Source organism: Rhizobium sp. BK529 (assembly GCF_014194105.1).
In the GTDB taxonomy this organism is placed as follows: Bacteria; Pseudomonadota; Alphaproteobacteria; order Rhizobiales; family Rhizobiaceae; genus Rhizobium.
This window is the reverse complement of sequence record NZ_JACIAU010000008.1, coordinates 1-55,618: the sequence shown is the minus strand read 5'-3', so window position 1 is coordinate 55,618 and position 55,618 is coordinate 1. Positions and strand designations below refer to the sequence as shown.

At 59.2% G+C, this 55,618-nt stretch carries 56 protein-coding genes and 3 pseudogenes (1 of these 59 cut by a window edge); 29 read left to right on the top strand and 30 right to left on the bottom strand.

The features are described 5' to 3' along the window. Together FHX08_RS30795 and FHX08_RS30790 are read right to left on the bottom strand one after the other, a co-directional pair. Window positions 1-567: the 5' portion of a protein-glutamate O-methyltransferase CheR gene (locus tag FHX08_RS30795; protein ID WP_184328164.1), read on the bottom strand. It extends 270 nt beyond the left edge of the window; the window shows 567 of its 837 coding nt (coding positions 1-567); the start codon lies at window positions 565-567; its stop codon lies beyond the left edge, outside the window. After that, window positions 564-3,995, bottom strand: coding sequence for a response regulator (locus FHX08_RS30790; RefSeq protein WP_184328163.1), 3,432 nt, complete (start codon window positions 3,993-3,995; stop codon window positions 564-566). Before FHX08_RS30790 ends, FHX08_RS30795 begins: the two co-directional genes overlap by 4 nt. Before the next feature lie 693 nt (window positions 3,996-4,688). Here FHX08_RS30790 and FHX08_RS30785 point away from each other — a divergent pair. Together FHX08_RS30785 and FHX08_RS30780 are read left to right on the top strand one after the other, a co-directional pair. Next, entirely contained in the window at window positions 4,689-5,129 is a 441-nt protein-coding gene (locus FHX08_RS30785) for a hypothetical protein (protein ID WP_184328162.1), read from the top strand. Between the two features lie 422 nt (window positions 5,130-5,551). Next, complete coding sequence (locus tag FHX08_RS30780; protein WP_184328161.1) at window positions 5,552-6,640, top strand: flavodoxin family protein; 1,089 nt, start codon at window positions 5,552-5,554, stop codon at window positions 6,638-6,640. 174 nt (window positions 6,641-6,814) lie between these two features. Here FHX08_RS30780 and FHX08_RS30775 read toward each other — a convergent pair whose 3' ends face one another. Together FHX08_RS30775 and FHX08_RS30770 are read right to left on the bottom strand one after the other, a co-directional pair. Beyond that, a complete protein-coding gene (locus tag FHX08_RS30775) occupies window positions 6,815-7,450 on the bottom strand; it encodes a BA14K family protein (protein WP_184328160.1) in 636 nt (211 codons plus the stop codon). A gap of 64 nt (window positions 7,451-7,514) precedes the next feature. Further along, window positions 7,515-7,913, bottom strand: coding sequence for a DUF1236 domain-containing protein (locus tag FHX08_RS30770; RefSeq protein ID WP_132658304.1), 399 nt, complete (start codon window positions 7,911-7,913; stop codon window positions 7,515-7,517). Window positions 7,914-8,395: 482 nt separating this feature from the next. Here FHX08_RS30770 and FHX08_RS30765 point away from each other — a divergent pair, with 482 nt between their 5' ends. The 5 genes from FHX08_RS30765 to FHX08_RS30745 all read left to right on the top strand — a co-directional run bounded on the left by FHX08_RS30765 (window position 8,396) and on the right by FHX08_RS30745 (window position 11,755). Then, on the top strand, window positions 8,396-8,935 hold the full coding sequence (locus FHX08_RS30765; protein WP_132658152.1) for a nutrient deprivation-induced protein: 540 nt from the start codon (window positions 8,396-8,398) through the stop codon (window positions 8,933-8,935). Next, window positions 8,928-9,344, top strand: coding sequence for a phage holin family protein (locus FHX08_RS30760; protein WP_132658150.1), 417 nt, complete (start codon window positions 8,928-8,930; stop codon window positions 9,342-9,344). Before FHX08_RS30765 ends, FHX08_RS30760 begins: the two co-directional genes overlap by 8 nt. Further along, window positions 9,344-10,333 (top strand): DUF3618 domain-containing protein, encoded by a 990-nt coding sequence (locus tag FHX08_RS30755; RefSeq protein WP_132658148.1) that lies wholly within the window; start codon window positions 9,344-9,346, stop codon window positions 10,331-10,333. Before FHX08_RS30760 ends, FHX08_RS30755 begins: the two co-directional genes overlap by 1 nt. A 259-nt stretch (window positions 10,334-10,592) precedes the next feature. Continuing rightward, window positions 10,593-10,931 (top strand): hypothetical protein, encoded by a 339-nt coding sequence (locus FHX08_RS30750; protein WP_409527430.1) that lies wholly within the window; start codon window positions 10,593-10,595, stop codon window positions 10,929-10,931. Window positions 10,932-11,275: 344 nt separating this feature from the next. Then, window positions 11,276-11,755 carry a ProQ/FINO family protein gene (locus tag FHX08_RS30745; protein WP_132658300.1) on the top strand — a complete coding sequence of 160 codons (480 nt, stop codon included), beginning with the start codon at window positions 11,276-11,278 and terminating at the stop codon, window positions 11,753-11,755. A 250-nt stretch (window positions 11,756-12,005) separates the two neighbouring features. Here FHX08_RS30745 and FHX08_RS30740 read toward each other — a convergent pair whose 3' ends face one another. Continuing rightward, complete coding sequence (locus tag FHX08_RS30740) at window positions 12,006-12,218, bottom strand: hypothetical protein (RefSeq protein WP_132658147.1); 213 nt, start codon at window positions 12,216-12,218, stop codon at window positions 12,006-12,008. A gap of 269 nt (window positions 12,219-12,487) precedes the next feature. Next, window positions 12,488-12,781, bottom strand: a complete 294-nt coding sequence (locus tag FHX08_RS30735) for a hypothetical protein (protein ID WP_132658145.1) — start codon at window positions 12,779-12,781, stop codon at window positions 12,488-12,490. A gap of 332 nt (window positions 12,782-13,113) precedes the next feature. Here FHX08_RS30735 and FHX08_RS30730 point away from each other — a divergent pair, with 332 nt between their 5' ends. Beyond that, window positions 13,114-13,404, top strand: a complete 291-nt coding sequence (locus FHX08_RS30730; protein ID WP_132658143.1) for a hypothetical protein — start codon at window positions 13,114-13,116, stop codon at window positions 13,402-13,404. 99 nt (window positions 13,405-13,503) lie between these two features. Here FHX08_RS30730 and FHX08_RS31800 read toward each other — a convergent pair. Beyond that, window positions 13,504-13,593: pseudogene (locus FHX08_RS31800) on the bottom strand (AbrB/MazE/SpoVT family DNA-binding domain-containing protein); the annotation flags it as partial. Between the two features lie 127 nt (window positions 13,594-13,720). Between FHX08_RS31800 and FHX08_RS30725 the strand changes: the two are divergent. Both FHX08_RS30725 and FHX08_RS30720 read left to right on the top strand, forming a co-directional pair. Beyond that, complete coding sequence (locus FHX08_RS30725) at window positions 13,721-13,873, top strand: entericidin A/B family lipoprotein (RefSeq protein WP_132658142.1); 153 nt, start codon at window positions 13,721-13,723, stop codon at window positions 13,871-13,873. Between the two features lie 181 nt (window positions 13,874-14,054). Continuing rightward, a complete protein-coding gene (locus tag FHX08_RS30720; protein ID WP_184328159.1) occupies window positions 14,055-14,387 on the top strand; it encodes a helix-turn-helix domain-containing protein in 333 nt (110 codons plus the stop codon). A gap of 42 nt (window positions 14,388-14,429) precedes the next feature. On the opposite strand, the pseudogene FHX08_RS32145 reads toward FHX08_RS30720, so the two are convergent. The 4 genes and pseudogenes from FHX08_RS32145 to FHX08_RS30705 all read right to left on the bottom strand — a co-directional run. Continuing rightward, window positions 14,430-14,650: pseudogene (locus FHX08_RS32145) on the bottom strand (DNA polymerase ligase N-terminal domain-containing protein); the annotation flags it as partial. 478 nt (window positions 14,651-15,128) lie between these two features. Continuing rightward, on the bottom strand, window positions 15,129-15,515 hold the full coding sequence (locus tag FHX08_RS30715; RefSeq protein ID WP_184328158.1) for a hypothetical protein: 387 nt from the start codon (window positions 15,513-15,515) through the stop codon (window positions 15,129-15,131). Window positions 15,516-15,782: 267 nt separating this feature from the next. Further along, a complete protein-coding gene (locus FHX08_RS30710) occupies window positions 15,783-16,118 on the bottom strand; it encodes a DUF2934 domain-containing protein (protein ID WP_184328157.1) in 336 nt (111 codons plus the stop codon). A gap of 96 nt (window positions 16,119-16,214) precedes the next feature. Further along, window positions 16,215-16,562, bottom strand: coding sequence for an ethanolamine utilization protein (locus tag FHX08_RS30705; RefSeq protein WP_184328156.1), 348 nt, complete (start codon window positions 16,560-16,562; stop codon window positions 16,215-16,217). A gap of 568 nt (window positions 16,563-17,130) precedes the next feature. Between FHX08_RS30705 and FHX08_RS30700 the strand changes: the two genes are divergently transcribed. Further along, a complete protein-coding gene (locus FHX08_RS30700; RefSeq protein WP_184328155.1) occupies window positions 17,131-18,810 on the top strand; it encodes a glycoside hydrolase family 13 protein in 1,680 nt (559 codons plus the stop codon). 30 nt (window positions 18,811-18,840) lie between these two features. After that, on the top strand, window positions 18,841-20,823 hold the full coding sequence (gene treZ, locus FHX08_RS30695; RefSeq protein ID WP_312862224.1) for a malto-oligosyltrehalose trehalohydrolase: 1,983 nt from the start codon (window positions 18,841-18,843) through the stop codon (window positions 20,821-20,823). A gap of 257 nt (window positions 20,824-21,080) precedes the next feature. Here the strand turns inward: treZ (FHX08_RS30695) and FHX08_RS30690 are convergent, their stop codons facing one another. Continuing rightward, entirely contained in the window at window positions 21,081-21,251 is a 171-nt protein-coding gene (locus tag FHX08_RS30690; protein ID WP_184328192.1) for a hypothetical protein, read from the bottom strand. Window positions 21,252-21,637: 386 nt separating this feature from the next. Here FHX08_RS30690 and glgX point away from each other — a divergent pair, with 386 nt between their 5' ends. From glgX to FHX08_RS30670, 4 genes are all read left to right on the top strand, one after another. After that, window positions 21,638-23,734 (top strand): glycogen debranching protein GlgX, encoded by a 2,097-nt coding sequence (gene glgX / locus FHX08_RS30685; RefSeq protein ID WP_184328153.1) that lies wholly within the window; start codon window positions 21,638-21,640, stop codon window positions 23,732-23,734. Then, on the top strand, window positions 23,727-25,496 hold the full coding sequence (gene treZ, locus FHX08_RS30680) for a malto-oligosyltrehalose trehalohydrolase (protein ID WP_184328152.1): 1,770 nt from the start codon (window positions 23,727-23,729) through the stop codon (window positions 25,494-25,496). Before glgX ends, treZ (FHX08_RS30680) begins: the two co-directional genes overlap by 8 nt. Window positions 25,497-25,868: 372 nt before the next feature. Continuing rightward, entirely contained in the window at window positions 25,869-26,180 is a 312-nt protein-coding gene (locus FHX08_RS30675; protein WP_132658128.1) for a PepSY domain-containing protein, read from the top strand. 29 nt (window positions 26,181-26,209) lie between these two features. Beyond that, complete coding sequence (locus FHX08_RS30670) at window positions 26,210-26,818, top strand: general stress protein (protein ID WP_132658126.1); 609 nt, start codon at window positions 26,210-26,212, stop codon at window positions 26,816-26,818. Window positions 26,819-26,947: 129 nt separating this feature from the next. On the opposite strand, the gene FHX08_RS30665 is transcribed toward FHX08_RS30670, so the two are convergent. From FHX08_RS30665 to FHX08_RS30655, 3 genes are all read right to left on the bottom strand, one after another. Beyond that, window positions 26,948-27,346 carry a response regulator gene (locus FHX08_RS30665; RefSeq protein WP_184328151.1) on the bottom strand — a complete coding sequence of 133 codons (399 nt, stop codon included), beginning with the start codon at window positions 27,344-27,346 and terminating at the stop codon, window positions 26,948-26,950. Window positions 27,347-27,473: 127 nt separating this feature from the next. Continuing rightward, a complete protein-coding gene (locus FHX08_RS30660; protein ID WP_132658123.1) occupies window positions 27,474-27,821 on the bottom strand; it encodes a response regulator in 348 nt (115 codons plus the stop codon). Between the two features lie 421 nt (window positions 27,822-28,242). Beyond that, complete coding sequence (locus FHX08_RS30655; protein ID WP_184328150.1) at window positions 28,243-28,563, bottom strand: hypothetical protein; 321 nt, start codon at window positions 28,561-28,563, stop codon at window positions 28,243-28,245. A 441-nt stretch (window positions 28,564-29,004) separates the two neighbouring features. Here FHX08_RS30655 and FHX08_RS30650 point away from each other — a divergent pair, with 441 nt between their 5' ends. Further along, on the top strand, window positions 29,005-29,226 hold the full coding sequence (locus tag FHX08_RS30650) for a hypothetical protein (RefSeq protein WP_184328149.1): 222 nt from the start codon (window positions 29,005-29,007) through the stop codon (window positions 29,224-29,226). 17 nt (window positions 29,227-29,243) lie between these two features. Here FHX08_RS30650 and FHX08_RS30645 read toward each other — a convergent pair whose 3' ends face one another. From FHX08_RS30645 to FHX08_RS30620, 6 genes are all read right to left on the bottom strand, one after another. After that, the gene (locus tag FHX08_RS30645) at window positions 29,244-30,329 is read right to left on the bottom strand and encodes a sialidase family protein (protein WP_246698427.1); all 1,086 of its coding nucleotides are present in this window, start codon (window positions 30,327-30,329) and stop codon (window positions 29,244-29,246) included. Window positions 30,330-30,346: 17 nt separating this feature from the next. After that, window positions 30,347-30,610, bottom strand: a complete 264-nt coding sequence (locus FHX08_RS30640) for a SemiSWEET family sugar transporter (RefSeq protein WP_132658116.1) — start codon at window positions 30,608-30,610, stop codon at window positions 30,347-30,349. Window positions 30,611-30,658: 48 nt separating this feature from the next. Further along, window positions 30,659-33,958: a DEAD/DEAH box helicase gene (locus FHX08_RS30635; protein WP_246698426.1), complete on the bottom strand. Its 3,300-nt coding sequence runs from the start codon at window positions 33,956-33,958 to the stop codon at window positions 30,659-30,661. Between the two features lie 673 nt (window positions 33,959-34,631). Next, window positions 34,632-35,462, bottom strand: a complete 831-nt coding sequence (gene nadE / locus FHX08_RS30630; protein WP_184328148.1) for an ammonia-dependent NAD(+) synthetase — start codon at window positions 35,460-35,462, stop codon at window positions 34,632-34,634. Between the two features lie 33 nt (window positions 35,463-35,495). Next, window positions 35,496-35,759 (bottom strand): hypothetical protein, encoded by a 264-nt coding sequence (locus FHX08_RS30625; RefSeq protein ID WP_132658112.1) that lies wholly within the window; start codon window positions 35,757-35,759, stop codon window positions 35,496-35,498. Window positions 35,760-35,793: 34 nt separating this feature from the next. Continuing rightward, window positions 35,794-36,045 (bottom strand): hypothetical protein, encoded by a 252-nt coding sequence (locus FHX08_RS30620; protein ID WP_184328147.1) that lies wholly within the window; start codon window positions 36,043-36,045, stop codon window positions 35,794-35,796. A 363-nt stretch (window positions 36,046-36,408) separates the two neighbouring features. Here FHX08_RS30620 and FHX08_RS30615 point away from each other — a divergent pair, with 363 nt between their 5' ends. Together FHX08_RS30615 and FHX08_RS30610 are read left to right on the top strand one after the other, a co-directional pair. After that, on the top strand, window positions 36,409-36,822 hold the full coding sequence (locus tag FHX08_RS30615; RefSeq protein WP_132658108.1) for a CBS domain-containing protein: 414 nt from the start codon (window positions 36,409-36,411) through the stop codon (window positions 36,820-36,822). A 959-nt stretch (window positions 36,823-37,781) separates the two neighbouring features. Continuing rightward, window positions 37,782-38,282 carry a ferritin-like domain-containing protein gene (locus FHX08_RS30610; protein ID WP_132658106.1) on the top strand — a complete coding sequence of 167 codons (501 nt, stop codon included), beginning with the start codon at window positions 37,782-37,784 and terminating at the stop codon, window positions 38,280-38,282. Window positions 38,283-39,369: 1,087 nt separating this feature from the next. On the opposite strand, the gene FHX08_RS30605 is transcribed toward FHX08_RS30610, so the two are convergent. Beyond that, the gene (locus tag FHX08_RS30605; RefSeq protein ID WP_210288443.1) at window positions 39,370-39,990 is read right to left on the bottom strand and encodes a CGNR zinc finger domain-containing protein; all 621 of its coding nucleotides are present in this window, start codon (window positions 39,988-39,990) and stop codon (window positions 39,370-39,372) included. Between the two features lie 59 nt (window positions 39,991-40,049). On the opposite strand from FHX08_RS30605, the gene FHX08_RS30600 reads away from it, so the two are divergent. Continuing rightward, complete coding sequence (locus FHX08_RS30600; RefSeq protein ID WP_184328146.1) at window positions 40,050-41,030, top strand: EamA family transporter; 981 nt, start codon at window positions 40,050-40,052, stop codon at window positions 41,028-41,030. A 325-nt stretch (window positions 41,031-41,355) separates the two neighbouring features. Here FHX08_RS30600 and FHX08_RS30595 read toward each other — a convergent pair whose 3' ends face one another. Next, the gene (locus tag FHX08_RS30595; RefSeq protein WP_132658101.1) at window positions 41,356-41,631 is read right to left on the bottom strand and encodes a hypothetical protein; all 276 of its coding nucleotides are present in this window, start codon (window positions 41,629-41,631) and stop codon (window positions 41,356-41,358) included. Between the two features lie 11 nt (window positions 41,632-41,642). After that, a complete protein-coding gene (locus FHX08_RS30590) occupies window positions 41,643-41,942 on the bottom strand; it encodes a DUF982 domain-containing protein (protein WP_132658099.1) in 300 nt (99 codons plus the stop codon). Between the two features lie 322 nt (window positions 41,943-42,264). On the opposite strand from FHX08_RS30590, the pseudogene FHX08_RS31790 reads away from it, so the two are divergent. Together FHX08_RS31790 and FHX08_RS30585 are read left to right on the top strand one after the other, a co-directional pair. Further along, window positions 42,265-42,523, top strand: a pseudogene (locus FHX08_RS31790) (hypothetical protein); the annotation flags it as partial. A gap of 234 nt (window positions 42,524-42,757) precedes the next feature. After that, window positions 42,758-43,903: an SMP-30/gluconolactonase/LRE family protein gene (locus tag FHX08_RS30585; protein WP_184328183.1), complete on the top strand. Its 1,146-nt coding sequence runs from the start codon at window positions 42,758-42,760 to the stop codon at window positions 43,901-43,903. Window positions 43,904-44,031: 128 nt separating this feature from the next. Here the strand turns inward: FHX08_RS30585 and FHX08_RS30580 are convergent, their stop codons facing one another. The 4 genes from FHX08_RS30580 to FHX08_RS30565 are packed head-to-tail and all read right to left on the bottom strand — an operon-like array spanning window position 44,032 to window position 45,825. Beyond that, the gene (locus FHX08_RS30580; protein ID WP_184328145.1) at window positions 44,032-44,541 is read right to left on the bottom strand and encodes a hypothetical protein; all 510 of its coding nucleotides are present in this window, start codon (window positions 44,539-44,541) and stop codon (window positions 44,032-44,034) included. After that, a complete protein-coding gene (locus tag FHX08_RS30575; protein ID WP_132658095.1) occupies window positions 44,538-45,026 on the bottom strand; it encodes a TspO/MBR family protein in 489 nt (162 codons plus the stop codon). The genes FHX08_RS30580 and FHX08_RS30575 overlap by 4 nt, the downstream gene beginning before the upstream one ends. 60 nt (window positions 45,027-45,086) lie before the next feature. Then, on the bottom strand, window positions 45,087-45,311 hold the full coding sequence (locus FHX08_RS30570; protein WP_132658094.1) for a DUF378 domain-containing protein: 225 nt from the start codon (window positions 45,309-45,311) through the stop codon (window positions 45,087-45,089). A gap of 28 nt (window positions 45,312-45,339) precedes the next feature. Then, window positions 45,340-45,825 carry a fasciclin domain-containing protein gene (locus tag FHX08_RS30565; RefSeq protein WP_132658092.1) on the bottom strand — a complete coding sequence of 162 codons (486 nt, stop codon included), beginning with the start codon at window positions 45,823-45,825 and terminating at the stop codon, window positions 45,340-45,342. A gap of 161 nt (window positions 45,826-45,986) precedes the next feature. On the opposite strand from FHX08_RS30565, the gene FHX08_RS30560 reads away from it, so the two are divergent. The 7 genes from FHX08_RS30560 (at window position 45,987) to FHX08_RS30530 (ending at window position 51,788) form a co-directional block, all read left to right on the top strand. Continuing rightward, complete coding sequence (locus tag FHX08_RS30560) at window positions 45,987-46,586, top strand: helix-turn-helix domain-containing protein (protein ID WP_184328144.1); 600 nt, start codon at window positions 45,987-45,989, stop codon at window positions 46,584-46,586. A gap of 512 nt (window positions 46,587-47,098) precedes the next feature. Next, window positions 47,099-48,046, top strand: coding sequence for an AraC family transcriptional regulator (locus FHX08_RS30555; RefSeq protein ID WP_184328143.1), 948 nt, complete (start codon window positions 47,099-47,101; stop codon window positions 48,044-48,046). Between the two features lie 129 nt (window positions 48,047-48,175). Continuing rightward, window positions 48,176-48,829, top strand: coding sequence for a nitroreductase family protein (locus FHX08_RS30550; RefSeq protein WP_184328142.1), 654 nt, complete (start codon window positions 48,176-48,178; stop codon window positions 48,827-48,829). Window positions 48,830-48,862: 33 nt separating this feature from the next. Beyond that, window positions 48,863-49,408 carry a carboxymuconolactone decarboxylase family protein gene (locus FHX08_RS30545; protein WP_184328141.1) on the top strand — a complete coding sequence of 182 codons (546 nt, stop codon included), beginning with the start codon at window positions 48,863-48,865 and terminating at the stop codon, window positions 49,406-49,408. Window positions 49,409-49,451: 43 nt separating this feature from the next. Continuing rightward, on the top strand, window positions 49,452-50,159 hold the full coding sequence (locus tag FHX08_RS30540) for an FMN-dependent NADH-azoreductase (protein WP_184328140.1): 708 nt from the start codon (window positions 49,452-49,454) through the stop codon (window positions 50,157-50,159). A gap of 69 nt (window positions 50,160-50,228) precedes the next feature. Then, window positions 50,229-50,696 carry a DUF3788 domain-containing protein gene (locus FHX08_RS30535; RefSeq protein WP_184328139.1) on the top strand — a complete coding sequence of 156 codons (468 nt, stop codon included), beginning with the start codon at window positions 50,229-50,231 and terminating at the stop codon, window positions 50,694-50,696. Between the two features lie 174 nt (window positions 50,697-50,870). Next, the gene (locus FHX08_RS30530; RefSeq protein WP_184328138.1) at window positions 50,871-51,788 is read left to right on the top strand and encodes an NADP-dependent oxidoreductase; all 918 of its coding nucleotides are present in this window, start codon (window positions 50,871-50,873) and stop codon (window positions 51,786-51,788) included. 444 nt (window positions 51,789-52,232) lie between these two features. On the opposite strand, the gene FHX08_RS30525 is transcribed toward FHX08_RS30530, so the two are convergent. After that, window positions 52,233-53,525, bottom strand: a complete 1,293-nt coding sequence (locus FHX08_RS30525; protein WP_184328137.1) for an NRAMP family divalent metal transporter — start codon at window positions 53,523-53,525, stop codon at window positions 52,233-52,235. A gap of 1,205 nt (window positions 53,526-54,730) precedes the next feature. Next, the gene (locus FHX08_RS30520) at window positions 54,731-55,225 is read right to left on the bottom strand and encodes a hypothetical protein (RefSeq protein WP_210288442.1); all 495 of its coding nucleotides are present in this window, start codon (window positions 55,223-55,225) and stop codon (window positions 54,731-54,733) included. Window positions 55,226-55,618: the final 393 nt, after the last annotated feature.

Genomic DNA, 55,618 nt, shown 5'->3' with positions numbered 1-55,618 from the left:
GTCGAATAGCACCCTGCCATAAGCCGCCTGATAATAGTCGGAGAGCGAAGACTTGCCGCCGGATTTCCGATGGTTTTCGGTAAACAGCCGCACCCGGTCCAAAGCGTATACACCGGCTTCCGCAGCGCCCAGGGCTTCCTGGTTGATGTCTGTTGCATAAAAGAGGGTGCGCGCTTCGAGCCCCTCCTCCCGAAAAAGGATGACCAGGGAATAGAGTTCTTCGCCGCTGCTGCAGCCGGCGACCCAGATCTTCAGCGACGGATAGGTCCGCAGGTGCGGCACGACCGTCTCGCGGATAGCTTTGAAGTAGCTCGGGTCGCGGAACATTTCACTGACCTGGACGGTCAGGAAGCTCAACAGTCGTGGCAGCAGCGAGGGGTCGTGCAAAAGACCCTCCTGCAGCGCCGAGAAGGATGCAAAGCCCATTTGCAGGCGCGCTTGCTTGAGGCGACGCTTGATCGATGCCATCGCATAATTGCGAAAGTCGTAGTGGTATTTGAGGAACAAAGCTTCCAGAAGGAGCCGGATCTCGATGTCCTCGCTTTTTTCCGAAGGCCCGTCCGTCATTTCGGAATCCAGACCCGAACGAGCGACAGAAGCTTCTCGACGTCGAGGGGCTTTGCCATGTAGTCGTTGGCACCAGCCTCGATGCAGCGCTGCTGGTCATCCGGCATGGCCTTGGCGGTCAGTGTGATGATCGGTAGCTTCCTCCATTCGGGGTTCTTGCGAATTTGACGCGTGGCCGTCAGGCCGTCCATGACGGGCATCATCACATCCATCAACACCAGGTCGATCGCGAACCGCGGGTCGATCATCGCTTTCTCCAGGGCATCCAGCGCCTCCCGGCCATTGCGGGCAATCTCGATGATTGCGCCCCGCGGCTCAAGGATATTGGTAAGCGCGTAGACATTGCGCACGTCATCCTCGACGACGAGAATACGGCGCCCTTCGAGAAGCGCGTCGCGATGTTGCGCCCTGCGGATCATCTTCTGCTGCTCGGCCGGGAGTTCCGAAATCACCTGATGCAGGAAGAGGCTCACCTCGTCGAGAAGGCGCTCGGGAGACTTTGCCCCCTTGATGATGATCGATTTGGAGTAACGGCGCAGCTTTTGCTCGTCGTCCGCCGACAATTCCCTGCCGGTATAGACGATCACTGGGGGAAAGGCGTAGGCGCTCTCCTGGCTCAACGTCTCGAGAAGCGAGTAGCCGGATGCATCCGGCAGCGAGAGATCGAGGACCATGCAGTCAAAGGTCTCTTGTCGCAGACGTTCAAGGCACTCTGCCGCCGTGCTCGCGGTGACCGTCTCGACGTCCTGCGTCCCCAGCAGTTTAGCAACCGCGTCGCGCTGTACCGAATCGTCCTCTACGATCAGAACCCGATTGACGCGCTGAGAAAGCCTTGCGTCCAGCTTTTGGAGGACATCAACGAGTTCGTCGCGATTGACCGGTTTGACGGCATACCCGACGGCGCCAAGCGAATAGGCAGTTTCCGCATGATCGCCTGCCGATACGATATGAATAGGAATGTGACGGGTCTTGACGTCGTGCTTGAGGCGATCGAGGACCGAAAGCCCTGACTGGTCAGGCAGGCCGACATCGAGGATGATCGCATTCGGCATGAACTCCTTGGCCAATCGCAACGCCTCATCAGCCGTTCCCGCGATCAGCGCATGAAAGCCCATCTCACGTGACAGATCGCGCACGATCGAGGCGAACATCTCGTCATCTTCGATGATCAGCAGGACGCGCTTTGCGTCGGTCAGTGCAGCACGATCGTCCGCGATCTTGTGCACGGGGCCCGGCGCCGAAACACGGATTTGCTCCGGCATTGCGACCGGTGGCACGACGAGTGCGCCGGGCTTCAGGTCCTCCGGCACGATCTTTGCCGGGTCGTAGGCTTGGGGGATGGTGACGGTAAAGGTACTGCCCTGCCCCGGCTGGCTCGCAAGACCGATGGTGCCGCCCAGCAGGCGCACAAGCTGCCGGCAGATCGAGAGACCGAGGCCAGTGCCACCATACTTGCGGCTGATGGTGCTATCGGCCTGGTGGAAGGCATCGAAGACGTGGCGCTGCTGTTCGCTCGCTATGCCAATGCCGGTATCGCTCACGGAGAAGGCGACATGTCCGGCATCGGCGCTGCGGATCGACAGCGTGATCAGGCCGGCATCGGTGAACTTGACGGCGTTCGACAGGAGGTTCTTCAGCACCTGTTCAAGCCGCTGCGGATCCGTTTCGATGACCGCAGGGCAGTCCGGCGCGATCTCGATGGCAAAGTCCAGTTTCTTATGGGCCGTCAGCGGATGGAAAACCTGGCGAAGATTGCTCGCCAAGCGCTCGACCGTCATCATTTCGGGCCGAATCTCCACGTGACCGGCTTCGATCTTCGAAAGATCGAGAATGTCGTTGATGAGATTCAACAGGTCATTGCCGGAGGACTGGATGGTCTTTGCATATTTGACCTGCTCTTCGGTGAGGTTGTCTTCCGGATTGTCTGCGAGAAGCTTGGCAAGGATGAGCGACGAATTGAGCGGGGTACGCAGCTCGTGCGACATGTTGGCGAGGAAATCCGACTTGTACTGGCTTGCCTGCTCCAGTTCCCGCGCCTTGAGGCTGACGGCGGCATTGGCCTGCTCGAGATCGTCACGCTGCTTTTCCAGTTGCTGGGCTTGTTCTTCGAGCTGTGTATTGGTCTGTTCGAGCTCGACCTGCTGCTGCTCGAGGCGTGCCTGGGACTCCTTCAAAGCCCGGCTCTGTTCCTCCAATTCTTCATTCGAGACCCTGAGTTCCTCGCTCTGGGTCTGCAATTCCTCGGATTGTCGCTGGGTCTCTTCCAGCAGGTTCTGGAGTTCGCTGCGATAGGTCGCCGATCGAACGGCGACGGCAACGGCTTCCGATGCCCGCTCCAGAAGAACGATCACCCTCTCGTCGACGGGGCGCAGGAAACCGAGTTCGATCACCGAGTTGACGGCGCCGTCGACGCTACCGGGTAGAATGACCAGATGTCTCGGCTTGTCCGCACCGAACGCCGAACCGAAGGCGAGATAGCCGTCCGGCACCTCATCGATCACTATCGACCTGTCTTGCGCAGCTGCCTGCCCGAGCAGGCCTTCTCTTGGCCTAAACTCGATCGGGATGCTCCCATTGTCGCGAACTCCGTAAACGGCGGCCCGTCGGTAATTATAGCCATCACTGGTAAAAATGGCGCCTGCGACAGCGCCAGCGTAAGCGGCCAGAAAGTCCAGGATGCTGTTGCCGAGCTGCTCCAGAGTTTGATCCCCCATCATGGCGCTCGCCAGTCCGACCTGGCCCGACTGGAGCCACTCGTCCCGGCGTCGGGCAAGCGTGGCCCTGCGCACCAGATAGCCGATCGTCATCGTGAGCAGGAGCCCGAGAGCCCCGGAGAGTAGCGTGCTGACGAGCGCCGTGCGTTGGGCGCCATTCATTTCGCTAAGCCGCTGGATTCTGGTTTCTCCCTCGCTTGCCGTCATAGCGGCGACTTGCGCACGGATTGCATCCATCTCGATCTTGCCGCTATCGGAGTTGACGATGGCGAGTGCCGCTTCGAGGCCGGCGTTGCGGCGTAGATCGATCGATCTGGCGAGCTCTCCCAGCTTGGCTTCGACATGTTGCTGAAGCGTCGTCAACCTTTCGCTCTGGCCGGGATTACCGCTGGTGAGGCCCCTGATTTTGTCCAACTGCGGCCTGATCGCACGAAGCGCGGTATTGTAAGGAGCGAGATAGCTTTCGTCGTTCGTTAGCAGGAAACCGCGCTGCCCTGTCTCGGCGTCCTGAAGTTGCGAGAGCAGTTCATCGAGCGCGACGATCGCGACGTGGGTCTGGACTATTCTCGCGTTGCCCTCTTCCAGGGCCTGGAGATTGAAATAGGCCATGAACCCGCTGACCAGGAAAAAAAGGAATGCGCCGACAAGTCCAAGGGCGATAGGCGGATCAAGTCCCAGCATTCGTGTGGAAATACCGGACGGTTGGGATTGCATCGTGACTGTTCTCGTGGGCATTGACGGCGGGATAAATCGGGACATGAGATAACGCTGTCGATCGACGCGCCATCTCGCTTGACCGTCACAATTTGGGAGGCAATCCCGAAAGTGGTAGACCCAATCTGAACAATTTTGCGCTGCGCGCCTTCTTTATCACAGTGGCGCTTCGTCAGGAGAGTGAGCAGTAAACCGATCGGCGGCACGAAAGTGCGAGCGCTGGTCGTGTGCATACAAGCCTGCAGGATCCTGCCCCGACTTTTAAGGGGCGCCGACGAAACTGGCCGAAGTCTCAGGAGCTTCCGAATCTGAGCGTGTGTCGCTTCATGCGCAACCCGGGTTGGCCGACATCATGTCGTCAGCCAATGAACAGCTGTCATGCTCAGCCCGATCAAGTCTGGCGAGCAGTCCGCCAAATCTGTCATCGAGATCCTGCGGAATGGAGAAGGCCGCAAGCCGATGCAGCTGGCGCGCCGCCTCGGGATGACGTGAAAACTGCGGGACCGTTCTTTTGAGGTTGTCCTGTTCCATCGACCTAGAACTCGCTAGCCAAACCAATGTTCCGTCTCGGCCGGCCGTCAAGAGGAGTGGGATGCGGCGGATTGAAAACGCCGCAGCACGTGGCTGACCAGCCTCCTTGGCGCTTTCGAACAAAAGAACGCCAATTGCGTTAATCGCGCAAAGGAGTTGTCCATGCGCGTGATCATCGAGAGCCGTTTCGGGTTTATGCCGGGAGAGTATCCTGATTCGGCGAGCCTGGACAGAGCTCAGGAGTGCGTCGATGAATTCCTCCTTTTCGTCAAGGCGAACGATATCGGCAGTGACATTATCGACGAGATCGAACTACCGGTTCCCAAGGGGTTCCTGATCGGTGCGTTCTCCATCGTCATCGCCGCAGAACGGCGGCCCGATGTCAGAAACCTGCTGATCAAAGCGGGTGTCTCGCTTGCCCAATACCGGCCAGGCCTTGGCCCTCGCATCCGAATAAGGCCGGGTTCGCCCCGGTGGCGCCCAGAGCCGTCCATGGCGAAGGGGGCCGCTCTTCGTCTGGAACGCACCTTGGACAGTGTTGCTTGGGAGCGCGTCCAGCTCGCCGAGGCCTATCTTGGCGTGATCCGTCGCTCTCTCAACTAGCTCGCTCGCCGAGAACGCTGTGTCAGAAACCTGCCAAGCCAGAGCCGGTGCTAATCAAAGGATCATCGTCTACAAGTCGATGGTCCTGGTCAAAAAGCCGTGTTCTGCCGGCAGCCACAGCGCAAGGCCGCAGGTCGGCCGCGCGTCCAGGAGCATCGGCAACGCCGACAGGGCCTTCCTCGAAAGCCGAGAGCCTCGACGCGGTGACACGACGTCAGCGGGGCGCTTCTTGGTGAAGCAAAATTCAGGCCCTGATCCCCTTTTTCGACATAGAGATCGGCTGGCATGGACATCGCAGGAGATAACGCAAGGCTCCTTGTCTATCGCTTTTCCTCGCTCACGCCACTTCCCCTCTGCCGATGGGTTTAGGAACACGGGGCGCATTCGAAACGTTGAGTGAAAACGATCTCGACGGAGCCTCCATGCCAGCCACCACACACGATCTTGAGCCCCGAAAAGGCAGCCCGAGCCCACGGATAGACGAGGAGGAATTCAAGCATCGCTTCCTCAATCAATTTCGCGATCCTTCCTTCACGCCGCTTTCCGAGGAATTGCGAAAGATTGCAGATGCTGCGTGGGATGCCTATGCGAACTCGCGAAAAAGCCCAAAGACACAAAAAGCCGGAGCGGGATTTGCCGATCCCCACTACGATCTTTCAGTCGACTGGATCCGGACGTGGAGGGCTATCGGACGAGCGCAGGCTCGTCACGATGATGCTGGGGCGCCAAGGCGCGTTCTATTGATCAATGGGTCGTCGCGCAGCGAACATACCTGTCCTGGCGAGGTTTCGAAAAGTTTCCGGATGGTGGAGATGGCGCAACAGATCTTCATGGAAGCTCATGTGGAAACGGAATCGCTGGACTTAAGCAGAGTAGCCTCCGAATACGGGCGGCAGATCCACCCGTGCAAGTCCTGTTTTTCGACGTCTGCAGCCCTCTGTCACTGGCCTTGCTCCTGTTATCCGAACTACTCCCTCGGGCAGATTCACGACTGGATGAACGAGATCTATCCAATGTGGGTGGCAGCCCATGGCGTCATGATCGTGACGCCCGTAAACTGGTACCAGACCTCATCACCATTAAAGCTGATGATCGACCGGCTCGTCTGCGCGGACGGCGGCAACCCCGATCCAACCAGCACCCACGGCAAGCATGCGAAGGAAGCAAAGGAGATCGAGATGCGCGGGTGGGATTACCCTCGTCATTTGAAGGGGCGCTTGTTTTCTGTGATCGTGCACGGCGATACCGAAGGTGCCGAGAGCGTACGACGGGGCATTTCCGATTGGTTGCAATCGATGGGGCTCGTTTCGGCCGGGCCTCTCGCAGAGATCGACCGCTATATCGGCTACTGGGAGCCCTATGCGACGAGCCATGAATCCTTCGACAAAGACGAAGGAATGAAAGAGGAGGTCCGCAACGCCGCAAGAACCCTTCTCGAGGCAATGTTCGCCGCAAAACACGGACAACAGCTCACCGCCCGCTCAACCCTTACCCAGCCACGTCAAAAGTAGAACGTAGGCGGAGATCCGCGTTACCGACGGAAAAATCAGCCTGTCCCCCGGCGATCCCGATGTCGGTCACAGCCGCTCTATATCCATCCGCTGTCAAAGGCCTTTCATTGATGGCATTTATACCGATTGTGTCCGGCGGCAGCTTTGGTGGGTCGGAAACCTCCGTCATGACGCTCAGTTCGACACGAACGTGTTCTCGGCTCGCGGGCCTGAACCGGTGGCCGAGGCAACAACCTGGCGCGTTGGCGCAACACAGGCTCTGCGCGGGCCATCGAAGGGCTGGTAACTGTTATCCTCTGCCCGATAGGACTGGTAGCGGGCCGCGCACCACGCTTTGGCGGCGCTGTCGGCGGGTCCGGATTCGTGCTGTTGCGGACTCGCTCCGGCCGTCCTCAGAGGAGCCGAATACGGCGAGGTGCATGTTTTTGTCTGCCCGCTGTAAGCTCGATAGCTGTTGGTAGCGGGATCGAAAGACCGATAATGGTTGGAGCACCAGTCCACGTGCTCTGGCGACATCGTCGCTATCGGTGTTGCCTCCGGTTCGTGCGGGGCAGGCGCCTCGGCCCGCGAGGCAACCGCCAGTTTCGGCGCGTCGGTGACATAGCTGGAATAGACAGCTGGAATGCGTTCGTAATGTTGGCTGGCGACGTCTACCCGCACCGGTTTCGTCGTCCAGATATCCGGTCGCGAGAGGCTTTCGAACGTGTGAGGCCCGGGATCGGCCAGCACGACTGAGGCGACCGAGCCGGCGGCAACGCACAGGCCAATGGAACTCGCGATACCAAACGCCAGTGAAGCGATGGCCTTCATGATCAAAATCCTGCTTATTTGGAAAGAGACGGACGCGGCAGCGTGCCGCGTCCCAGGGGCAAGGTCAGTTGATGACCTGAATAACCTTGCGGGACGACGGCTCGACGATGACGCGCTCGTCGTTCACGATCGCATAGGAATATTTCGGGTTCTCCGGAACCGGCGTCACGACCACCGTTTCGGGAAGCGGCTGGCCAACCACGACCTTCTCCCTGACGACGACGGGGGTCGCGGGCGCCGGGGCCTGCTGGACATAGGTAACGACCTTCTGCGGCGGCGGATCGATTGCCGTGCCGACGATCGCGCCGGTTACGCCGCCGACAGCTGCACCGACCGGACCGCCGACGATCGCGCCGGTAATGGCGCCGCCTGCAGCTCCGTTGACCGTCGACGACTGAGCAAAAGCCGCGCCCGACATAAGTGTCGCGGAGACAGCCGCGCCGATCATGATCTTGTGAAACATCATATCCTCCTTTGACTGATGCGGCCATGGGACCGCAGGCCAAGAACGAGCGATCGCGCAGTCGGTTCCGGGAATAGGACTTTGGTCCGTGGTAGCTATCTTGCAGGCGGGCCGGGCGAACCAACGACCAAGCTGCTGGGTGGGCCACGCGGAGATTGTTGTCCGAGCAACACTGACGGCGGCCGTCGCGCGATAGGTCCACCTTCCATGCGTGCAAGCCCTGTTCGCGCCCCCCGCGCCAGGCTTGAAGCCGGCGCCAGTTGGCAGGAAGGGTTTGAGTTCGCCCATCATCACAGATGGTGCCGGCGCGCCATGATAGCGGTTGCGGCAGCTATCATCGGCGATGAGCCTTCGACGCCCATTTGAGCCAACAGGCGGTACGCTTCGAGAGCTGGTTTGCCAAGAAGCGTTAACCTGCCGGAACAATCCGATCCGATCGAGGTTGGTAGGCATCCGAACAGCCAGAAAATGCGAGGAAGACCATGCCGGAAGACATCTCCAAATCCGCACAGGATCCATTGAACGTGCAAGCCAGGACCTCGCGAGGGAATGACGGACCAGGTTCAGACCAGTCGGCGCCAAAGTTCAGCGATCTCAAAGCGAAGGTTTCCGAAGATTTGACGCAGGCCAGCGATGCCGTTGGAGAAACCACTGCGACGGTTATCGACAAGGTCCAGGAGACCGCCGTCGAACAGAAAAACTTCGCTGCACGCCAGATCGAGGGCGTCGCCGCTGCGCTTGAAAAAGTCGGCAATGAGCTGGAAAGCGGTGATCAACGCGATGTCGGGCGTCTAGCCAAGCGGATCGGTCGCGACGTCCAAGCGATCGCAAGCAATATGCAAGGGCGCGATCTCGGCGAGATTGCCGGCATGGCCGAAGATTTCGGCCGAAGGGAACCTGTGGCCTTCCTGGGGGCCGCAGCTTTGGCGGGTCTTGTGGCAAGTCGATTTTTGACCGCATCGGCCAAACGTTCGAAGACGCCCACGGCGTCCGGACAACCCGGGAGAAGCAACAATGGCTAAACCCAACGAAAATACACCTTTATCAGAATTGATCGGAGGGCTTCTTTCCGACGTAACGGGATTGCTGCGGAAGGAAATCGACCTTGCAAAGACCGAGGCCTCAGAAAAACTCAATAGGGCCTTGGGTGGGATCGAGACCCTGGTAATCGGGATCGTGCTCGCTATCGGCGCTGTGGGCGTGCTTCTTAGCGCTCTGGTCAGCGGGCTTTCAGCTGTCCTTGCTCGAAACGGTATGAGTGAGCCCACTGCGAGCGCGCTCGCGGCCGTGATCGTCGGGCTCGTTATTGGTGTGATTGCCTGGCTTCTCGTCTCGAGAGGCATTTCCGCGGTGCGAGACACGCAGCTGACGCTTGATCGCACAGCAGCGTCGCTTCGGCGCGATACTGATATCGTGAAGGAGAAAGTGTAATGGCGCATTCTTCCGAAAAATCCTCAGCCGAGCTGCAGCGCGAAATCGACAGGGATCGCGAAAGGATCGGAGCACGCATCGATGCGATCCAGGAGCGCATGTCGCCCGGACAGCTTGTGGATGAGGTCATTGCATACGCCAAAGGCAGCGGCGGTGCGGATTATCTCACCAATCTTGGAAAGGCGGTCAAAGCCAATCCATTGCCTGTCGCACTGATGGGCGTCAGCTTGGCATGGCTCGTTGCCAAGCAGGGCACATCGACGCGGACGCCAGGCGCCGACGACAGCGAGGTCAGGCCGCTTTATCCTGCCCGCGGGACGATCAAGCGCATCGGACCGCCCGAGGAGATCGGCGGTGTTCGCTACAGCCATTTCACCGATGAGTCCGGCGAACGGTTCAAGGCCCTTACCGACGAGACGGGTCGGCGAGCCGGCGATTTCCTCGACGCAAGCGGCAAAGCCTATCGCGGCTTTTCGGATGCTGCCGGCGAGCGAATTTCTGCCATTCGGGATGAGGCGGGCTCCGTTCTGGATGCGTCGTTGGGCTGGGCTTCCGATACCTGGAGCAGCGTCAAAGGAACGGTCGGCGGCGCAGCGGAGACGGTCGGTCAAGTTGCAGGCTCTGTATCCAACACCGCATCGTCAACGGGAACGGTTCTGAAAGAACAGTCAAGCCGGCTGAACAACGCAATCCTGTCTCATTTCCGTGATCAGCCGCTTGTCGGCGGTGCTCTTGCTTTTGCGGTTGGTGCGGCGATCGGAGCCGCACTGCCGCATTCACAGCACGAAGACGAGCTGCTCGGCGAAGCCTCGGACGCTGTCAAGGCGAACGCTGCCTCAAGGGCTGGCGACGTCGTGAATCAGAGCATGGATGTTGCCTCCGACATGCTGGACAAGGCCGTATCGGTGACAGCCGACGTGCACGATGCCGCCAAGGAGCGCATCGATAAAGAAATTGATGCCCTGAAGAACAGAGACGCTGCCGGCTAGGCGTCGTCTCGGATGCAGCAAAAGCACGCTCTCGTGATCGACTGTCACGGGAGCAGGTGGCGCTCCTCATTGCGGGTGCTTGACGTCCCCATGGGTTCGCAATTGCCTTTGGGCGCTTCGGCCGGCAAGGCGGAAGCACAGAGTCTGCGCGTGACGCCCGTCGCCGGAAAATCGATTCGCGAGGGGAACCTTGCCGGTCAGTGACGGTTGGAAGGGCGGCCATCGCGGCATGGTTGCGTAGGCGATCTTACTGGAGGCAATGATGGAGCGAATAGTCTATGCGGTCATCCTGGCGGGCCTCGCCGGCGTTGCCTACGCACACCAAGCGCCGTCTGGTTTCCAGTATGCTGCTTTCTGTTGCAACGGCGACGGCGAATCTGGCGATTGCCAGCCAATCCCGTCGCAGGATGTCAAGATCGACGGTGCCAACTATGAAATTGCGCTCAAGCCAGGAGATCATCGGCTGGCAACGCACGGGCACCTGTTCTCCGTTCCGCAATCGAAAGCAATGATGTCGATGGACGGCTTCTATCACCTATGCCTCTTTCCCAACGAAGACGTGGTGCGCTGCTTTTACGCTCCTCAGATGAACTTCTGAGAGCGATTGCCGTCGCTGACACCCTAACCGCAAAATGCTGGCCGGATGCCGAATCGCCTGGTGGGTGTCGTTCCGCATTGAACCGGCGGCGGTAGTTCGAGCATATGCCTGTCGTGAGCGGACTTGCCGAAACCGATGCCGCCGCCATCATGGCTATGCGAGTAGCAATCTCGCCCCGCAGCTTGATCGGCCGTCCGCCGCCGGAATATTATTCCATTTCCAGGGTCGGCTCGTGGCTTCAGCCATGACGGTCGATCTTCGTAGCAGATAGCCAAGGTCATTCACTCGATCGTCATGATCATGTGACAGTCGGACGGTTCATGCAATCTTCGGAGGGGAAAATGATGGATCTTTGGACAGAAAGCCGGGGACCGGTCAGGGCGACGCAACGCGATGTTCAAAAGGCCGGCGCGATCAACGCGCTGCTCGTGCATCCGATCGACGTCTTGCCGCGCCAGCCAGGCGACCCAATCCGTCCTTTCGCGCTGGGAATCTTCAATGAGATGCGCCCGCTTCTCAAGCCCGAAGTCGGGCTGACAAAGTTGAGGCGCGCGACCGCAGTTTATGTGAGGCTGAAACGGTATTACTTTGCGAGCGCCCAGCCAGGCGCCATGCGCCACGATTTGGCCGGCGCGCCGGTTGAGCCGGTTTCCGATAAGGACCGGCTGGAAGCGCAACGACGTTTTCTGGAGATGAAACAGTCGCTCACCGCGGACGCGCCGCCAGCCACAGTGCCTGAACGGCCGGAAGGCGCGCGCGAACCGACCAAGAATGAACTGATACGGGCCGCGCTTCTCAAGCGGCGTTCGGCGGCGGCAACATGAGCGTCTTTCAGCGCGAAGGGTCGTTGCTGGCAATGTCAAAGGTTCACCGAATCCAGCTCGACGGAAGAGTGGCGCAACAGTCGCCGCCCGGCGAGTGGATATTGAACCGAACCCTCTCGTTCGTGTCCAAAAGATGTCGGTTTGCCTTGCGCCGCAGTCGGCACTCACGACGATGTGGCAACCGGTCAGGCGTTTCCAACAAGCACTTCCGCTCCTCCTCGCGCGCTAGATCTAAATCGCAGGCGCCTCTTCAGAAACCTAGATCTTCCGTGATCGCGTGAATGGAAGGCGTTCGCTTCTTGGCCGCCATCAACAGGTCGAGTTCGACCGAGGACGGTCCGAAGCGCTCGTAGATGTTCTTGGCGCTTTCACGATCAAGCTTATATTTTCGTTCGAACTCTTCCAGGGAATAGGGACGGCCCCGCATTGTGCGTTTGCGCTCCGTTGTCGTCGTTTCAGTCATTGCAAGCTCCATTGTGCACTGGCGGCGTAATGGTGCAGGCTCTTGATTGTTCCGCGATTGCGTAACGGAGATATGCTTCGACGAAAGCGCCTGAAACTGGCGTGTCGAAGAGCTAAAGGGACCGACGGGGAGATTACGAGATTCCGATTTTCGACCGTCAGCGACGGCGCCTCGCAAGGTCGGAGTTCCGTCAGGCGCGCGCAGATAGCTGCGGCTCCGTCCTGAAATCAAGGACCTTCGCGTCCGACCGCAGGTAACCCCCTGCTCGCTTAACGGCACTCCGCTCTCAAGGTGCCATTGCGCATTTGTGCGCGCCACTCACGCGTGTCAGGTCGCGGGCATGAGCGCTCGGTGCGGTGGATCGCTGTAACGCTTCCGGTTTCGACGGGGTCGAGCGGGATCGAGATGCCCCCTTGGTCGTAGTCCTGACGGTAGCGATCGGTCCCAGGCGGCATACCCCCGAAACGACCGCTGGAGTCCATGTCCCCAAAAGACTGGCAAAAGCCGGGGGCGGTGCCGAAGCCGGCCAGAACAATCAACGTTAATGCGACGAGCCTGCGCATGACGGTTTTCCTTTTTGGTTGGCAGGAGGAAAATCGTCGTGGGCTCTTCTTGTTCCAGATGCATCCTCTATCCACAATGGTTCTCGAAAAGCTACGGCTCTCTCGACCGTCCTCGGCGATCACAGCGACACAGGCACGTCCAACATCCCGATATTCGCGCGGATCGACCTTCGGGCAGCGCCTGCGCCGGTTGGTTCCGCAGCCTCCCTCTCCCTAATGTCATGGCTTTGTCACACTGGCGGCGTTTTTCGTCAGGCTTAGCCGCTCGTCTTGAAGCGAATCGCGAAAGGCGCGAAGTGAGAAATCCGGGTGAAACGATGAGGGCGTGCGATTTGTTCAGGGTCATTGAGGGTGGGCTTCATTGTCCGGCCGCGCAAGATTGTGCGAGCGACGCGGTCTTAAAACTTCGCGGAGAGGGGCAGCGGCGTTTGCGGCAGGCAGGCATCGAACGCTATGAATCACGCCAAAGGGTAACGGGTCACGCCATCCCGCCATCGCTGAAGTTCTTCAAGCTGCAGATTGAATTTGCAGTCCAGGCTTTGTCGCAGCTGTCGCCCTTGCCGGCCGATTATATGTCCGACCGCTACTGGCCGCTGCATGAAAACCGGGCGGACCTTGGGTGAGGCAGCCCGTTCGATCGGTCAGGCGGGCGTCGCCGACCTGCCGCAGAGTCCTGCTGATCTCCTAAAGCTCGCAAGACGATTGGTATCAACGGCGATTTTTCACGCCTCGTGGCTCCAGCCTTCGGCAGCAATTTCATTCATTTCCTCGATCGTCAGGGACTTTTTCACCTTGCCAGCGTCCCGTCCGATAATTGGTCCCCCCTGCGGCGCAGGCCGGGGCGAGGGCTTCGATGGGCCCATCGCGCTTGCATCGATTCATTGGAACTGTGAAGTCTTTAAAGTGTTATGGCCTCGTTCGATCAACCGGGGACTTCCAATGAAGATCGCTTCCGCAATCGCAGTAACCTTCCTCTTGACGCTCACCCTTTCATCATGCGGCAATACGATCCGCGGCATGGGCCAGGATACGGCAAACACCGTCAATGCCACCCAAAATGCAGGCCATCGCGTTGCCAACGCAGCGAAGTAAAACCCCAATCAGCAAGCCCGCCGGCTGGTGATGCCGACGGGCGCCCTGCGGTGGCTTTGGTGAAACATCATAATTCACCCCACGGATTGCTCCTCGTCCGTTGCATCGAATGTGGCATGACCCTTTTAGCTCACGCCCCAATGCATATCGACAGTTGGGAAACGTCGTACTCAGGATCGTCATGATTATCGGAAGACAGCTCACGGCGGCGCGTGCACTTGCAGATCTCACCCAGGCGGAGTTGGCCGCGGCGGCCAATATTTCGGTTCCAATGCTGCAGCGGATGGAAGCGAGCGATGTCCCTGCCGAAGACATGAAGAATGACGTTGCGGCAGTCGTAGGCGCCCTTGAAGCGGCCGGCGTCCGTTTGATTGACGGCAGCTATTCTGGCGCCGGCGGCCCTGGCGTGCGGCTCGCTTCGCCGGTCGGAGCCTCGGTTGACGTCGACGAGGCGCAGACCGTGCAATACGAGGAACACCTGACGAATGACGCGCCGCCCGGCGCAGGCGGCTAGACGCGGATCAGTACGGACACCGCCACGCTCGTGTGCTCCTCCGCCTTCGAAGTCGCCATAGTCCAAAGGATGGCTCTTCTACCTCCACAGCCAGTCTTTTGCCGACCCGACCGAAGACGGCCCCTCGCGAGCGCCCATGACTTGAAGATACCGTCGTCGCGTTCCAATCGCAGATGACCGACCGCGGTGGCGCCATCAGGTTCCCTCGTATTGCGGAAATTCCGTTTGCTTCGTCGGGCGGAAAGCTTGTCGAGTAGCCGCAGAAAGTGGACTTCGATGGCTGGGTCGAAGCTGAGCTCAAAACGTGACGTCCTCTGCCGAGGCGTCGGCGGTAGTCACGGACACCGACCGCTGACTTTCGATCGATCATCATGCCAGCCTCGGTTTTCTCGACAAGATGACGATTGAAAGGCGTTGTCCGGGCTCCCGGGCCGACCCTTCATGCAACGCCCCCGATCCGCCAAGATCGAGGGCGTCGTGCAGGAGACGCGACATCTCTCGTGACACGTCGAGAGGAGACATGGCCGCCGCGCCCTTTCAACAAACTTCGGTCTGATCTAGATGTTCCCGCGGCCCTGCAAGAAGGTTGCTCGACCTCGTCGGGCATTTGCCAAGGGTTCCATAGGGGCGTTTTCATTTGCAGAATTTCGGTCTCCTTACCTCGCTTCGAAAGGTTGCCGGATCGGCGCCTCAGGCAAGGCAGGGCGAAGCAACCGGACGCGGGAGGGCTGTGCCGCCAGCTCAGGTCGAATTGATCAGTTCTCTAAGCCTTTCCGGATCGGTGACACCGATTTGAAACCATTTCACCAGGTCACGCGCCGCCTCATTCGCCTGCGGGCTCGCAAGCTGCAGGTTACGCGTCTGGCAATATTCGCTGATCAAGCCCTGAAGCATCTCGACGTCAGCCGGGGTGAGCGGCTGTCCGCCGTTCTTGTCGAATGCCTGAAACACCCACGCCCCCATCAGTATTCGCGCATCTACCAAGCCTACGCGATCGGCGCGATCATGCAAGCGGTAGCTGGGCTTCCATCGCCATGCACATTCTGCTGCCAAAAGACGTCGCAAACGATTTGCAGCGACGAGGCCGATCTCAGCCAATGTCCCTGCGAAATCGGACCTGTCGGTCAATTAGGCTCGTCGCCTTCCCATTTGAGATCGAAACTGCGCGGCGATCTCTCGTCGTTCGTCCATCGCCACAAGCAAAGTGCTCTTTTAATGGATCGGACGACGCCAAACCTCCCTCGCATGAACCTCTGCTTCCTGATTGAATGATACCGACGCGTACGTCCCGTCGGCCACAAGAACATGCCGCTTGCGACGTTTGAAGCCATTGCGGAACGTGTTCCTCATGGTCGTGAAACAGCTACGCACCATCAACTGAGATCGGTATTTTGTTCAAGGCTGCTCCCGCACGCCGGGCGTCGCCTCGCGTTGATCGGCGTCTTCAAGATCGCTTTTTACCATGTAGCTGTCGGCATGCTCGCGCGCGGCCTCCCGAAGCGCGTCGAGCTTGGGCACATCATTCCCCTCCAGTTCATCCTGCTCGTGCAGGATTTCGTGCTCGGCCTGCAGCCAATGTTCGTCCGCCCGGCCATCCGGGCGTCCGTGCGCAAGCCAGATCTCGCGTGCACGGTTGCGAATCCGGTCTGTCAGTTCCCCTCGTCTACCAGAACGCGAACTCGTAGCGCTGTCCGAGTTGGAGATAGACCCCTCCCGAGTATGTTGGACCATTGACGTTCTCCTTGATTGGGTCGAGGCGAACGCCCGATCCCGGGCATTGTTCCCAATCCACGAAATGATCGAGATAGCACGGAAGATGGGATCGTCTCATTCCGCTTCCTGCCAATGAGGATAGGTAACATAGGCCGTCACGCAGCCTTCATCATGCGCTCTGATTGTTACCTTATCACCGCTTTGCATGCTGACGATGTCGCCAGGCCCTGCCGTGAATGCGGCACGCTCCGTCCATATCGACAGTCGCCCCTGAATGACGATCATCGTATCGTGAACGGCAATCGTCTGCTCAAGGACGGCGTTGGGCCCGTAACGCCCGTAGCCGATCGTGACGGGACCATTATCTCGCTGGTCAAGCAGATTGCCCGCGAAGATGTCACCATCCTGCCCTGGCGATCGTTCGAATATTGCATCGGCTATCGTGAATGTGCGAACGACCACTGGCTACCTCCGGGATAAGGGACAACGCGTCCTGCTGGCGGAACGCTGCTTGCCGGCGTCTGTTCCAGCTTAGCCCTCTTGGTCCCGCGAGGGCCGATCATGGTGAGGGCCGTTTCAATCGGATCATCGTGGCCACCATACCACGACGGTCGACGCGCCATATATGAACGGCATAAGGACCCCAAACACCGTCCACGCAGCGATATTGCGGATCCCTCCGGAACCTGCACGTATCGTTCGCTGATTGCGGCTCATCGTCTCCTCCCCGTAGCTGGTGTTATCAGCCGCGCATGAAACGCCTGGAGCGGCCTTTATTTTCAAATTGCCACGCAAGATGGGGCGCTGGCATGACCGACGTTTCTACGGTCCGTTGGAGCCAGCGCAGTTCCCAAACATCGCGGATCGTGCGTCCCGGGACGGGGCATCGGGGGCGAGCAGGCGACGAGCGTTCTTTGCCTTGTACCCTAGGACTTGCGCGGAACGGGGAGGGCCGACGGGCGTTCCCCACCCACAACACGACGAGGCGCGAGGCAACCGGCCCTTCTTGAACGTGACGGAGGAAAGTCTGATGGAATTGCGATCGACAAGCCGGACGGCGTGGTGGCACAAGGCTACCGTATATCAGGTCTATCCCCGCAGCTTCGCAGACAGCAATGGCGACGGCGTCGGCGACCTGCCAGGCATCACCTCAAAGCTCGAATATCTCAAGGCCCTTGGCATAGAGCTCATCTGGCTTTCGCCGATCTACGCGTCGCCGATGGACGACAATGGCTACGACATTTCCGATTACCAGGCTGTCGCACCGGAATTCGGGACACTGGCGGATTTCGACGAACTTGTCGCTCAAGCGCGTCTTAGAAACATCGGCGTCATCCTCGACCTCGTGGTCAATCACACGTCCGACGAGCATCCTTGGTTCGTCCTATCGCGCGCGTCCAAGCAAAGCCCGTTTCGCGACTATTACATCTGGCGCAAGCCCGCCGACGACGGCGGGCCACCAAATAAACTGACGTCCTCCTTCGGCGGGTCCGCCTGGACGCTCGACGAGACCACGGGCGAATATTATCTCCACCTGTTCTCGCGCCGGCAGCCCGACCTCAATTGGGAAAATCCGAACGTCCGCGGCGCGATCTACCAGATGATGAACTGGTGGCTGGAACGCGGGATCGCCGGCTTTCGCATGGACGTCATCGACTATATCGGCAAACAGGTGGACCAGGCAATTGTGACGGACGGGCCGCATCTGCATGCCTATCTTCATGAGATGAACCGGGCGACCTTCGGCAGCCGAGACGTCCTGACCGTCGGCGAGACGTGGAGCGCAACACCGGGCTCGGCGCTGCTCTATTCCGGACGGGATCGAGAAGAACTGTCGATGATCTTCCAGTTCGAGCACGTGACCCAGCAATGGGATGAGATTTACGGGAAATGGCGCTCGCGACCGTTCGACCTGATCAAGCTCAAATCGGTCCTCAGCAAGTGGCAATATGCGCTTGCCGACGATGGATGGAATGCCCTGTTCTGGGGCAATCACGATCTTCCCCGCGCCGTCTCGAAATATGGCGACGTCAAGGGCTATCCGGTCGAGTCGGCAAAGATGCTCGCCACCGTCCTGCACCTTCTGAAGGGCACGCCTTTCATCTACCAGGGCGAGGAGATCGGCATGACGAATGCGCCATTCACCAAGATTGAACAATATCGCGACATCGAAACGCTCAATATGCATCGACTTCACCTCGAAGCCGGACTATCGCCAGAAGACTTCATCAAGGGTGCAAACGAAAATGGCCGAGACAATGCCAGAACGCCAATGCAGTGGACAAGCGGTGCCAATGCAGGCTTCACCACGGGCATTCCATGGATCGAGGTCAACGAGAATTACGCCACGATCAATGCCGAAGTGGCAATGTCCGACGAGCACTCGATCTGGAACCACTACCGCAAGCTGATCTCGCTGCGCAAGGCATATCCCGTCATCGTCTACGGTCGCTTCCAATCATATCTCGATCAGCATCCGGATGTTCTGGCCTATACCCGCACGTTGGACACCCAGCGGTTGACGGTGCTGTCAAATTTCTCGGCCCGGACCATTACGTTCGACCTTCCCCATGAACTGCTCGCCACGGGCCGATGCCTCATCAGCAACTACGATCCGGTTGACGCGCTGAAAACGACGATGAGCCTGCGTCCCTATGAAGCCTTCGCGGTGTTGGCGGAGGTCGCAGGTCGCGACGGAACAAAATCTTGAGACCGGTGTTTTCATCACCGCGTCGGGGCCATGAGGACAGCCATGTCAGGGTCAGTAATTGAGACAGGCGATTTTCGAACGGGTTTCGAACGGCGTTATTGCGTCGGAAGCGAATGTCTCCCCGACGGTGTCTCCTTCCGAGTCTGGGCACCTGCACACGCACAGGTCCACCTTGTCCTCGACAGCGGAGACGAATATCCGATGCGGACCGACGAGGCGGGCTATTTTCGCCTCGATCTGGGTGACGTGCGCCCTGGCCAGCTTTACCGATTTCGCCTCGGCGAGGACAGGGACCTTCTGGCAGATCCCGCATCACGATTTCAACCGGATGGCCCGGCCGGCTGGTCCATGGTGATCGACCCTGACGGCTACACCTGGCGAGACGACGGCTGGGAAGGCGTCAAACCCGACGGCCAAGTCCTCTACGAGATGCATGTCGGCACCTTCACGCCGGAAGGCACCTACTCGGCCGCTGCAGGCAGACTGCCGCTCTTGAAGGAGCTTGGCATCACGTGTCTGGAGCTGATGCCAGTAAACGAATTTTGTGGTGACTTCGGGTGGGGCTACGACGGCGTCCTACCCTACGCGCCGACCAGACTTTACGGTGCTGCCGATGAACTCAGAGCCTTCGTTGATGAGGCACATCGGCTGGGGATCGGCGTCATTCTCGACGTGGTTTATAATCACTTCGGTGCAGGCGAGCAGTTCGCACGATTCACGCCTCACTATTTCACCGACCGCTATGAAAACGAGTGGGGCAAATCCCTCAACTTCGACGGCGAAATGTGCGCCGGCGTTCGCAGCTTCATTGCAGACAATGGCGCATACTGGATCGAGGAGTATCACTTCGACGGGTTAAGGATCGATGCCACCCAAGCACTCTTCGATAGCAGTGACGACCATATCGTGGCGGTCATCGCGCGCAAGGCGCGGGCGGCAGCCAAGGGAAGATCGATCTACCTCGTCGCCGAAAACGAGCCTCAGGACAGCCGGCTGATCAGAGCTCCGGGCAAAGGCGGCTTCGGGCTCGATACGGTGTGGAACGACGACTTCCATCATTCCGCCACTGTCGCTTTGACGGGCCGCAACGATGCCTATTATCACGACCATAGCGGAACGGCGCAGGAGTTCGTGTCGGCGGCAAAATATGGCTATCTGTTCCAGGGGCAACGCTACGATTGGCAGGATGCAACCCGGGGGCGGCCGGGTCTCGATCTGCAGGCCTTCCGTTTTATCCATTTTCTGCAGAACCACGACCAGATCGCAAATTCGGGGACGGGCCAGCGCCTTGGACGGATCGCATCACCGGCACGCATGCGGGCAATGACCGCGCTCCTGCTTCTCGGTCCGCAGACCCCGATGCTATTTCAGGGACAGGAATTTGGCTCATCGAGCCCGTTCTTCTATTTTGCGGATCAAGGGGGTGAACTGGAGACATGCGTGCGCAACGGGCGACTCGATTTCCTGCGCCAGTTCCCAAACCTTAAGGACGAGATCTTCGCCGACACCATGCCTAACCCGGCAGAGCCTTCCACTTTCGAAGCTTCCAAACTGGATTGGAGCGAACGTGATCGCAACAGCGACCTTGTTGCACTTCATCGCGATTTGCTTTTGTTGCGGCGACAGACGCGCGTATTTGCACAAGCGTCGGCAAGTTGCCCGCGTGTATCGGTGGACGGAAGCGTTCTTGGTCGTTCGGCGCTTCTTCTGCGGTATTTCGCCGACGATGCGAAGGACGAACGGCTGTTGTTTGTCAACTTGGGCAAACATCTTCCGATCCTCAGCCTCGCCGATCCCCTCCTTGCACCGCCTGCGGGCTGTCAATGGACTGCCGAATGGTCAAGCGAGGATTTTGCCTATGGCGGAAGCGGCAGGCGGTCTGTCGATATGCAACGGCGTTGGGTGCTGGATGCCGACAGCGCGATTGTCTTCGCACCGAGAAAGGCCGATCAGAAGCCGAAACCTGTCGGCCCGACCTTGCTGCATTGGCAGCAAGCCATATCTCACCTGTGAAGGATGCCGTCCAACCTGCCAGGGAAACAAGGCGCGCTCCTTGCTTTTTTGGGCAAAAGGCACTTTGCCGGCAATTGGGGCCGCATCACCGGTCAAAAGAGCGAGATCTTCTGCGATGAAGCAGACCGTTTCGCGTTTCCTGCGCCTCGCCAACAAGAGGCGGAAGAGGGAAAACATTCCTTGGGGTGAGCGGCAGGACTGAAAGCGCGGATCGCAGGGACCCTGGTTGTTTGAGCCGGCCCCGACCGACATCTGGTTTAGTCGCGGGTCGCCTTCGAAGACGCCTCAACGTCTTTCGCCGGCGCCATGGTCACGAGATCCCGATACTGATTGAGGTCCAGATTGCCCCAGATCGACGGCTTTTGAGCAATCGCCTTGGATTTCCTGGTCTGCTTGATCTCGACAATGAACGGCTTGGTCTGGCGCATACATCCTCCGCACGACGAACCTGGTCGACAACGATCTCCGTTGTATCGGCCATAGCAACGGTCTCTACGCACGAAAGTTCCATTAAGGAACTCCGAGTAGGCCACGCATTGAAGAACCAACCCAGGATCGGCCCTCGGGTAGAGCAAGACCCTGCCGCTGCCCTCGGCTCTTGTGCCATCCGCCTGGCCCCTCAGCGGTGTCGATGGATTTGGACGACTGGTGATGTTGCTGGCCCTCTGACCGTGATCACATGAGAAACTTCCCGGACGGGCATTCTTAAAATCAGAGGATGCCATCAGGCGGTGCCCGGGTACGAAACAGGACATTACGGGAACTATTGATCGGAATGCAGATTTAGAGGCCGCATCACGGCAAGGCGGACGATATGACACAATCAGAGCTGAAAATTCTATCGGGTGACTACAGCCGTCTCGGGGCGACTTACGACGGCGAGGGTGTAAATCTTGCCGTCTTCAGCGCACATGCGGAGCGCGTTGAACTCTGCATCTTTTCAGGCGACGGAAAGACTGAGGTCGCGCGCCTTGTTCTGCCGGAATTTACAAATGAAATCTGGCACGGCTACGTGCCCGGCTTAAAACCGGGAACCCTCTATGGACTACGCGTGCACGGGCCTTACGAGCCGGACAAAGGTCATCGCTTCAACCCCAACAAGCTGCTCTTAGATCCCTATGCCAAAGAACTTGTCGGTGACGTTCGCTGGGGACAGGCACAGTTCGGCTATCAACTGGAAAGCGAGGACAAGGATCTATCCTTCGACGAAAGCGACAGCGCGGCATCCATGCCCAAATGCAAGGTCGTGGATCCATTCGAGTATGACTGGGGACATAACTCGGGCCCAGCTATCGCCTGGGCCAGCACGATCTTTTACGAGACACATGTCAAGGGGTTTACGCAACTGCACCCTGCCGTGCCGGAAGAGCTTCGAGGCACCTTCGAGGGCCTTGGCCAGAAAGAAATCGTCGACTATGTGAAGAGCCTTGGCGTGACATCGATCGAGCTGCTGCCGATCCACTGGTTTCCAGATGACGCGCATCTCCTCGAAAAGGGTCTCAGGAACTATTGGGGCTACAACAGCCTCGGATTTTTTGCGCCGGCCGCCCGTTATCTAGGACCAAAGGGCATTGCCGGTTTCCGCGACATGGTCAGAGCCTTCCACGATGCCGGTATCGAGGTCATCCTTGATGTCGTCTACAATCATACGGCCGAAGGCAACGAGCTCGGTCCGACCTTATGCTTCAAGGGCATCGACAATTTTTCCTATTATCGCACCCTGCCTGACCAGCCACGCTATTACATCAACGACACCGGGACCGGCAACACAGTCAACACTTCGCACCCCCGGGTCCTGCAGATGATCACGGATTCACTGCGCTACTGGGCGCAGGAGATGCATGTCGATGGCTTCCGCTTCGACCTCGGCACGATCCTCGGGCGAGAGCCGCAAGGCTTCGACCAGCGTGGTGGTTTCTTTGATGCCGTCGGTCAGGACCCCGCCCTGTCGAAGGTCAAGTTGATCGGCGAGCCTTGGGATATCGGGCCCGGTGGCTATCAGGTGGGTGGCTTTCCGCCAGGATGGGCCGAGTGGAACGACAAATATCGCGATACCGTCCGCGACTATTGGAAGGATGAGGACGGGACGGCGCAGGATTTTGCCGCCCGCGTTCTTGGCTCCGGCGATGTTTACGACCTGCGCGGCCGACGACCCTGGGCTGGTGTCAACTTCATCACCGCCCATGACGGTTTCACGCTGAACGATCTTGTTTCCTATAACGACAAACATAATGACGCTAACCAGGAAGGCAATCAGGACGGCCACAACGACAACCGCAGCCTCAATTACGGCGTGGAAGGACCGACGGAGGACGACGGCATCAACGCCGTGCGCGAGCGCCAGAAGCGTAACCTGCTTGCAACGCTGCTTCTTTCGCACGGCACGCCGATGCTGCTTGCAGGTGACGAATTCGGCCGCAGCCAAATGGGAAACAACAACGGTTATTGCCAGGATACTGAACTCAGCTGGCTTCACTGGGACGGCCTGCCGGCAAGTGCGGAAGCCCTGCGCGATTTTACCCGGCGCTTGATTGCGATGCGCCAGGAACAAGCAATCTTCCGGCGCGACAACTGGCGCGATGGCATGCTCGTCTCCTGGCTCAATCCCGGCGGCGGAGAGCAGACCGCGGAACAGTGGGCCGACGCCGGCAGCACGACAATCGGCCTCAGATTGCAACGGCAACAGACGAGCGGCGACGACGGCATGTGGCAGGACGTATTGATTCTGTTCAATCCGCATGACGGCGATGTGGCGTTCTCGCTTCCGCAATCGGCTCATGGATGGAGCGTCGTTCTTGAGACCGCCGATCCAACGGCTCAGGCGCGCGCCCTCGACGGTTTTGAATTTGTGCTGACGGCCCGCACTCTCGCGGTTCTCAGGCCCGCAAACGAAGGTGCTACTCATGACTGAATGTGATTTTGGCCCAAGAATTTCAGCGAACGCGGTGGAATTTCGCCTGTGGGCGCCCCTCGAGACCGAAATCGCTGTCGCGATCGAGGCAGGACAACCGAAAAAGATGATGCGATCCGAGGATGGCTGGCACCGCTGCGAAATTGTCGGCGTGCGGCCAGGAAGCACCTATTTCTACATCCTCCCCGGTGGTCTTTCCATTCCCGATCCGGCCTCCCGTTACCAGCCGCACGATGTGCATGGTCCAAGCGAAGTTGTCGATCCCAACGGTTATCAGTGGAAAGCAGCGGGCTGGAAAGGCCGTTGCTTCGAAGATCTCGTTTTCTACGAAATGCATGTTGGCGCATTCACGCGGGAGGGAACGTTCGTCGCTGCCATCGATCGTCTCGACCATTTGAAGGCACTCGGCGTCACGGCTTTGCAAATCATGCCGGTCGCCGATTTCCCCGGCCGCCGCAACTGGGGCTACGACGGCGTCCTGCCCTATGCGCCCGACAGCAGCTACGGGCGTCCCGAAGAGTTGAAGCGACTGGTTGACGAAGCTCATGCTCGCGGCATCTGTGTGTTCCTGGACGTCGTCTATAACCATTTTGGTCCGGACGGGAACTACCTTGCCCGTTTGGCGCCGCTCTTCACCGACCATCATAAGACGCCGTGGGGCAATGCCGTCAACTATGACGGGGACGGCTCTCGGCTGATCCGGGAGTTCGTCATTCAAAACGCCATCTACTGGATCAGCGAGTTCAGATTTGACGGCCTTCGCCTGGACGCAGTGCATGCCATCAAGGATGGGTCGAAGGAGCATCTGCTCCATGAACTGGCGCGGCGGGTGAGGTCGGCAGCCGGCGAGCGGAAGATCCACCTGATCGTCGAGAATGAAGACAATAATGCATCTCTTCTCGAACGCGATGACGAAGGCCATCCCAAGTTCTTCTCGGCGCAATGGAACGACGACGTCCATCATGCCCTGCATGTCGCGGCGACCGGCGAAACTTTCGGTTATTATGCCGATTATGGAGATGGATCGGCCAAGCTTGGACGAGCATTGGCGGAAGGATTTGTGTTTCAGGGCGAGCACATGCCCTATCGTGGCGAACAACGCGGAACGCCCAGCAAACATCTGCCGCCCTCCTCATTCATCTCCTTCATCCAAAATCACGACCAGATCGGCAACCGGGCTCTCGGCGACCGTATCGGCGCAAGGGCAGCAGCCGCCCTTCAGGCTATTGCTTGCGTCTACCTGCTGTGTCCGCAAGTGCCGATGATCTTCATGGGGGAAGAATGGGGCGCTGAGGAGCCCTTCCCCTATTTCTGTGATTTCGATGAAGATCTCAACGAGAAGGTCAGGACGGGGCGCCGCCAGGAACTGTCGCGCCTGCCCGGCTTCGATGCCGACGATCTACCGGACCCGACGGCAGAAACCACGTTCATCTCTGCCAAGCTCGACTGGGCGAAGGTGGATACGGAACAAGGCAGACAGTGGTTCAGCTTTTACCGGGACCTGATTTCCCTACGCCACCAGCGCATCGTGCCCCTTGTGACGGGCATGACCGGCGGCGGGCGCTATCGCTCATCCGCAGGGGGAGGCCTGATCGTCGAGTGGGACGTTTCGACCGGTCGCAAGTTGCGACTTCTGGCCAACCTCACCGACCAAACCGTCGAGACCGGAGAGCAGGCGGACGCTGACGAGAGCATCTTCCTGTTCGGCTCGTTCAATTCCGGTCGGCTGGGCGCATGGTCGGTACTCTGGTCCATCGCATGATCGCTTGACCAGCGCCTGCAAGATCGGACTCAGATTGATTGAACGCAAGCCGATGCGGCGGCCAATGACCGCTCCCGCTTGATCTGCGCCTGGGCTTCAAGGCACTCGCTCGCGGTGCTGATGAGCGGCTGCCTCGCCGCCGCTTGGCCGAACAGCGCGTTGCACCTGGTCGGTTTCCACTCCCCTCGCCCCCGCTTCGATCCTACTGGCGGGCTTTGCGGTCCGATTTCCCACCTTTTGCATTGGATTGCCCAAGGACCAAGGCCGACGCACGGCCGGGCGCATCGGCGAGGGCGTTTGCAACGAATGCTCTAAGGTGAGGAACATTTTGTGTTTTTCGATGTTTGTGTCCGGCAAAACAAGGAGACAACCATGCAAAAGATCGCTGTACTTTCCCTTGGGCTTCTGCTTTCGGCGACAGCCGCTTTCGCCCAGAGCGAGACACCGTCGACGTCACAGACCACACCGGCAGTCAACACCGAACACAATCCCGGTGCCCCTGTTGCCGGCAAGAACAGTTTCACCGAAGACCAGGCGAAGTCGCGGATCGAGGCTGCCGGTTATACCGATGTTTCCGGTCTCAAGCTCGATGATCAGGGCGTGTGGCGGGCAAGCGCCAAGAAGGACGGTAAGGACGCCGGCGTTTCCCTGGACTTCCAGGGCAATGTGACGATGGCAAAGTAATAGATTCTGCAACGATCGAGGAGACGAAGATGCGAACGATTACTGGACTGTATGACAGCTATGACGATGCCCGTGCGGCCGTCCGAGCACTGGAAAATGCGGGAATTCCCTCCGATGACATCAGCATCGTCACTAACAAGATGAACGGCCCCGAGGTGGAGGGCCAAGGAAGCTACGCCGCCGAAGGCGCCGGCACTGGCGCGGGCCTCGGTGCGGTGGCGGGCGGCGCAGGCGGTCTCCTGACAGGCCTCGGTCTGATGGCAATTCCCGGGGTCGGCCCGGTGGTCGCAGCGGGTTGGCTGGCCGCCACAGCGGCCGGCGCAGCTGCAGGCGCGATTGCAGGCGGCGCTGTTGGCGGCATCGTCGGTGCGATGATGAAGGAGGGTGTTCCGGAAGACGAGGCGAACTTCTACGCTGAAGGGATCCGCCGTGGCGGCTCAGTCGTGACCGCAAGGGTTGACGAGAGCCGGGTTGCCGAAGCACAGGCCATTCTTCACCGGTCACGACCGGTCGACTACAACGCCCGCCGGGCGAGCTACCAGGAGCAGGGCTGGAGCCGCTTCGACGAGGCTGCGCCGCCGTACACGTCCGAGCAGATCGAAGCTGAGCGCCAGCGGTATCGCTCCGGCCGCGTCTAAGGCACGCGTGATGAGAAAACTGGCGGCTTCTCGGGAAGCCGCCAGTTGTGATGGCTCTGCGTATTGGCAGATCCATACCGACTTTTGCGATGAGGCGCCCTTCCCTCGCGCTCTACCGCCGCACAGGTCTTAGAGGGCGACCGGAATGCGCTTCATGAAACGCGTCTGCACTGCGTCGCGACCGGTTCGTTGCGCTATGGCATAATCCAGCGCTTCCACGATCGCCTCCGGCGTGTAGGGCTTTGTGACAACGCCGATGCCGGCCTTGCTGTCCATTACGCTCTCTGGGTTGCCGGTGGTAAAGACGACGGTCGTCCCGTACGTCGACGATAGGATGCTACCGATCTCGGGGCCGGTCGGGCCATCGGCGAGGCGCACGTCGACAAGGGCAATCTGCGCTTGATTACCAAGACGGACCGCCTCGTCGCGCGTTCGGGCGGGCCCGATGACTTCGTGACCGAGGCGGACCAGAATATCCTCGAGATCCATTGCAATGAGTGCCTCGTCTTCGACGATTAGAATCCGCATCCTTCCTCTCTCGACGTTCAGCTCAAAGTGACGGGCGTCTCGGCCTCCGCCATCGATGCTACCATGATCGTAACGCTGATGATGCCTCTTGTATCCGCCGGCGCGTGATTATGGTCACCTTGGTGGTTCAAGGAACCACGACAGCTCTGGCGAGGCTTCGACGGACGGCATCGTCGGTGAATGGTTTTGCGATGACATCGAGCGATCCTTCAAGGCCAGAGCCAATGGCGCCGGGCGCGCCGGTGATGAAGATGACCTTGATCTGGAAACGATCGATCAGCCGACGCGCCAGCACAGCCCCGCTCGCTCCGTCCGCAAGACCAACATCGACGAGCGCCGCATCGGTGCGATGAGCGTGCGCAAGGGCCTGTTCCAGCGTTGCAGCCAGCCCGACCACCTGATGCCCCTCCTCCCGAACAATTCGTTCAAGCTCCAGGGCAATGATCGGCTCGTCTTCGACGATGAGAATGCGCATCGGTTCCTCCCGTGGTTGAAATCCTGTCGCCACCTGCGGCCCCGCGTCGTCCTCTTCGTGCAGGTACAAAGACTTCGCGTGCCTGCCCCGGAGCGCATGCCAACGGTGCGAAATTTCGTGGCTCGGGTGCGTGTGATAAAACGATCGAAAAATTGACATGCGCCAGCCGTTCCCATCGCCCCTGACAATGCAGTAAATTCCGACCGATAGGCGATGACGGCCCCTCTTGAACGGCGCGGCTCAGCGGGGCTTTTTTTCATTTCGGCAGATGTCACTGGCGTTTCTTGTGGCTCTGGGGTCGGCTTTGACGTGTTGTTCATGGGGCGCGCCGCCCCGCCACTGTCCAAGGTGAATTTCGTTGAGACGAAGCGATCGCGCGAGGAGGCAAGAGGACGTCTGAGTTCCTCTTGCCTATTGTTGATTAGTTGTTGTGTGCCGAGCAGGCTTCATCCATCGGCGTTGCATTGCTGCTGCCGCCTTGGGTCTGAAGGTTGCCGCTGCCCGTGCTGCTGGCGGCTTCGTTGCCGTTGCAGTTTGCGTTGACTGAACCGCTTGACGTCGTGCTGCCGGTCGTGGCGGGATCCGCGGCCATCGGCTTCTTGGTGTCAGCGGACGCTCCGCCGCCAGCATCGTTTGTGTTGCGGTCAATCGTTGCACCGGTCGGCGCAGGGTTCGACTGAGACAGGGCCGGGCTGGCAAGGCCGATCGCGAAAAGGGACGCGACGATTATTTTCATGCGCATGTGGTTCTCCAGGGGTTGCGTTGATCACGAGCCCTTAACCTACATGCCACCTCATTGTTCCGGCCCGAAGACGCCAAATGACCGTTGTCAAGGACACTCCGGGGCCAAGCGCGGCTGCCCCTCGCTCGGGCCAAACTGCCCACGCTGCAGCTGCCTTTCTGAACCAGAAGCGCTGGGCGGGGTAGAGGAACGATCGGCTGTTCTCTGGAACGGCTTGTCGCGTTGCCTGAGACGTGGGTGACCCGCTGACTGCAGACAGAAAGCGATCTTCACGCGTCATGGTCGTGGTTCCGGCTCTCCTCGCAAGAGGATCGTCATCGTCTCAGGTGCGACGAGATCGGATGCATCCTTGTGCGCTACATCACGCCCATGGGAGCGATCCAGATCGGGAACTTGCATCCGCACTGGGTGTTTTGGCAGCGAATGGGAGCGTTGAATGAAATGGAAGCACCGATCATCGTCGACCAATATATCGAAATCTACAGGCAGGGTGGACTGACCGCTTTGAACGCGACGCTCGGCGGCATGGAAACGGCCCATAGGGCTGACGTTCTGGCTGCCCTCGAAGGCCTTGGCTTTCACGTCGAGTGGCACCAGGTCGCACCTGCAACAGGTGGCAGAACCGGCATCGTCTGGTCCGGGCCGGGCGAGCGCTTGGCCTGATCGGGCGCGCGGACCTCCTATACAAGCCCATTGGTGTCGACAATCGATGCGGCGATGTAACGCTCTCCCGCCTCGTTGAAATAATAGACACAAACCAGCTTTCCGTCTGAGCGCAGCATCGATCGGACGTAGCCTAGATCGGGAAGGTGTCCATCGCTGCGGATGATTTGCTCCGCAGACCATGTTTCTCCGCCATCCGCACTGGTCTTCAGACGCACGCCGAAGGGCCTGGCCCTGACACCGTAGACCAGGAACAGACGCCCGTCGGCAGATATCGTCAGACTGGGCGGATTGCCGCCCCTGCCGGTGCTGTCAACGACTGTGCCGGTCCGATGCCATGTGTGGCCGCCGTCCGGTGAGCGATAGGCTTCGAGCCAGCCAGGATCGTCTACGCTGCGACCGCATCGCAAGACCGTCAGAATACTCCCGTCGGCAAGCATGGCGCTGGCGGGCATGATGGCATAGCCGTCGGGATTGCCGACCGGGGTTCCGATCACTCGGAAGCTTCTTGCTCCATCGCAGGTTTGCGCGCAGCAAGTCTCACCCTCTGTTCCATCAGCCTTGGCACGCGTGAGCATGAACAGAGCCCTCTCGGCTGACAAGGCGACGATGTCAGTGCGCGCGGCAATGCCCTCGTTCATCAGGCCGCTGAATGCATAGGGGCCTTCCCACCGTTTTCCGCGATTGCGGCTGACGTAAAACCAGCTGATCGCATCACCGCCGAGGCCCGTGCGGGCCGCCATGACAATCGTCTCGGGATCCAGAAAATTCACCGGGCTCGGTGGGGGTGGCAAGGCGAGGCCTTGAAAATGCGTCCTTGCCTTCAGACGCGGGGAAAGGTGTTCGTCTGCAGAAAGGCTTTCCCCACCCGGGATGAGGGCGTCGAAGGCTTCGATCGTCCAAGTGCAACCGCCGTCCAGACTGCGAGCCTGGAGCGGTGGAAAGGGACGGTTCTTGTCGCGCGCGTGCAGCTTTCCCTGACTGCCCTTGGATCCCGCCGCAAAAACTGCGAGCACCTCGCTGTCCCATATCCACGCTCCGTAATTGGCGGGCCAGGCTGCGAAACGCCCCTTCTGTCGATAGACCACGTGGTGCTCGGCCATCGCCATACTCGATACAATCAAAGCTTCAACTGCGAATGCAGTTTGACAGCGAGAATGAAGGCCGAAAGGCAAAGGCAGGCCGCGTTCGCAAGAATGATCGGCAGCTCATCCCGTAGCAGGCCAAACACGGTCCACAACCCGAAACCAGTCACGGTCAGAATATACATTCTCGTCGAAATCGCGCCGGTGTCACGGGTGCGCGCGATCTTGATCGCTTGCGGCACGAAGCTCGCTACCGAGCACACCGACGCTGCGTAGCCGATACCTGTTGCAATCTCCATGTCACGACCTCCAGCCGAGCAGTCCCGCGTTGTTGTCGAATTCGGACATCATCGAGCACGCATCACACCCAACAGATCTTCGAAGAATGCAATTCGTTGATCCTCTGTTGCAGTCGTCCTCGCAAAGACAAGACGATCCCCCTGGAGTACGGCATCCTTGCCCTGCGCCAACTTTTTGACAATGCCCGGCCCGGTCCCGGCGGCAAATCTGATCGCCAAGCCGCTCGGACCTGCCTCAAGCTTATAGATGCCGCGCTCGCGAGCGATGATCTTGAGCCTTGCGATCCGCAGCAGGGTCAGCACGTCCTGCGGCAACTCGCCGAACCGATCCTCAAATTCCTCCGCAAGTTCTTCGATCTGCGCGGCAGATGTCGCTTTTGCCAGCCGGATGTAGAGGTTGAGGCGCAGAGTCGGATCGCAGACGTAACTGGCAGGTATCGATCCAGTCTCACCGAGCACAGTGGAGACGGATCGTGGTCGGCGAGACGAACTTCTCGATCCCCCATCAAGCGCGTCTTCAAGCAATTTTTGATAGAGGCCAACGCCAATGGCCCTCATGTGGCCGGCCTGATCCTCGCCGGTGATGTCGCCGCCGCCGCGGATGTCGAGGTCCTGCAGGCTGATCGAAATCCCGGCGCCAAGCCTGTCGTTATCAATGAGTGCCGACAGGCGAAGGCGTGCCTCCTCCGGCAGCTCGCGCTCCGGTTCGGTCAGTAAGTAGGCAAACGCCTGCATCTGGCCTCGACCAACGCGACCACGCAGCTGATGCAACTGAGACAGACCGAAGCGATGGGCTTGCCAAATGAGGATCGTATTGGCTCGTGGAACATCAAGGCCATTCTCAATGATGTTCGTCGAAAGAAGAATGTCGCCGTCACCATCTGCAAAATCAACAACGACTCCATCAAGGGCTGCTGTCCGCATCTTGCCATGCGCGGTTCGGACCGACATTTCGGGAACGATCTCGCGCAGAACCTTCGCCAGATGGTCAATATCCTCGATGCGGGGAACGATGACGAAACTTTGACCACCCCGCCGATATTCGCGCAGAAGCGCCGCGCGAACGGCCGCCGGATCAAAGGGAACAAGAAACGTCCTGACGGGCCTGCGACGCGCCGGAGAGGTGTTCAGCAGGCTGACATCCTGCAGACCGGCCATGGCTGCCTGTAACGTTCGCGGAATGGGCGTTGCCGACATGGTAAGCCGGTGCAGAGCCGGCGAAAGGTTTTTGATTTTTTGTTTGGCGCGCGTTCCAAGACGCTGCTCTTCGTCGATCACCACCAAAGCGAGATCTGCAAAGGAGAGATCTCGCGCCAAGATCGCCTGGGTCGCAACCACAATGTCGATTTTCCCATCTGCAAGCCCCTCCTTGATTTTTGCGCGCTCGTTTGCTGTCACCAGTCTTGACAACATAGCTATGCGGATATCCGTCTGCTCGAAACGACGCTCAAACGTTCGGAAATGTTGGCGCGCCAGCACGGTCGTCGGAGCAATGATGGCAACCTGCGAACCGCAAAGCGCAACCGCTGCTGCAGCCCTCAGGGCGATTTCGGTCTTTCCGAAACCGACATCGCCACAGACGAGCCTGCTCATCTGCCTGCCCGAGGCAAGATCGGTCATCACGGCCTCGATTGCTTCGGACTGGTCGCGGGTCAATAAATAAGGAAACCGAGCCACGAACCGCTGATAGGCGGACGGCGGAGCCACGAACAGGCGTGCTTTCGTCTCCTGTCTCTGCTTGGCAAGACGGCGAAGGTGACGCGCGGCGAGGGCAATGTCGCGCAAGATCGCCTTTCGGCGCTTCGCCCATGCCTCCGTGTGCAGACGGTCGAGGGGCGCGGCGTCCGGTTCTCCCCCATATCGCCAAATCTTGTCGAAATCCTCCATCGGAACGAGGACCGACGCCCCGTCACGATATTCGAGCCGGACTGCGTCCTGGACCATTCCGTCAATTTCAAGGCTTTCAAGATCGCGCAAGATCCCGATCCCATGATCCTCGTGAACGACCGCATCGCCGATTTGCAGATCAGGCGCCGCAAGCGCCTGCTGTGTACCCCCATCCGAGCGAGGACCGACGATATCGCCAAGCCCGAGGACGACGAGATTATGCGCCGCGCAGAAGAAACCCTCATGCAAGTCACTCGAAAACGTCAGCAGCGCTCCTGGTGCGGCGTCCTTGACGGAGGACCACCGAAAGACGGGCTCGGCGCCGACATTGCTCATCCGTTCAACGCGCTTGCAGACGTTATCGAACACCTCACCCCGCCCCGCCAGCACCAGCTTTCTGCGCTCGCCAAGTGCGGATTTGATAAAATCGGCAAAGGCTCGACGTGGCTGCGGGCTTTCGTAAAACATGGGCACGGGCTCGCCGCCGGCAAAATCCACAGCCAACGAAGCCTGTCCATGCCTTGCCGCTTGCCATTCCTTGCGGTCGAGATAGAGGGAGTGCCCTTCAACCTGCAGACCGCCCCGTAAGGCGCGATGGGCTTGCCTGGCGTCATCTATGATGGCGTGATAACTTTCGGCCCTCGCATCAGATCCAGCCGCAAATATCATCGGTACGTCGCCGATCGCCTCGAACACGGTCTGAAGGCTGCCGTAGAGACTGAACAGGCGCCGTTCCATGTCCTGCGAGGGCGGCTGCTCGCTGTCAGGGCCATCAGAAAGCTCGCCAGAAAGAATCGCTTCGGAGGCTGGTCCAAACGAGACCGTATCCACGGTCTCCCGCGTCCTTTGCGTTAGCGCATCATAGATGCGCAATTCCGCGATCGCGCCCTTGGCGGAGAGCAAGACGCGGATCGGCGCTTCGCCGCCGGCAGGAAAGATGTCGATCACGTCACCGCGAATACTGTATTCGCCATGATCATCGACAACACTGTCTTCGATGTAGCCCGTTGTCTGCAGGTAATGCTCGAACGCGCTGCGCTCCAATGGCTCGCCCACCCGCAACCGGCATCGATTGGCCGCTATGACCGCGGCGGGCGGTACACGCTGGAGCATTGCATCGAGTGAGGTCACCAACAATCTCGATCCTTCGCTATGGGCCCACTGCCACAGCGCCTCCATTCTGCGCCCCATCGACTGGCGTGAGGGCGGCACACGGTCGAAGGGCAGGCAGTCCCAGGGTGGGAGAAGGATCGCGGCAAGCCGTGGATCGAGACAACGGACCGCATCAACGATTGCGCGCGCCCCGCCTTCGCTCAATGCAACATAGACAAGGCCGTGTCCGAATTGCCCCATCGCGACCAGAAGGCGATCGGCGACGAAGGCGGCAGGCAGACGTGAAGGCTTTTGCAGATCCGCGTCGGGCCCGCCCGGGACGCCTCCGGTCAAATCGGTCGTTCGCAAGATATCACCTTTTGTGGCGATGCGCCGGGGTAAGCCGCGAAGGTTTCCTGTTGAAGACGTGGACACGCCAACGCGCTGACCAAAGAAGTACGTTTAAAGAAGATGGCCACGCTGTCCGCTCTCTTGATCAGGCGTCGCGTCATGCGGGCGCCGCCTCTGCTTCTGGTCCGGCATGCCCCTCGCCTGCCACCTCGTCGAGTGCGGGTGCTCGTGTCGAGGTTCCACTCCATCTCCAGCCGGCATGCTCACGGTCTCGAGCTTTGCGTTTGCGCCTGCTGCCGGGCCGCTTTCAGCCGGGCGTTCTTCTCGTTGCGTCGACTGCGCTCCTCGTCAAGCGCGTTTCGCGCAGCCCGAGTTGTCTCTTCGAACGCCTCCCTCCGTCGCTCAAGTGATGTGGACGGGTGGCGTGGCGTATCGTCAATCATTGAAAGGCGCTCCTGGGCTAGTGAGCACCAAACGCTTCATGAGCAAGAACGATGCACGGCTGTACGCTAGCGGACCAAAGCCACGCGGATCGTCCGCATCGTTACGGACGATCGACGACGCGCGAGCAGCGGTGTCCTCGCTCGCTCCTAGATCATGAGACCTCCCGGCAGCGCCTGGTTGGCCCCGCACCTTCGCCAGCAGCCTGGGACAGGGCCGACAGGTCCTGCCTTGCCGCTGGCCGCAGGCCTCACAGCGAGTCGGGCGAATGGGGAAGCTGGCGCTTGTGTTCGCTTGCACGATAGGTTGAAAGAATTGTCTCGAAGGCGGCCTCTGAGACGGGCTTGCCTTCGAGAAAATCATCAATCTCACTGTAGGTCACGCCATAGACGTCTTCGTCTGGTCGCAGCGGAGCATCGGTCTCGAGGTCAGCGGTCGGAATCTTGAATACCAGATCGTCCGGTGCACCGAGATGGGTAGCGATTGCCCGCACGCGCCGTTTCGTCAGGCCGGCCAGCGGCACAACGTCCGCGGCCCCGTCACCAAATTTTGTAAAAAAACCCATGACGGCTTCGGCCGCGTGGTCCGTGCCGATGACAAGTCCGCGCGTCGTGCCGGCGAGCGCATATTGTGCGATCATACGCTGGCGGGCCTTGATATTTCCGAGGTGGAAGTCAAGCCGGCTTTGCACCATGAGGTCGGCCCCATCGCGCGTGATGGCATCGAGCATGGCATCGGCAGCTGGCTTGATGTCGACGGTTACGACCCGGTCCGGTGCGATCACCTGAAGTGACCTTTGGGCATCATCTTCGTCCGCTTGCCTGCCGTAGGGAAGGCGCACGGCAATGAAATGCGCTTGGTAACCATGCGCGCGAAGATCGGCTGCAGCTTGCTGGGCAAGCAGGCCCGCTGTGAGGGAATCGACGCCTCCGCTGATCCCGAGCACCAACGCCCGAGAGGATGTCGCGCGGGTATAATCGGCGAGAAATTGCCTGCGACGGCGTGCCTCTGTGGCCGGGTCAAACTCGTTCGACACGCCGAGCCGCTCGGCAATCTGTCTTTGCTGATCGTCGATGGTCATGCTCACCACACACAGTTGAATGAAAGAGCAGGCCTAGCTTCGCTCGACGAATTTGGCAAACCGGCTCATCTCGCCGTCTTTCGTCTCCTCCTGGTAAAGAAACTCCAGCTTGTTTTCGTCGAAAATCTGAAAGAACTCGTCCCAGTCGATCTCCTCGAAGGATTCTTCCTTCTCGCCGAAGTCGATACGAAGCAGCCCGCCCTTGCCTTTGGTGCGGATAACCGAGGGGCGTCCTTTTCGCGCCTCGACCCAGGCACGGATCGTCTTGTGATCGGTCGTCCGGTCAGAACTGCTCATTCTCGCCTCCTGTGGCTGCTGCCGAAACGCCCAATTAAATCTGTAGGAGCGGATCGTTTTTCTTCCAGTCTCGATAAGGGGCGAGGACCTGTCCCGGAAAACGGCGTTCGATTTCCTCCTCAACCAGCGCGATGCGCGAGAGAACCTGGTCGCGGCCGGCAACGTCCGCTTCCTCGCTGGCAATCTCAAGCTGGCGCATCATCGCGAAAACCTCCTCGATGCTCATAGCCGAAAGCTGCGATGCAATCTCTTCGACAGGCTTTGCCGACAGATCGGTGGCGGGCATACGCGTCTCCTTTTCGATTGGCACGGAACGTCGTTTCGACCGCATTGTTCCTCGCATCCGGACCAACAGGCTCGATCCCGGTTGCATCGCAGTTGAAAGGAAGAGCTTTCGCTCATCTTCGCTGCTGCCACGTCGGTCAGCCACGATTGGCAGCCCAAAGCAGGGCATGGATTCCGCCATTGTCGTGGCGCCTGAGACTACGGCGAGGAGGGCCGGCAATCCGATCACAGGAACAAACTCGTCTTGAACTGGAACGAGCGCGCGACCATGCGCCCGGCTCGCCAGGCGCATCGAACTTACAACTTCGTGGAACCTCGAGGCCAGCGCGCAAGTTTGGCTTGAGTGTATAAAAAGGAGATGAGCATGCTGGTGAAGGATGTAATGACAAGACAGGTAGTTACCGTTGCGCCCGATGCGAGCATCCGAGACGTCGCCCGGCTCATGTCCGAGATCGATACCGGCATCATTCCTGTCATTGAAGGAGACGTCGTTGGCATCGTGACCGATAGGGATATCGTCGTGCGTGCCGTTGCGGAAAGCATCGATGTCGGCTGCCCGATTTCGACGATCATGACGAGTGGGATTGAAAGCTGCCTGGAAAGTACGGAACTTCGCGAAGCGGCCGACAGGATGTCAGAGCTTCAGATGCGCCGGCTTCTGGTGTTCAGTGATGAAGGGATGATCACGGGAATCCTGTCGCTTGGCGATATCGCCAAACTGAATGAAGAGCTTGCCGGTGTTACGCTGGAAGAAATTTCGGACGACGAGGCGCGATAGCGCTTGTGGTCTCGAACTCGATGGCAAGCCTGTTTGCAATACGCTCGAGCACGCCGACCACCTAGACAACACCGATCAATTCCGCAAGGACGCGTGGCAGTCGCGATGCTAAAGCCTGCCGGCTTCCGCTACGCTGGCAACCAGAGAAGGGCCCCGCCGGCAAGAGTCAAAGTGACGACCAGCCGACCTAAGGCGCTGCGGCTTGCGAAATGTTCTATCTGTGATCAGGGCTGACGGTCAGCGGCCCAAGACCGCGGAGGATAGCCGAACTCGGCGACCGGGGACCGGCCGTGCTGCACAGCATCGCTATCCCAACATTCGAGAGTCTCCTGGGCAGGAGCGAACGTTGCGGTAGAGGGCCCTCTTGTTGTGCCAGACAGGTGCTCGATGGATATGACGACGATGCTGCTGTCGGCGCGTCCGTGGCAAGCGGAACTGCAAGGGTACGGCGACGTTGGTCATCCGATAAGGAGTCCATGCCATGAGAATATTCGGGAAGAGAGGCAAGATCGTGCACCCGTTTGAAGGAGCACCGGCGCTTGCAGGCGCGCTCACTCCAGGAGTCCTTCCGGTTTGGAGCGTAAAGAAAAAAATCCTGCGCAAGAATAGCGCCGCCGAGGCGGCCCCGCGGGCCTCCAGTTGCGCAGTTAGCTTTACGCACAATAGTCAGATCATCTCCGAACCCAGGCAATAAACTACCTCGTCAAGCGCTCCTCCTGTAGCGACGCCCTGGACAGTTGCTGGCTTCCATGAAGGAAGGGACGAAATGACTTCAAGTCTCAGCGCCAAACCCAGAGCATAATGAAGCTGCGATCCGTCCACTCTCCACAACAAGGTGGAATGCGCGGGCGCGAACTCGTTTCGGTCCGCCTTCGGACGGGAACATTGTCGTATCGCCCGCGTTGAGACAGGCTTTCGTGCGACGAGCACCATCAACACATTCAACAGGAGGAGCCCTCATGGCAACTGCGAAGACCCTCGATGACCTGTTTATCGATACTCTCAAGGACATCTATTTCGCCGAAAAGCAGATCCTGAAGGCTCTGCCGAAAATGGCGCGTGCAGCCCAATCCGAGGAGGGCAAAGCTGGCTTCATTCAGCACCGCGACGAGACCCAGGGCCAGATTGAGCGCCTAGAGCAGGTGTTCGAGCTGCTGGGCAAGCCGGCACGCGGCAAGACCTGCGAGGCAATCCAAGGAATCATCGCCGAAGGCGAGGAAATCATGGAGGAGTTCAAGGGCTCGCCAGCACTCGATGCTGGCCTTATTTCCTCAGCGCAGGCCGTCGAACACTATGAGATTGCGCGCTACGGCACGTTGATCGCCTGGGCAAACCAGCTCGGCCTACAGGACGCCGTTCCATTGCTGAAGGCCAACCTGGCCGAAGAAGAAGCGACCGACAAGAAGCTGACACAACTTGCGCAGGCGCAGGCAAATGCCAAGGGTCAGAAGGTCGCCTGAGGCTACGATGCTACCAGGGCCGCCGATAGGGCGGCCTTTTTTTGTTCAGAGGAGACTAAAAATGGCTAGATGATCATCGAAAGGTAACGCGGAGGACGGACACGATGTGCTGGCACACCGCCCAAGAGGCGCCGATCGCCCGACGATCATAACATCTTGCGGGTGTGCGCCTGCGGAACGGCCTTGAGCGAGAACTGCCAGCGCGTCGAGAGCTCAGTGTTCTTAAGGTCGTGACCGTCGAATACAGAAGGTCGAAAGCTATCATCACGGACGCGCCGCCGCCGAACGATTGTTGCAGCATGCTAAAAATCCGAGCGCCCGCGCTCGTCGACGATCACGGCCTTGCCATCGAGGATCCCAGTGGCCGCGCTGCAGCTGCGGGAAACCGTGCCTTCCAATCGTGGCCGCCGCGCGTCAGAATGCGAACGCCCTTCGGCTCTGTGTACGGATGGGGCAGCCATCCCACTTCACCTCGAAACCGGTTGCGGCCCTCTGGGCGGCTTTGGCTTCAGCACCGCAAGCCACAGGTCAATGCGTGCCGGATCGGAAGTTTTGGCTGTGAAGGATCTCGCGGCTTGCGCGCTTGTCGGCGGAGCGCTTGTCATCAGGAGCGTTTTGACGTTGGCGGGTTTGCCATCTCGCCACTACATCAGCAAATGCTCAAAAATCCAACACCGGTCAAAGATGGTGGGAACAAACGGACATGCTGTCGGTTGAGACGTCGGGATCGCGCGATTGAAGTGTGCCCCTCAATCTCCCCTGTTCAAGCGTGCGGTCCCATCCTCCTTACCTCTACGGGTGGTCTGAGCCCTCACAAGTGAGGATCTGACCTCCCGTCCAACCTGTCCTCTTCTTCGCGCGAATAGGAGGCGACGATGAGGGTCAATTCAGATGGCAGTGCAACTGGCCCCGGTTGACGCCGCTTCGTTCTCCAATCTTACGGGGTGAGTACCTTAACGCCGACCTCTCCCATGAGAAAGATCCCGATCGCTTCCTGCGTTGCCAGGATGCGCTGCACATCGTAGTTCAGGATCTGGTCGAACGCGCGGTCGACGTAGGATGAAAGCCGGAAGAGGTCCTGGTTGCGCTAATCAGCACGTGATCGCAAGTAATGCCGTCGCGCCTTCGCTCGATTTCCGCAGTCTCCCATCGAACACCACCGTCTGTTCAAAGCCCTGCTTTCGTCGATGAACAGCCATCCGCAGCCGCGCTCATCCTGGCATTGCCGCACTCGATGCGCCTTCGGCCCCGTCATGAGAGCCGCAGCCGAGGTGATGACGGGTCTCAGCAGATCGATGTCACTGGCCCCATCGATACTCCAGATGATTTCGCCCGCTTCCCCTTTAAGTCTTATTCCATCAGCGGATCGAGCGAGAAGTCCGTTAAAAAAATCGAGCGCAGCGACTGGCGCAGGACGATTGGCCAAGCGCGCGACGAGCACTTCATAAATCGCCTCACGCAGCGCGATGATCGTCTCGTAGAGGCTGTCGGCCTCATCTGGAATGCGATGCCAGCGTTCGCGGATTGCCTCAAGATGCTGGCTATCTCCAGTCACATTGGCGGCCATCCAGCGCAGAAATGCGTGCGCGTCCGGAAGCCGCTCTTCCCGAGCCGCGCGCAGGCGCCAAGCTGCTGTGTTCACAAAGCTTATAGCCAGATCCTCTTTGGGGCCTCCCGCTTTCGCTTTGGAATTCATGCGCGTGCTCATGGAACCTAATATCCCGATCCTGGTTGTGTTTATAACCCTCTAAGAGGTTATAGTCGGCCATGACACTTTCAAGACCATACATCGCCATGGCTGCGGCGTTTGCAGCGATTTATCTCATTTGGGGTTCGACCTATCTCGCTTTGGCGCTTGGGCTGCAAACCCTGCCCCCGTTTCTTCTGATGTCCGCGCGCTGCCTTGTCGGCGGCACGATCCTGTACGGCTATGCGAGAATGCGAGGCGCGGCACTGCCATCGACCAAGATGTGCTCCATTGCGATCATGTGCGGACTTCTCTTTTTTGTCGGGTGTCACGGTGTCCTGGCGGAAGCGCAACAGCGGGTTCCTTCAGGTGTGGCAGCACTGCTGCTGGCAACAATCCCGCTCTGGATCGCACTTTTGCAGTTCCTTATTCCGGGAGGGAAACGCCCAACCGGCGTGGCCGGTGCGCTTCTGGTTCCCGGCGTCGCGGGTGTCGCACTCATTGCATGGCAGGAAGTGACTTCCGGCGGGAATACGATGCATCCCTTGGACGTGGTTCTCCTGCTGGGAGCGTCCTTGTCTTGGGCAGTCGGTACCATTCTGTCGGAGCGTTATTCCTCCGAATTTGCCTCGACAGCCCTGGCAGGCCTCGAATTGCTCGCCGGCGGCGTTGCATTGCTCGCCATCAGCGCAGTCTCCGGCGAATTGGGAACGCTGAAATGGACGGAGATCTCCGCCGTCTCACTTGGGGGCTGGGCCTACCTCACCTTCATCGGCACGGTAATCGCCTTTTCCGCCTACATATGGCTCCTAAAACGGGTTGCTCCTGCCATGGTCGCCACCTACACCTTCGTAAATCCGATCATCGCCGTTGCCCTCGGCTGGGCTTTTCTCGGCGAACGACCAACATCGCTCATACTTGTCGGCGCAGTCATGATCATCGCGTCGGTTGCCGGGCTCCTGCTGAGCGGCGCAAAATCTGCCAAGAACGATAAGCTATCATCCTCTGGCGAGCCGCAGCTATCTTCTTGCCGAAATGATGAAGGGCACGCAGGCATTTAAGGAGAGCTTGCCTGCCACAAATGCCCGATGACAACGATCATCTGAGTTGGTGAGTGATGGCATGCTTTGGGATCTGCTAGCGAGTGACCAACGCCAGGCACTTGAAGAGCAAAGCACATCGACTTGAACCTGTCCCGCGAGAAACTGTGTTTTCAAGGCCTGGAGGCTGCCCGGTCCATTCAATCGCGTACCCGGACGGATCACGCCATTCGGCTTCCATCGCATGCGCTTGTCAACGTTTTCGCACTACCGCTCTTAAAAAGGTGTCAACCGGTGACCTGTTCGTTCCCCTGAAAAGCGCCGAATTCTTGCCAGAAGAGGGCACCTAGGCGCCGAAACGTCGATCAAGCTCTGTCAGTGCTGAGTCAATTTCATCTACGGTTACCGGTTTACTTGTGCCGGGCATGTAACGTAACGCCGGATTTGATCCGACGGCGTAGACGTCCGATATCCACGCCGCGAGGATGGTTCGTCGGTCGTCAGGATAAAGTGCAGAAGCGTTGACCACGTCTAGCGGGTGCGCGACATGCAACCCTTGGAGCAAGATCGCCGGACCCATTGCCACCGCATCGCTGGCAGCCTGCCGCAACATCTCGTGCATGTCTGGCCCGCTTACCGGACGTGCGGATCTCTGTCCCGCCGAAAGTGGGCGGCAACGCCGGGGCCCATCTTTGGCGCAAGTAAATCGTGCTTTTCGGCAAAGGCGGCGAACAAGCCACGCGCGGTCTCCGCTTCCACCTCGCCGCGCAATGCCGCGCCACAAGCCTTCAGCGCGATTGAGTGTGCGGCATCCCTCAACGAGGCAGGCCATTCTGAAAGGTATCGATACGCGTCCATAACACCGCCGACCTCAGCTGGAAAGCCAAGGCCGACAAGGATAGACACCGGCCGTTTGAACATGTCGGGTTTCATCGCTCTCTCCTTCCCAACCCGTAATATTACCGGGCGCCGCAAGTACGGCGTATATCGTTCGCTGATCGAGCGAGCCCGCTGAGCGTTCTCAAGAAGATTGAAGACGCGGTCGAAGCCGATGCTCGAGCGGAGGGCGTGTAGTCATGAGATGTTGCCATAGCCATATCCTCCTTGAAGCAACATGGGTACGCAAGTGCCGAAAGCGGCGCTCCCAGTAAAGGCCAGCCCCGTCATCAGCGGCTGGCGAAAATCGATTTGGTTTTCAGATTTCCGGATTCAAGAACCGAGTTGAGAAATTTTCAAGCCGGCGAGATGTCGCCGACAAGTGCGCGAGATGACTGACGTTTCCTATGGCTGGAACCGGCGAATACGGCAATCTCTAGTGCTCAGGGCGCCTTCGATCCGGCAAAGGTGGTGCGCGCAGCTCTGCAGGACGCGTCTCTTTTGTCGGCCTTCCGGCAACCACGGAAGCCATGATCGCCGAAAAGCCCAAGAAGGAAGGCGCACCCGTTATACCTACAGGCTTCGAAATGGACTTCTACCAATCAAGCCCGCCCGGTGGGCTACCTGGCGCCAGATAGCGAACGATCAAAGCCTCTGATGCAGGAGACGGAAAAGCTGAGCTCCTGACGGCGCGAATGAGATGTTTCGATCGTTCAAGCAGAAAAGCAGATGCGGCGGGGAATAAAGTGTCGAGATCTGCGATCGTCGATCGGGAGAGATTTCATTTTCCGGACGCGGGAACTTTCAAACGCGGGCGAGGTTCAAGGGCGGCAACGATCCGGAGCGGAGCTATGCCCAAAACATACTTTCGAATGAGCTCTCTGTCGGCCGCAGCTGCTGCTGTCGTTTTGTCAGCGCCGCCCGCCCATGCCCAGACCATAGAAAGGCTGACAAACAAGGTGAAGGAACTGGTAGCTCCTGTCGCCGGAAAGACCGATGACCGATTGCAGAAGGTCGCTATGTTCGAGCATCAGGTCACAGGGGTTACCGTTTCGGAGGATGGGAGGATCTTCGTCAACTTCCCCCGCTGGTCTGAAGACGTTCCAGTCTCCGCTGCTGAAGTGATGACGGATGGTTCAATCAGGCCCTATCCGAACGACGAGTGGAATGCGTGGCGAAACGCGAAGATGTCGGAACTTTCTCCGAAGGATCACTTCGTCACCGTGCAAAGCGTTGTTGCCGATGGCAGAGGTTCGCTGTGGGTCGTCGACCCGGCAGCGCCCAACAGCGAAAAGACGGTCAAGGACGGCCCGAAACTGGTGCAGATCGACTTGAAGACCAACGCTGTCAAACGCGTTTACCCATTCGGACCCGATGTCGCCGGTCCGGCTAGCTACCTCAACGACGTGCGCATCGCTCCAGATGGGGCGTTTGCCTATTTCACCGATTCCGGCTCGCCGGGCGGTCTGGTTGTTCTCGACCTGAACTCTGGAAAGGCGTGGCGGGTTCTGAGTGACGATCCCTCCACCCAGTTCGAAAAAGGAGTGGTCGTCCATGTCGATGGCGAACCACTTCGCCGACCCGACGGCCGTCAACCGCAGTTCAACGCCGACAGCATTGCGCTTTCGAAGGATGGCAAGACGCTCTATTGGAAGGCGCTCACCGGAAATACGATGTATCGCATTTCAACCGAGGCATTGCAGAAAGCATCCCAGGATCCATCTGCGGCGAAACCCGAGAAGTATGCCGACACCGAGCCGACCGACGGATTGTGGATAGACGACAAGAACCGCATCTTTCTAAGCACTATGGAAAACGACGGCGTGAAGATCCTTGGGCCGGACGGGAAAGTCACCCCTCTGCTCCAGGACAGTCGACTACGCTGGCCTGATACGTTCGCTCAAGGACCAGATGGCACCATGTACATCACGGCATCACATATTCAGGATTCGCCCTGGTTTCATCAGGGTTGGACCGACGATTCGTTTACGCTGTTCAAGTTCGCGCCGCCGGATTGACAAGTCGGAGAGAGCGACCTCGATCCCGCGCCGGTACGGGCCGTCACATCCTCTCGATCGAAGCGGAATTCCGATCTGATGCCCTGGCTGACGATTGGCGACGCTTCAGCACAGCAGCGGCATAAGGGTCAAATTGAACGGCTGTCATATGCCCAATGCAGCAGAGCCTGGCGCTGACGCGGCCGGCACCAGCAGTCCCCAGGCCTGCAGGCCCGGCGAAGCTGCGAGATATGGCGGCGAATGGCTTTCCAACGGGCGATTTGTCTCTCGTCCTCGCCAGGAATGCGACGCCCGTGGTAGTAGCGGCAGTACCACTGGAACCAGCCACGCGGATCGTCGGGGTATATCCATCCCTTGGCTCGCCAGACGCTGAGCGGTTGGCTGGCGTCGATACCGAACCAATTAAGTGACGGGTCTTTTCGCAGCGACGACAGGCGGGCCTCTGCAAACCAGCTCTTAGGAAATTCTTCCCGGCAATCGGTCATGTACTTGCCACCGAACACGCCGAGCGCGAGCATCTCGGCCGGTGTCAAGTCTGGCCGGAAATCGGGATGAAAGTCGCGGCCCATGGGCGCAACGAGAGCGTACCGGTAGCCTTGCTGCATTCGATCGTTCACGATGATCCACCGGGCTCTCATCGGACACCCTGCGATCGTAGTTGCGGGCGGTACCGCCGCCAGATGGAAAGGTTGAGTGCCGTCGCGAAGCTCACCCAGGCGAGGTAAGGCAAAAGCAGCAAGGCGGCGGCCGCAGTCACGGGGAAGAACATGATTATCGTCGTCAGGATCGCAGCCCAAAGCACGATGATCTCTACCGCTGCCAGCCCCGGCCGGTGAAGTGCAAAAAAGATCGGCGACCATGCGGCATTGAGCAGAAGCTGGACTCCATAGATGCCGAGAGGCAGTGCTCCATCGGCAATGCCCGCCTCAAGCCATACGAGCCAGCCCGAGAGCCCGATCAACGCATAAAGAACTGTCCAGACCGGTGCAAACAGCCAGTCGGGCGGGCGCCACCTTGGCTTGTCGAGCTGCTTGTACCAGTCGCCTGGTCTGAACATCACGCCGGTAGCTGCCGCAGTAAAGCTTGCGACCTCGAAGGCGACCAGCACGAGGAGGGAATGCATATCCATCCGCCAAACGATCGAGGGAACCGCCGGCGAGACAGGCGGTTCCCTTCGAAGGCCCTATCGGTTCTGGCTCGCAGCGAACCCGCCGGAGCCCATTGCAGAAAACAGGGGGACGATCTGCCATCCCGCCGATAGCCCGACCAGGATGTAAATGATCCTGGCGAACGCCGAGCCAGCCCCGAAGATGGCGGCCACGAGGTCGAAGCCAAATAGTCCGACCAGCCCCCAGTTCAGGCCGCCGATGATCACGAGGACGAGCGTGAAAATGTTGATGAACTTCATGGTTCTTCTCCAGATCGCGGACTAGGGCTCAGTGTTCAGGCGGCATCATCACCTGGTCGATGACGTGGATAACCCCGTTCGAGGCAGCAACGTCGGCAGCAATGACGGTGGCATCGTCTACCTTGACCGTGGAGCCGTCGACTTTGATGTCGATCATTTTGCCATTCACCGACTTCGCTTCATCGATCCCCGCAACATCCGCGGCCATCACCTTCCCCGCAACGACGTGGTAGGTGAGGATATCGGTGAGCTTTTGTCTGTTCTCCGGCTTCAAAAGAGTTTCGACCGTACCAGCGGGCAACTTGGCGAAGGCTTGATCGGTCGGCGCAAAGACCGTGAAGGGACCCGGGCCTTTGAGAGTGGCGACCAGGCCCGCCGCTTCGAGCGCGGTGGTTAGCGTCTTGAATTGACCCGCCTGCAAAGCGGTGTCGACGACGTCCTTCTCCGCGCCAAACGCGCTGACGCTGCTGCAAAGGGCGATTGCCGCAGCCAGTAAAAGGCCTTTCATTTTCATGGCATTTCTCCTCTCTGTGTGACGATACGAGATGCACGCGGTATTTCATATGGAGATAACTACTTTTCTTTCTACTCAAATTTTCGTGAGAAGAATGATAATTCTCTTGTGAAGAGAAGTGTGCTCGTGATAGTTTCTCGACATGAAAAGGAGTCTGCGACGTGCTCTCCGACACGCTGTCTAACGAGTTGCAGCGCTACGCGATCGGCCCCCGTATCAAGGCGCTGCGTCTGAGGAAGAAGCTGGGGCTGGTGCAGTTGGCCCAACACACCGGGCTCTCGCCTGCGATGCTGTCGAAGATCGAGCGCGGGCAGATGTTTCCAACGCTGCCCACGCTGCTTCGGATCGCCATGGTGTTCGGCGTCGGCCTCGATCACTTCTTCAGTGCCGAGAAGGAGGAGCCGCTCATCGCGATCGTCCGAAAAGAACAGCGTCTCAAACTTCCAAGCCGGCCGGGCGAAAAGCACCCGCCCTATCTGTTCGAAAGCCTCGACTATCCCGCTTCTGGCCGCCGCATGGAGGCATTCTACGCCGAGTTCCCGGTCGATGGGCCGCCCTCGGAGCCGCATCGACATGGCAGCGCCGAGTTCATCTACGTCCTCAGCGGTCGGCTTACAGTCAATGTGGATGGCAAGGAGGCCGTGCTGGATGGGGGGGACGCCATATATTTCGACTCTAGCGTTGCGCACAGTTATCGCCGTGAAGGCAAGGAAATTGCGACCGCTATTGTTGTAACTTCTTCGTCGGCGGTCGTTGACTGAGTATTCCTGAAACTCATTCCATTGCACTACGAGCGTCGGTTTTCAGGTGGGAACCTGCGGGTAGGCAACGGCGGACTTGCGGGAGCAATCGAATGGTCCTGCCTTGCCGCTGGGGACGTCTGCTTCTGGAAGCGGCCAAGCTGCTCTCTCCGACCGAGTGTGACAGACCTTCGGCAACTGGTTCCCCCTACATCTCGCCGGAGCCTGCCCTCTCACAAGAAACTCAAGCATCGAGCGGTTTCGGGTCATTGTCGGAATCGACATGTATGGCAAGGCCACAAGGGCCGTAGACGAAGCTGGACCGACGGATGAGGGTCGGGCTGTGAGCGCGCCGCAGCACCTGTTTCTGTGTTGACGGCCTCGGCAGCCGCAGAACGAAAGGACCTGTTCCTTCAGGCGAGCCGGCGCGACCGTTGCGGCGCGCAGATCAGCCGTGGCGTGGCGCGGGCCACCCCGCTGACATCCACTGTGGAAGTAGTATAGGAGTTTGAACACAAGAATCTCCGTGTCCTATGTCTGAACTCGACTGGCTAAGCCATCTTCTGCAAATCATTACGGTGACCGGCCAGCTCGAGGTCCGCTGCGCTTACGGCGCGCCATGGCGGATTATGTGGAACCGAGCTGCTGCGAACGAAATCCCCTACCACGTCATCGTCAGGGGCCGGGCCATTTTTGAAGATCCGGAGGCAAGGACAACGCGGGAGTTGGGGAGCGGTGATATCGTGCTGCTACCGCATGGCGCGGCGCATGTGCTGCATGACGGTAGCGGACAAACGCCGGTTCCCACTCAGCAGCGGCAGGCTTCTGCCGGTTGGATGCTGAGCGAGAACGACAGCAACGGTGAGCAGCTCGACCTCTTATGTGGCCGATTTTTCATCGCACCTCCTCATGATCGACTGATCCGTACCTATTTGCCGCTGAATCTCGTTGCCCGAGCTGGCCACGGCAAAGACGGTGCCGCATCCGCAACCAACCAATTGGCCAGTCTCGTGGGCCTGATGCGAATGGAGGCCGCAGGCGATCGGCCGGGAGGACGCGCCGTGCTCAATGCGCTTTCCTCAGCGCTGTTCACGCTGGTGTTACGCGCGGCCAGTGAATCCGAGAAGGCCCCCGCAGGCCTGCTGGCCCTCGCCGGCCACCCGCGACTGGCTCCGGCCATTACGGCCATGCTCTCCGATCCGGCCAAGCCATGGAAACTGCCCGGTCTGGCGGACCTGTGCGGCATGTCGCGTGCCACGTTCATGCGCCACTTCCAGGACAGGCTCGGTTGCTCGGCCCTCGACCTGTTGACTGATTTGCGCATGAGCCTGGCGGCCAACGAGCTGAAAAAGTCGGGGATCAGCACGGAGGCCATCGCCGAAACGGTCGGCTATCAGTCCGTCTCGGCGTTCCGACGTGTGTTTGCCGAGAGAATGGGGATGACGCCAGGGGAATGGCGCCGGCTCGCGCAATCGGGCTAGATACGCGCTCCGTAGGATGGGCTCGAATGGTTGATCCTTTCGAGCAGCAGTTTGAGGAAATCCAGTCTCGAAATCATCAGCACTGGCCGTAATATCGGCTCCGTAATCACTTGATGAGGGAGCCACCCAATGAACTACATCAGCAACACACCCCACGAATTGACGCCGACGAACCCCGTCATCGAAACAATTCTGAGCCGTAGTGCCGCCAAATATTACGACACTTCCGCCACACTGAGCGACGACCAGATCCGGGACCTGGTGCGCATCGGCACTTCGGCGCCCACCTCCTTCCACCTGCAGAACTGGCGCTTTATCGCAGTCCGGACGCCGGAGGCAAAGACCCGCCTGCGTCCGATCGCCTGGAACCAGCCGGCGATCACCGAAGCCGCCGTCACCTTCATCATCGTCGGTCGGTTTGCAGATGCCAGCACCGTGCCCGCTCGTTTGGCGCCGGTGGTGGAAGCAGGGATCATGCCGGCGCACCTGGTGCCGGAGTGGGAGGCTCCCGCGCGCAGCCTCTATGACAATCAGCCCCAGCGACAGCGTGACGAGGCGGTACGCTCGGCGACCTTCGGTACCGCAGCGATCATCTATGCAGCTCGCTCGCTGGGCTTTGGTTCGACGCCGATGATCGGCTTTGACGCAGAGGCCGTGCATCGCGAATTCGGGCTGGCTGAAGACGAGATCCCGGTCATGCTCTTGACCGTGGGACCGGAGCGGGCCGGCAACTGGCCGCAAAAGCCGCGCCTTCCCCTCGCCGACGTCCTGTCCTTCGCATAACCCTCGACCTGATCAACATTCATGGAGACTATCATGGCCAGAACCCGCGTTCTGACGCCGGAAGAGATACCGGCCGCATCCAAGCAGACCCTCGACGCTTTCACCAAAAACATCGGGTTCACCCCGAACATGATGGCAGCCTTCGCGCAAAGCCCCATCGCGTTCAACGCATGGGCTGCCCTGCTCGGCTCACTGAGCAAAACGCTAGACGTCAAGACCCGCGACAGCATCGGGCTTGCCGTCTCCGAAGTGAACGGCTGCAATTATTGCCTGACGGTTCACAGCTTTACCGCCGAACATATGGCCAAACTGCCGGCGGACGACATCATCCTCGCCCGAAAAGGGCATGCACACGATCCGAAGCGCGATGCTGCCGTCCAGTTTGCGCGTAAGGTCATCGTGACCCGAGGACAGGTCAGCGACGCCGATCTCAAAGCCGTCCGCGATGCCGGTTACACCGATGCGAACGTCATGGAGATCGTCGCCCTGGTGGCCATGTACTCACTGACGAACTTCTTCAACAACGTCTTCGACCCCGACAAGGACTTTCCCGCCGTTGCTCCGGCCGGCGCGCTCTGAGTCCGCAATTATAGCAACCTCATGAAGCTGTTGGATCAATCCCATGAACATCCTCCATATCGATAGCAGCCCGCGTCAACAGTCGCACAGCCGGCAGCTTTCGGCGGCGATCGTCGAAAGGCTTCTTCAGGTCGCGCCAGGCGCTGACGTCACCCGGCGTGACTTGGGATCGGAACCCCTACCCCAGACCACGGCCCTTTACGCTGCCGCGTTGGCGTCGCCGGCAACTTTGGCCGCCCCGCCGGTCGGTTCCCTGGATCTTTCAGAATTGCTTATCCGGGAAGTCGAGGCGGCGGATGCAATCGTCATAGGGACGCCCATGCACAACTTGAGCATTCCATCGGTCCTCAAGGCATGGATCGACCAAATTCTGCGCGTCGGCCGCACCATGACGTCAACGCCTGTTGGCAAGGTCGGAATGCTCCGGGACCGTCCGGTGTTCATCGGCGTGGCGTCTGGGGGCTTTTTCACCGGCAAGCGAGCCAACCAACCGGACTTTCTGACGCCCTATCTGTCGGTTGCGCTCAAATCCATCGGGCTGAAGACCCAGCAATTTCTCCCGCTTGAAGGCACTGCGTTCCTCAACTGGAGCCAGGCGTCGTCAGCGAGGGACAAGGTGCTCGCCTCTCTCGACCTCACCGCCGTGGATCACCTGCGGAAAACCCAAGATCAGCTCGCAGCGCTCTCAAGCGCGGGCAGTTGGTATCGAGACCACCCCTCGCTCCGGCAGCTGTCGCCAGGAGCATGTTGAGGACCCAGAGTTCCTGGCATCGCCATCTCCACCCGTCGGCGCAGCCCGAAGATGAACAAGAGGTTTCAGATGATTCAACATACAGCTAAACTTCCCCAGAAAGGCGACAGGATGATCGAAAGATCCGGGCCTCCCGATGACGCCGCTGTGCGCGAATGGATCGGGCCCGAGGCATTCGGACATTGGACCAAGCTGCGCGACTGGATCGACGAATTCTACCCGGGGGTTTTCGTGCCCGACTGGCTCTACGGCGGCAAGAACCGTGGTTGGTCCCTGCGCTACAAGAAGACCCGGGCATTCACCACTTTGGTGCCGGAATACCGGCTCCTTTCAGCCCTCGTGGTGATGGGCCGAGCAGAACGCGAGAGGTTCGAGGAGCGGCGTTATGTCTGGCGTCCGCAACTGGTCAAGCTCTACGACGAAGCCAAAACCTACGTCGACGGGAAATGGCTCACTCTTGGCATCTCGTCTGAAGATGATCTGCAAGATGTGGTCGAGCTTTTGACAATGAAACGCCCCCCGCCCTCGCGCCAATAGGGATCGGGGAGGTGTTGGACTGCCGTTATGAGGCAGCTCCAAAGAGACCCAAGCAGATGCCGTCAGCATCATGTCGTAAGCCGTAATAGGTGCCATCGGGAGGCAAGGAACCCGTAACTGCCAGCGCGAGAAGAAAACCCGCGTCTATGCAACAAATATTAGGAGATCATGATCATGAAAGCGATCGTAGCCACTGATGAAGCCAAAGGGACGGCAGGAATGACCGTCGAAGTGCGGCCCGAGCCGCAGGCGGCGATTAACGACGTCATCGTTGAGGTCCACGCGTCGGGCTTCGTGCCGACCGAACTGACCTGGCCCTCCACCTGGACCGATCGCGTCGGTCGCAAGCGGGCACCGTCGATTCCCGGCCATGAGTTCGCCGGAGTGATTACCGCTCTCGGCTATGGCACGAGCGGTCTGTCGGTGGGGCAGCGGGTATTCGGCCTTACCGACTGGTACCGCGACGGCACTCTGGCGGAATATGCGGCTGTCGAGGCACGCAATCTTGCCCCGCTCCCGGGTGACGTCGACTTCACAGTCGGAGCAAGCCTGCCGATTTCGGGTCTGACGGCATGGCAAGGACTGTTTCAGCATGGCCGCCTTCAGGCAGGCCAAAGCGTTCTTGTGCATGGTGCCGCCGGTGCGGTCGGTGCGATTGCGACGCAGCTCGCCCGCGAATTCGGAGCCTATGTCATCGGTACCGGCCGCGCTCATGACCGCCAGAAGTCGCTCGACTTTGGCGTGCAGGATTTTCTGGACCTCGATAACGATAGACTGGAAGATGTGCGCGGTGTCGATCTGGTGCTTGATGTCATCGGCGGCGACATTCAGAAGCGTTCAGCCGCGCTGGTACGAACCGGAGGAACGCTGATTTCCATCGTTGGTCCGGCCGAAGCGCGACCGGTCGATGGCTTGGCGATCGACTTCGTCGTCGAGACGGATCGTGCCCAATTGGGTGAGATCGTCCAGCGGATACGTGATGGACGCCTGAGGACGAACATCGGCAATGTCTCAACACTCGACAATGCCATTGCGGCATTCAACCCGATTGAACGGCGAACAGGCAAGACGATCATCGCCATCCGGCCGTGAAAGAACTTAGGCGCCGAGACGGAGCACATGACGAGACCCAGCGACCGTCTATCGAGATCCCGACGGCCGGAGCAACAACTCAGGCCGTCATTCAGCGACATACCTCCAGACGCGCGCGAGGCGCTCGCCACGGCAGGTCGCCTATCCTCTCAAACAATCTGACAGGTGAAGGGGATCGACCTTCGACCGGTCCCTTTCAAGCATCAGCTATTGGTTTTATCCACCTGAAGGGGACCAGCTGCATTCTCAGTAAAATCGCCATCCATTGCTGGGGTCGCACTCGACGTGGGGATGGAAGCAGGCTCCAGCAGAGGTGAGAGCTGCGCAATCCAATCGTGAAATCTCGCTGCCACTAGCCGCTCATGCGCTTCATCGAAAATGGTTAGCCAAAGAACCACAAGCCGCGAGCAGCGCCTGCACGGGAACGCAGTGTCAGCAGACAGATTAGAGGAACCAGGTGACGACGAGCCCGGCACTTGCAGCAAAAATAACTGCTGCCGTTACACAGCCCAGTACGTTCATGGCCCTGGAATTCACCTTGTCGCCCATGATCTGCCGGTTGTTGGTCATCAGCAAGATCAAGAAAAGCAGCGGCGGCGTCGAAAAGCCCTGCACGATGCCCGACCATACGAGAGCTCTCATGGGGTTGAAGCCCAAAAAGTTCAGCGCGACCGCAATGAGCGTGACAAGTCCGATGATGATATAGAACGTCGGCGCCCGCCCAGCCTTCGCATTGAGGCTGCCTTTGATCCCGAAGGACTGCGCGAGATCGTAAGCAGCCCCCGTCGTCATCACCGGCACGGCCAGAAAACCGACGGAGACAATCCCAGCCGCAAACAAATACCCGGCGGCGTCGCCAGCAATAGGTTTCAAGGCTTCGGCCGCCTGCGCGGCTGTCCCGATCTCGGTCTGGCCGTTCGCATGCAGTGTCGAGCCCGTCGCAAGGATGATGAAGTACATGATCAGATTGGAAAATGTCATGCCGACGAGGATTTCGCGGCTCGATTTTTGAAGATCGTCATCGCTCGCCCCCTTTCGTTCTTCCACAGTTGCCTTGCCCTCGGCGATCTCTTCTTCAATCTCCTCATTGGATTGCCATGTGTAGAGGTACGCAGACAGTGTCGTGCCGATGATAGCGACAACAATGGAGAGGAACTCCTTGTTGAATTCGACCGTTGGAACAAATGATCCCTTAAATGTTGCGAGGAAGTCAGGCTTTGAGAGAACCGCTGCGCCGGCATAGGCCAGCAGCGTCAAGGCCAGCCATCTGAAGATGCGGCGGATCAAGTCATAGGAGCCGAAAACTTGGATAACGAGCAGAATGGCGGCGACGGCCACCACGATTAGCGGTATGGGAACCGGCACCAAAATGTTGATCGCCGCCGCCATGCCTCCGAGATTGGCAGCTGCCTCGATCGTGTTTCCGATGACCACGCCGAAAAGAACAGACCATAACAGCCACCTTGGATAAAAGTCCCGGATCGCATGAAAGAGGCCGCGGCCAGAGACCTGACCGAGTTTCGATGATAGATAGACCACTGTAAACATCATCGGCAGCGTGACGGGTGCCGTCCATAAAATGGCGGGTCCGAATTGCGCGCCGGCGCTGGCATAGGTGCCGATTGCGGAGGGATCGTCGTCCGCAGCGCCGGATATGATGCCTCGGCCCAGGATTCTCCCGAGACCCCTCTTCTTGCTCTGTGAGGCGGGCGATCTCTTGAGGTCGGCTTCTGTCACGATGGCATATTCTCCGTGCGGGTTCCGCTGCTGCGGACGCGTCGCACACAAACTGCCATGCGCCGAGACAGTTCCCACGCGAATCCCGGCCTCGTCTCAAGTGGGGCAAATCACCCTTCGTCGGAACCGACGTATCAGCGTCTGGAGACGGCGTGGTGGTTGCGACATCGTTTTTATATTCTTCTCAGCGCAGCGGTAAATCGTCTAACGCCGATAGCCCGCATGAATAGACACGTATCCGCACGCCATCGTCTCCTGAAATCGGTCATGCCCATCAGGCCCAACCCTATGTCAATGAAGATTGTGCCGCGGCAACGTATGGCGCAGAAATCTGGCGCGTTAGGATTGCAGCAACCGCTGCCAGAATGCCTGCGTATAGGCCCGCAGCCGGTCAATGACCCCGCGGCAGTCGCCGCCTGCCTGGCTCTCCTTACGGAGCAGCCGCAGCAGAGGGCTCGTTCACGCGCAGACCGGCCGGATCGAGATGCAGGGGTTGGGCGCCGTACACGCCCGTGAGCGTAAGGCCGCGCGAGACGGCACATGGACACGTCCTGGGAACGCTGGACAGGAGGTTCGATGCTTCCTCCATTCCGCCAATGGTCATTTCATTCCGCACGGCGCCTGCCCCACCTGGGGGCTATTCGTCGCATGCACTCTCCGAGAAGGCGCCGGACTTTGGTCCGATTGCAGCCCCCTTTCTGTCCGCTATTTGCTGTTTTGCTGACAACTCCAGTGTCCGCACGAAAAGGGTGTTTTTCCCTGGGACCGGGAACCACCCTTTTCGGTTCTTGTCGAGGCCGTCGCCGACCTCAGTTGGTGTTTTCGCTATCGAACGCGCCGATAATTACCCGATCGCATAGACTCGCCCAGTAAAAATGCGTACTCTTGGCCCATCATCAGCAGTTCTGAACCGTTGGCGCTGATGGCCGAGTGTTTATACGTGCACCCGCTGACCGAACAGAAAAGGGTGTAACGTGCTCCGGCAATCCCACTCGACGACTATTTCCACTCTGAACAGACTTACGCGCCGCTACGTCAAGTCGGATGCAGACGCCGCTCGTCTTGCTGAACGTGCGCTTCGAATGATCTCAGACGATCCTACCGTCCTTGATGGCCCTAATATCGACGCGGCGCTGTTTCGTCTCGTGCACAAGATCGCAAAGGAGGGTTTTTCCAAATCGAGCTTTGACCATGGAAAATAGCAATCAACTGAGAAGGTGAGATCGGCCGAGCAATCTGACCGCCGTGTCTTTAAGAACGTCCACGGTGCTTAGGGGTGCCTTCCCGACAATGGCAGCATTTTCCAAAAGTGTCGCAATCTTGTCGGCGGCCGCGGAGTCGCCCGGAATTGGATAAACCCGCGCAGGGTCACGCAGTTGCTCTATCAGCTCTTTTATGTCGTTGACCATGCGCGCTTGAACTATGGCGTCTCGCGGATGTTCCCATTGAATCACCCCTATATTTGCAGAGGGCTTCTTTTCCTTGGTTTGACGTAAAGAAGGCTTCATGGGCAAAGCGAATTTCAGCGACGATTTCAAACGTGACAGCGTCTTTCGAACCGCTGGAGGCGACGGCAAGTCGCCTGCCTCTTTCCTTATCTTTATACCGACCACCATTAGGAGGTTCGCCGTTCGCGATCGGAGTGCAACAATTTCCCGCGGCGAACGCATTGGGTGGGCCGCGCTGTCGGGCTCTGCCATTTATGTCGTCTGAAGCTGAAAACAAAACGATGATATGTCAGAAGCAAGCGGACCAAAGACGTTCGTAGCGTTGCGAGAGCGCACCTTAGGTCAGGGCGAGCAACGGCACCACGTTAAACAACGGGACAACCCGCATTAAGCTTTTTGATAATGTAGGCGTAAGACCTTGGTCCGAGGCCAGTTCTCGCTGACGTAATATTCTGTCTTTTGGGGAAACCACACGCGTGGCTTGGTGGGCGCGCCGAGACCATCTCAAAGGAGCGTCAGGATGTCTTACCCGAAAGAACAGAATCAGCCCCGCAATGCCGCGCGCAGACATTTTCTAGGTGTTAGTGCGGCCACCGGTGCCAGGCTTGCCGGCTTGGCAGCCTTGGCAACGGCAATTTCCACGTC

Bases quoted from the DNA above. Each gene is read 5' to 3' on its own strand.
- FHX08_RS30655 (WP_184328150.1), bottom strand. From the start codon at position 28,563: ATGCGCATGAAAATAATCGTCGCGTCCCTTTTCGCGATCGGCCTTGCC.
- FHX08_RS30620 (WP_184328147.1), bottom strand. From the start codon at position 36,045: ATGCCCGCCACCGATCTGTCGGCAAAGCCTGTCGAAGAGATTGCATCG.
- glgX (WP_184328153.1), top strand. From the start codon at position 21,638: ATGACACAATCAGAGCTGAAAATTCTATCGGGTGACTACAGCCGTCTC.
- FHX08_RS30570 (WP_132658094.1), bottom strand. From the start codon at position 45,311: ATGAAGTTCATCAACATTTTCACGCTCGTCCTCGTGATCATCGGCGGC.
- FHX08_RS30690 (WP_184328192.1), bottom strand. From the start codon at position 21,251: ATGCGCCAGACCAAGCCGTTCATTGTCGAGATCAAGCAGACCAGGAAA.
- FHX08_RS30610 (WP_132658106.1), top strand. From the start codon at position 37,782: ATGGCAACTGCGAAGACCCTCGATGACCTGTTTATCGATACTCTCAAG.
- FHX08_RS30725 (WP_132658142.1), top strand. From the start codon at position 13,721: ATGAAGATCGCTTCCGCAATCGCAGTAACCTTCCTCTTGACGCTCACC.
- FHX08_RS30565 (WP_132658092.1), bottom strand. From the start codon at position 45,825: ATGAAAATGAAAGGCCTTTTACTGGCTGCGGCAATCGCCCTTTGCAGC.
- FHX08_RS30535 (WP_184328139.1), top strand. From the start codon at position 50,229: ATGATTCAACATACAGCTAAACTTCCCCAGAAAGGCGACAGGATGATC.
- FHX08_RS30760 (WP_132658150.1), top strand. From the start codon at position 8,928: ATGGCTAAACCCAACGAAAATACACCTTTATCAGAATTGATCGGAGGG.
- FHX08_RS30645 (WP_246698427.1), bottom strand. From the start codon at position 30,329: ATGGCCGAGCACCACGTGGTCTATCGACAGAAGGGGCGTTTCGCAGCC.
- FHX08_RS30590 (WP_132658099.1), bottom strand. From the start codon at position 41,942: ATGAAACCCGACATGTTCAAACGGCCGGTGTCTATCCTTGTCGGCCTT.
- FHX08_RS30545 (WP_184328141.1), top strand. From the start codon at position 48,863: ATGGCCAGAACCCGCGTTCTGACGCCGGAAGAGATACCGGCCGCATCC.
- FHX08_RS30675 (WP_132658128.1), top strand. From the start codon at position 25,869: ATGCAAAAGATCGCTGTACTTTCCCTTGGGCTTCTGCTTTCGGCGACA.
- FHX08_RS30740 (WP_132658147.1), bottom strand. From the start codon at position 12,218: ATGACTGAAACGACGACAACGGAGCGCAAACGCACAATGCGGGGCCGT.
- FHX08_RS30600 (WP_184328146.1), top strand. From the start codon at position 40,050: ATGACACTTTCAAGACCATACATCGCCATGGCTGCGGCGTTTGCAGCG.
- FHX08_RS30665 (WP_184328151.1), bottom strand. From the start codon at position 27,346: ATGCGGATTCTAATCGTCGAAGACGAGGCACTCATTGCAATGGATCTC.
- FHX08_RS30785 (WP_184328162.1), top strand. From the start codon at position 4,689: ATGCGCGTGATCATCGAGAGCCGTTTCGGGTTTATGCCGGGAGAGTAT.
- FHX08_RS30625 (WP_132658112.1), bottom strand. From the start codon at position 35,759: ATGAGCAGTTCTGACCGGACGACCGATCACAAGACGATCCGTGCCTGG.
- FHX08_RS30750 (WP_409527430.1), top strand. From the start codon at position 10,593: ATGATGGAGCGAATAGTCTATGCGGTCATCCTGGCGGGCCTCGCCGGC.
- FHX08_RS30640 (WP_132658116.1), bottom strand. From the start codon at position 30,610: ATGGAGATTGCAACAGGTATCGGCTACGCAGCGTCGGTGTGCTCGGTA.
- FHX08_RS30650 (WP_184328149.1), top strand. From the start codon at position 29,005: ATGGAAGCACCGATCATCGTCGACCAATATATCGAAATCTACAGGCAG.
- FHX08_RS30615 (WP_132658108.1), top strand. From the start codon at position 36,409: ATGCTGGTGAAGGATGTAATGACAAGACAGGTAGTTACCGTTGCGCCC.
- FHX08_RS30585 (WP_184328183.1), top strand. From the start codon at position 42,758: ATGAGCTCTCTGTCGGCCGCAGCTGCTGCTGTCGTTTTGTCAGCGCCG.
- FHX08_RS30605 (WP_210288443.1), bottom strand. From the start codon at position 39,990: ATGAGCACGCGCATGAATTCCAAAGCGAAAGCGGGAGGCCCCAAAGAG.
- FHX08_RS30745 (WP_132658300.1), top strand. From the start codon at position 11,276: ATGGATCTTTGGACAGAAAGCCGGGGACCGGTCAGGGCGACGCAACGC.
- FHX08_RS30575 (WP_132658095.1), bottom strand. From the start codon at position 45,026: ATGCATTCCCTCCTCGTGCTGGTCGCCTTCGAGGTCGCAAGCTTTACT.
- FHX08_RS30555 (WP_184328143.1), top strand. From the start codon at position 47,099: ATGTCTGAACTCGACTGGCTAAGCCATCTTCTGCAAATCATTACGGTG.
- FHX08_RS30770 (WP_132658304.1), bottom strand. From the start codon at position 7,913: ATGTTTCACAAGATCATGATCGGCGCGGCTGTCTCCGCGACACTTATG.
- FHX08_RS30580 (WP_184328145.1), bottom strand. From the start codon at position 44,541: ATGAGAGCCCGGTGGATCATCGTGAACGATCGAATGCAGCAAGGCTAC.
- FHX08_RS30550 (WP_184328142.1), top strand. From the start codon at position 48,176: ATGAACTACATCAGCAACACACCCCACGAATTGACGCCGACGAACCCC.
- FHX08_RS30530 (WP_184328138.1), top strand. From the start codon at position 50,871: ATGAAAGCGATCGTAGCCACTGATGAAGCCAAAGGGACGGCAGGAATG.
- FHX08_RS30755 (WP_132658148.1), top strand. From the start codon at position 9,344: ATGGCGCATTCTTCCGAAAAATCCTCAGCCGAGCTGCAGCGCGAAATC.
- FHX08_RS30710 (WP_184328157.1), bottom strand. From the start codon at position 16,118: ATGGTCCAACATACTCGGGAGGGGTCTATCTCCAACTCGGACAGCGCT.
- FHX08_RS30780 (WP_184328161.1), top strand. From the start codon at position 5,552: ATGCCAGCCACCACACACGATCTTGAGCCCCGAAAAGGCAGCCCGAGC.
- FHX08_RS30700 (WP_184328155.1), top strand. From the start codon at position 17,131: ATGGAATTGCGATCGACAAGCCGGACGGCGTGGTGGCACAAGGCTACC.
- treZ (WP_184328152.1), top strand. From the start codon at position 23,727: ATGACTGAATGTGATTTTGGCCCAAGAATTTCAGCGAACGCGGTGGAA.
- FHX08_RS30595 (WP_132658101.1), bottom strand. From the start codon at position 41,631: ATGCACGAGATGTTGCGGCAGGCTGCCAGCGATGCGGTGGCAATGGGT.
- FHX08_RS30720 (WP_184328159.1), top strand. From the start codon at position 14,055: ATGATTATCGGAAGACAGCTCACGGCGGCGCGTGCACTTGCAGATCTC.
- FHX08_RS30765 (WP_132658152.1), top strand. From the start codon at position 8,396: ATGCCGGAAGACATCTCCAAATCCGCACAGGATCCATTGAACGTGCAA.
- FHX08_RS30670 (WP_132658126.1), top strand. From the start codon at position 26,210: ATGCGAACGATTACTGGACTGTATGACAGCTATGACGATGCCCGTGCG.
- treZ (WP_312862224.1), top strand. From the start codon at position 18,841: ATGAGGACAGCCATGTCAGGGTCAGTAATTGAGACAGGCGATTTTCGA.
- FHX08_RS30735 (WP_132658145.1), bottom strand. From the start codon at position 12,781: ATGCGCAGGCTCGTCGCATTAACGTTGATTGTTCTGGCCGGCTTCGGC.
- FHX08_RS30520 (WP_210288442.1), bottom strand. From the start codon at position 55,225: ATGGCAGAGCCCGACAGCGCGGCCCACCCAATGCGTTCGCCGCGGGAA.
- FHX08_RS30775 (WP_184328160.1), bottom strand. From the start codon at position 7,450: ATGAAGGCCATCGCTTCACTGGCGTTTGGTATCGCGAGTTCCATTGGC.
- FHX08_RS30790 (WP_184328163.1), bottom strand. From the start codon at position 3,995: ATGCAATCCCAACCGTCCGGTATTTCCACACGAATGCTGGGACTTGAT.
- FHX08_RS30660 (WP_132658123.1), bottom strand. From the start codon at position 27,821: ATGCGCATTCTCATCGTCGAAGACGAGCCGATCATTGCCCTGGAGCTT.
- nadE (WP_184328148.1), bottom strand. From the start codon at position 35,462: ATGACCATCGACGATCAGCAAAGACAGATTGCCGAGCGGCTCGGCGTG.
- FHX08_RS30540 (WP_184328140.1), top strand. From the start codon at position 49,452: ATGAACATCCTCCATATCGATAGCAGCCCGCGTCAACAGTCGCACAGC.